At 58.8% G+C, this 48,108-nt stretch carries 40 protein-coding genes and 1 pseudogene; 12 read left to right on the forward strand and 29 right to left on the reverse strand.

Annotation, left to right across the window (positions count from 1 at the left end):
• Positions 1 to 174 precede the first annotated feature (174 nt).
• From EOA28_RS01730 to EOA28_RS01760, 7 genes are all read right to left on the reverse strand, one after another.
• On the reverse strand, positions 175 to 1,044 hold the full coding sequence (locus EOA28_RS01730; RefSeq protein ID WP_127404859.1) for a dihydrodipicolinate synthase family protein: 870 nt from the start codon (positions 1,042 to 1,044) through the stop codon (positions 175 to 177).
• 216 nt (positions 1,045 to 1,260) lie between these two features.
• Positions 1,261 to 2,895 (reverse strand): choline dehydrogenase, encoded by a 1,635-nt coding sequence (locus EOA28_RS01735; RefSeq protein ID WP_189341889.1) that lies wholly within the window; start codon positions 2,893 to 2,895, stop codon positions 1,261 to 1,263.
• A gap of 11 nt (positions 2,896 to 2,906) precedes the next feature.
• Positions 2,907 to 4,406, reverse strand: coding sequence for an aldehyde dehydrogenase family protein (locus EOA28_RS01740; RefSeq protein WP_128314472.1), 1,500 nt, complete (start codon positions 4,404 to 4,406; stop codon positions 2,907 to 2,909).
• 17 nt (positions 4,407 to 4,423) lie between these two features.
• Positions 4,424 to 5,491, reverse strand: coding sequence for an ABC transporter ATP-binding protein (locus EOA28_RS01745; RefSeq protein ID WP_127404862.1), 1,068 nt, complete (start codon positions 5,489 to 5,491; stop codon positions 4,424 to 4,426).
• A gap of 9 nt (positions 5,492 to 5,500) precedes the next feature.
• Positions 5,501 to 6,343 carry a carbohydrate ABC transporter permease gene (locus tag EOA28_RS01750; protein ID WP_127421266.1) on the reverse strand — a complete coding sequence of 281 codons (843 nt, stop codon included), beginning with the start codon at positions 6,341 to 6,343 and terminating at the stop codon, positions 5,501 to 5,503.
• Positions 6,343 to 7,281, reverse strand: a complete 939-nt coding sequence (locus tag EOA28_RS01755; protein WP_127404864.1) for a sugar ABC transporter permease — start codon at positions 7,279 to 7,281, stop codon at positions 6,343 to 6,345. Before EOA28_RS01755 ends, EOA28_RS01750 begins: the two co-directional genes overlap by 1 nt.
• A 96-nt stretch (positions 7,282 to 7,377) precedes the next feature.
• Complete coding sequence (locus EOA28_RS01760) at positions 7,378 to 8,655, reverse strand: extracellular solute-binding protein (RefSeq protein ID WP_281060882.1); 1,278 nt, start codon at positions 8,653 to 8,655, stop codon at positions 7,378 to 7,380.
• A gap of 255 nt (positions 8,656 to 8,910) precedes the next feature.
• On the opposite strand from EOA28_RS01760, the gene EOA28_RS01765 reads away from it, so the two are divergent.
• Positions 8,911 to 9,981, forward strand: coding sequence for a LacI family DNA-binding transcriptional regulator (locus EOA28_RS01765; RefSeq protein ID WP_189341890.1), 1,071 nt, complete (start codon positions 8,911 to 8,913; stop codon positions 9,979 to 9,981).
• Positions 9,982 to 10,038: 57 nt separating this feature from the next.
• Positions 10,039 to 10,719 carry an HAD hydrolase-like protein gene (locus tag EOA28_RS01770; RefSeq protein WP_128314475.1) on the forward strand — a complete coding sequence of 227 codons (681 nt, stop codon included), beginning with the start codon at positions 10,039 to 10,041 and terminating at the stop codon, positions 10,717 to 10,719.
• Between the two features lie 281 nt (positions 10,720 to 11,000).
• On the opposite strand, the gene EOA28_RS01775 is transcribed toward EOA28_RS01770, so the two are convergent.
• The 6 genes from EOA28_RS01775 to EOA28_RS01800 form a co-directional block, all read right to left on the reverse strand.
• Positions 11,001 to 11,723 carry an ABC transporter ATP-binding protein gene (locus tag EOA28_RS01775; protein ID WP_210214908.1) on the reverse strand — a complete coding sequence of 241 codons (723 nt, stop codon included), beginning with the start codon at positions 11,721 to 11,723 and terminating at the stop codon, positions 11,001 to 11,003.
• An 85-nt stretch (positions 11,724 to 11,808) separates the two neighbouring features.
• Entirely contained in the window at positions 11,809 to 12,636 is an 828-nt protein-coding gene (locus EOA28_RS01780) for an ABC transporter permease (RefSeq protein WP_210214909.1), read from the reverse strand.
• Position 12,637: 1 nt separating this feature from the next.
• Positions 12,638 to 13,633, reverse strand: coding sequence for an ABC transporter substrate-binding protein (locus EOA28_RS01785; RefSeq protein WP_128314477.1), 996 nt, complete (start codon positions 13,631 to 13,633; stop codon positions 12,638 to 12,640).
• A 69-nt stretch (positions 13,634 to 13,702) separates the two neighbouring features.
• A complete protein-coding gene (locus EOA28_RS01790) occupies positions 13,703 to 14,470 on the reverse strand; it encodes an alpha/beta hydrolase (RefSeq protein WP_128314478.1) in 768 nt (255 codons plus the stop codon).
• An 84-nt stretch (positions 14,471 to 14,554) separates the two neighbouring features.
• Positions 14,555 to 15,082 carry an RbsD/FucU domain-containing protein gene (locus tag EOA28_RS01795; RefSeq protein WP_127875802.1) on the reverse strand — a complete coding sequence of 176 codons (528 nt, stop codon included), beginning with the start codon at positions 15,080 to 15,082 and terminating at the stop codon, positions 14,555 to 14,557.
• Between the two features lie 126 nt (positions 15,083 to 15,208).
• Complete coding sequence (locus EOA28_RS01800) at positions 15,209 to 15,886, reverse strand: GntR family transcriptional regulator (RefSeq protein ID WP_127404872.1); 678 nt, start codon at positions 15,884 to 15,886, stop codon at positions 15,209 to 15,211.
• 278 nt (positions 15,887 to 16,164) lie between these two features.
• Here EOA28_RS01800 and EOA28_RS01805 point away from each other — a divergent pair, with 278 nt between their 5' ends.
• The 6 genes from EOA28_RS01805 (at position 16,165) to EOA28_RS01830 (ending at position 23,097) form a co-directional block, all read left to right on the forward strand.
• A complete protein-coding gene (locus tag EOA28_RS01805) occupies positions 16,165 to 16,650 on the forward strand; it encodes an RbsD/FucU domain-containing protein (protein ID WP_210212542.1) in 486 nt (161 codons plus the stop codon).
• A 17-nt stretch (positions 16,651 to 16,667) separates the two neighbouring features.
• The gene (locus tag EOA28_RS01810; protein ID WP_128314479.1) at positions 16,668 to 17,447 is read left to right on the forward strand and encodes an alpha/beta fold hydrolase; all 780 of its coding nucleotides are present in this window, start codon (positions 16,668 to 16,670) and stop codon (positions 17,445 to 17,447) included.
• Positions 17,448 to 17,853: 406 nt separating this feature from the next.
• On the forward strand, positions 17,854 to 18,930 hold the full coding sequence (locus tag EOA28_RS01815; protein WP_189341892.1) for a sugar ABC transporter substrate-binding protein: 1,077 nt from the start codon (positions 17,854 to 17,856) through the stop codon (positions 18,928 to 18,930).
• A gap of 32 nt (positions 18,931 to 18,962) precedes the next feature.
• Positions 18,963 to 19,712, forward strand: coding sequence for an ATP-binding cassette domain-containing protein (locus EOA28_RS01820; RefSeq protein ID WP_128314481.1), 750 nt, complete (start codon positions 18,963 to 18,965; stop codon positions 19,710 to 19,712).
• Between the two features lie 13 nt (positions 19,713 to 19,725).
• Positions 19,726 to 20,937, forward strand: a complete 1,212-nt coding sequence (locus EOA28_RS01825) for an ABC transporter permease (RefSeq protein ID WP_210214910.1) — start codon at positions 19,726 to 19,728, stop codon at positions 20,935 to 20,937.
• Between the two features lie 45 nt (positions 20,938 to 20,982).
• Complete coding sequence (locus EOA28_RS01830; protein ID WP_128314483.1) at positions 20,983 to 23,097, forward strand: N,N-dimethylformamidase beta subunit family domain-containing protein; 2,115 nt, start codon at positions 20,983 to 20,985, stop codon at positions 23,095 to 23,097.
• Between the two features lie 305 nt (positions 23,098 to 23,402).
• On the opposite strand, the gene EOA28_RS01835 is transcribed toward EOA28_RS01830, so the two are convergent.
• Complete coding sequence (locus tag EOA28_RS01835; RefSeq protein WP_128314484.1) at positions 23,403 to 24,359, reverse strand: LysR family transcriptional regulator; 957 nt, start codon at positions 24,357 to 24,359, stop codon at positions 23,403 to 23,405.
• A 119-nt stretch (positions 24,360 to 24,478) separates the two neighbouring features.
• Here EOA28_RS01835 and EOA28_RS01840 point away from each other — a divergent pair, with 119 nt between their 5' ends.
• Both EOA28_RS01840 and EOA28_RS01845 read left to right on the forward strand, forming a co-directional pair.
• Positions 24,479 to 25,096, forward strand: coding sequence for an NAD(P)H-dependent oxidoreductase (locus EOA28_RS01840; RefSeq protein ID WP_128314485.1), 618 nt, complete (start codon positions 24,479 to 24,481; stop codon positions 25,094 to 25,096).
• A gap of 160 nt (positions 25,097 to 25,256) precedes the next feature.
• Positions 25,257 to 26,138, forward strand: coding sequence for an MBL fold metallo-hydrolase (locus EOA28_RS01845; protein ID WP_128314486.1), 882 nt, complete (start codon positions 25,257 to 25,259; stop codon positions 26,136 to 26,138).
• Positions 26,139 to 26,230: 92 nt separating this feature from the next.
• Here the strand turns inward: EOA28_RS01845 and EOA28_RS01850 are convergent, their stop codons facing one another.
• The gene (locus tag EOA28_RS01850) at positions 26,231 to 27,361 is read right to left on the reverse strand and encodes a conjugal transfer protein TraB (RefSeq protein WP_245501452.1); all 1,131 of its coding nucleotides are present in this window, start codon (positions 27,359 to 27,361) and stop codon (positions 26,231 to 26,233) included.
• A gap of 200 nt (positions 27,362 to 27,561) precedes the next feature.
• Here EOA28_RS01850 and EOA28_RS01855 point away from each other — a divergent pair, with 200 nt between their 5' ends.
• Together EOA28_RS01855 and EOA28_RS01860 are read left to right on the forward strand one after the other, a co-directional pair.
• Positions 27,562 to 28,026, forward strand: coding sequence for a hypothetical protein (locus EOA28_RS01855; protein ID WP_128314487.1), 465 nt, complete (start codon positions 27,562 to 27,564; stop codon positions 28,024 to 28,026).
• Between the two features lie 186 nt (positions 28,027 to 28,212).
• A complete protein-coding gene (locus tag EOA28_RS01860) occupies positions 28,213 to 28,518 on the forward strand; it encodes a hypothetical protein (RefSeq protein ID WP_189341893.1) in 306 nt (101 codons plus the stop codon).
• Between the two features lie 71 nt (positions 28,519 to 28,589).
• On the opposite strand, the gene EOA28_RS01865 is transcribed toward EOA28_RS01860, so the two are convergent.
• The 14 genes and pseudogenes from EOA28_RS01865 to EOA28_RS39910 all read right to left on the reverse strand — a co-directional run.
• On the reverse strand, positions 28,590 to 29,354 hold the full coding sequence (locus tag EOA28_RS01865) for an AAA family ATPase (RefSeq protein ID WP_128314489.1): 765 nt from the start codon (positions 29,352 to 29,354) through the stop codon (positions 28,590 to 28,592).
• Positions 29,351 to 31,135 (reverse strand): hypothetical protein, encoded by a 1,785-nt coding sequence (locus EOA28_RS01870; protein WP_128314490.1) that lies wholly within the window; start codon positions 31,133 to 31,135, stop codon positions 29,351 to 29,353. Before EOA28_RS01870 ends, EOA28_RS01865 begins: the two co-directional genes overlap by 4 nt.
• 619 nt (positions 31,136 to 31,754) lie before the next feature.
• Complete coding sequence (locus EOA28_RS01875; protein ID WP_128314491.1) at positions 31,755 to 32,255, reverse strand: hypothetical protein; 501 nt, start codon at positions 32,253 to 32,255, stop codon at positions 31,755 to 31,757.
• 94 nt (positions 32,256 to 32,349) lie between these two features.
• The gene (locus EOA28_RS01880; RefSeq protein ID WP_128314492.1) at positions 32,350 to 33,507 is read right to left on the reverse strand and encodes an HNH endonuclease signature motif containing protein; all 1,158 of its coding nucleotides are present in this window, start codon (positions 33,505 to 33,507) and stop codon (positions 32,350 to 32,352) included.
• A 188-nt stretch (positions 33,508 to 33,695) separates the two neighbouring features.
• Positions 33,696 to 35,252 carry a hypothetical protein gene (locus EOA28_RS01885; protein ID WP_128314493.1) on the reverse strand — a complete coding sequence of 519 codons (1,557 nt, stop codon included), beginning with the start codon at positions 35,250 to 35,252 and terminating at the stop codon, positions 33,696 to 33,698.
• A complete protein-coding gene (locus EOA28_RS01890) occupies positions 35,249 to 36,670 on the reverse strand; it encodes a toll/interleukin-1 receptor domain-containing protein (protein ID WP_189341894.1) in 1,422 nt (473 codons plus the stop codon). Before EOA28_RS01890 ends, EOA28_RS01885 begins: the two co-directional genes overlap by 4 nt.
• A 256-nt stretch (positions 36,671 to 36,926) precedes the next feature.
• A complete protein-coding gene (locus EOA28_RS01895) occupies positions 36,927 to 39,605 on the reverse strand; it encodes a DEAD/DEAH box helicase family protein (RefSeq protein WP_128314495.1) in 2,679 nt (892 codons plus the stop codon).
• A complete protein-coding gene (locus EOA28_RS01900) occupies positions 39,602 to 41,236 on the reverse strand; it encodes a site-specific DNA-methyltransferase (RefSeq protein ID WP_128314496.1) in 1,635 nt (544 codons plus the stop codon). The genes EOA28_RS01895 and EOA28_RS01900 overlap by 4 nt, the downstream gene beginning before the upstream one ends.
• Positions 41,229 to 43,064, reverse strand: a complete 1,836-nt coding sequence (locus EOA28_RS01905) for an AIPR family protein (protein WP_189341895.1) — start codon at positions 43,062 to 43,064, stop codon at positions 41,229 to 41,231. Before EOA28_RS01905 ends, EOA28_RS01900 begins: the two co-directional genes overlap by 8 nt.
• Entirely contained in the window at positions 43,064 to 45,925 is a 2,862-nt protein-coding gene (locus tag EOA28_RS01910) for an SNF2-related protein (protein WP_128314498.1), read from the reverse strand. Before EOA28_RS01910 ends, EOA28_RS01905 begins: the two co-directional genes overlap by 1 nt.
• Before the next feature lie 463 nt (positions 45,926 to 46,388).
• Positions 46,389 to 46,754: a phosphoglycerate kinase gene (locus EOA28_RS01920; RefSeq protein ID WP_128314500.1), complete on the reverse strand. Its 366-nt coding sequence runs from the start codon at positions 46,752 to 46,754 to the stop codon at positions 46,389 to 46,391.
• Between the two features lie 239 nt (positions 46,755 to 46,993).
• A complete protein-coding gene (locus EOA28_RS38605; RefSeq protein WP_189341896.1) occupies positions 46,994 to 47,131 on the reverse strand; it encodes a hypothetical protein in 138 nt (45 codons plus the stop codon).
• Between the two features lie 216 nt (positions 47,132 to 47,347).
• Entirely contained in the window at positions 47,348 to 47,866 is a 519-nt protein-coding gene (locus tag EOA28_RS01925; RefSeq protein ID WP_245501453.1) for an adenylate/guanylate cyclase domain-containing protein, read from the reverse strand.
• Positions 47,866 to 48,108, reverse strand: a pseudogene (locus EOA28_RS39910) (hypothetical protein); the annotation flags it as partial. The pseudogene EOA28_RS39910 and the gene EOA28_RS01925, both read right to left, overlap by 1 nt.

Genomic DNA, 48,108 nt, shown 5'->3' on the forward strand with positions numbered 1-48,108 from the left:
CAACGTTTATCATCCGCGATAACCGCATGTGTCGTCCTCCTTGTTCAGTCGCTTGCGAGCGTTCCGAGGGTGCGGCCGAATGACGACCGGTGAATTGCCAAGCATGCCGCAGCGGACCGGCGGCATCCAGGCCCGCCCCGGGGAGACGGTGTCCCCGGGGCAAGGGCGCTCACCTCAGGCGGCGGCGCCGAGGGCTTCGTCGACCAGCTTCACCTCCGCCTCGGTGAGTGGCAGGACAGGAAGCCGGCACTCGCCGACGGGGCGTCCCGTCTTGGTGCTCGCTGCCTTGGCGACGGGGTTGAAAGGAGACGTCCAAAGCAGCAGCGACAGCGGGCGCAGCTTGAGCCAAAGAGCGGCCGCCTCGGCGAGGTTCTTGGCTTGAACGAGATCGTAGAGCTTGACCAGCTGCTTCGGTACGGCATTGCCGGACCCGGTGAACACGCCGGGCGCGCCGCTGACAAGGCTGTAGAAATTCAGATAGTCGCAACCGTTGAACACCTTGGCGCCCTGGGCCGAGAGCTGATCGATGCGCATCATGTTCGACGTGCTGTCCTTGATGTATTTGACGTTGTCGATCTCACTGAAGCGCTTGAAGACGTCAGGCGTGATGTCGAAGCCGGTATACTGGGGAATGTTGTAGACCATGATGGGGGTCGCGACGGCCTTGGAAATCTGCTCGTAGTGGTAGCGCACTCCCGGTTCGCTCGGCCCCTCGAAGAAAGGCGGCAGGATGAGCAATGCGTCCGCGCCAGCGTCCCGCGCGTGCTTCGAGTTGTCGATCGCGTCTTCGGTGCGCAGGGCAGACGTCTGGACGATAAGCTTGGCCCGGCCATTGATCCGCTTGCCCGCGATCTCGGCGATGCGCCGCTTCTCGGTCTCGGTGAGGAAAGGAAACTCTCCGGTCCCGCCATTCACGGCGATGATGTGAATTCCCGCCTCGATCAGCGAGTCGATATTTGCCGCCAATGCGCCCTCGTCGAGCGCAGCGCCATTGTCCTTGAATGGCGTGCAGATCGGCACGCAGATGCCTTTTAGTTCACTCACGTCTTTGCTCCTTTTGCGCGACTGATTGACCGTTGAACTTGCGGCGCGACCTCATTCCGCATGGAATGACTCGGTCGCCGCAAGCTATAGATTTCGCTGTATACTTCCTGTTAGCCACCAGAGGTCCGGAACCACATTGCTAACCATGTATTTTCATAGTTGTAATCGTTTTCATGCCGTAGATCAAGCGATTGCTGCATTTGATGCTCGCGCGCCTTAGGCGGTGTGGTAAGGCTGCGGGTCGGCGGGCAACGGCGCTATCCCGCGAATGGCGTCCGCGACCTTCTCAGCCATCATGATGACCGGGGCGTTGAGGTTGCCGCTGACGATCTCAGGCATGATCGAGGCATCGACGACCCTGAGGCCCTCAATGCCGTGCACCTTTGCTTCCTTGTCGACGACCGCGTCATCCCCCTCGCCCATTCTGCAGGTGCAGCATGGATGGTAGTTGGTGCCGGCAATCCCGCGCAGCCAATTGGCGATATCCTCGTCGCTGGCGATCGAGGGGCCGGGCATTTCTTCAACGCCGCGAAACTCGTCCCATGCCTTCTGGCGGACCACGTTGCGGATCGCCTTCACGGCCTGAACAGCCTGCAGCATGTCGTCAGGGTGCTCGAGATAGTTGAACAGGAATTTCGGCGACGCCCTTGGATCGGCCGACTCTACCCACACGCGTCCCTCGCTCTTGGGCCTCATCAGGCTCAGGAAGTACTGGAAGCCGTTCTCGAGCTTGACGTTCCCGTGCTGGAATTCGCCCAGCATCGGCACGAACTCGAACTGCACGTTAGGTATGGTTTCTTCTTCCCTCGTGCGCATGAAGGTGCCGACTTCGAAGAAGTTGGTCGCGCCAAGCCCCTTCTTGAAGAGGAGCCACTGAAGCCCGAGCTTCGCCTTGCCGAAGGTTGAGAGTTCCTTGGCAGCCGATACGTCCTTCGTAGCGCGATACATGACAGGGGCAGCCACATGATCCTTCAACCCTCGTCCGACGCCAGGCAGGTGGTGTTTCAGCGCAATCCCGGCCTTTCTGAGGTCATCGGCAGGGCCAATGCCGGATAGCAGCAGCAGTTGTGGGGAATTTAGCGCTCCCCCGCACAGGATTGTTTCGCGCTCCGGCTCAAATTGCTGGGCGCCGGCTTTTGTGGTCACAGCAACCCGAACGACGCGCTTGTTGCTCGTTTCGATGCCGGTGACCCTAGCGCCGGTGAGCACGGTGAGGTTGGGCTTGCGGGGCTGGGCATGGATATAGGCCTGCGAGGTGCTCCAGCGAATTCCGTCATGGACGTTGCGCTGGGTTATGTGAACGCCTTCCTGCTGATATGCATTGTGATCAGCAACATGCTTCAGACCGCTCTCCACCCCCGCCCTCAGGAAGGCGTGGTAAAGAGGATTTTCCGCCTTGCAGGTCTCGATCCGCATCGGCCCGGAGCCGCCGCGATAAGCGTTCGCTCCCTTGTCGAATGTCTCGGCTTTCTTGAAATAGGGCAGACATTGCGCATAGGACCATCCGCCAGCTCCGATCGACGCCCAGTTGTCATAGTCCCAAGGATTGCCGCGGACCCAATTCATGCCATTGATGGAGGACGAGCCGCCCAGCACGCGCCCTCTCGCCTCATGTATGACCCGCCCCTGCAAGTGCGGTTCCGGCTCCGAATTGTAGAACCAGTTGAAGCGGTCGTTCATCAGCGGAAAACCAAGGGCCGCCGGCATCCGGATATATATGTGCTGATCGGAGGGACCCGCTTCCAGGAGCAGAACCGTGGTCGACGGGTCCTCGGCCAGCCTGGACGCTATCACGGAGCCTGCCGAGCCCGAACCTATGACGATATAATCGAACGCCTTCTTGTCCGTCACCGGGGCACTCCTTACGATCTTGCCGAGGTTGTCAGGGTGTGCGGCAGGGCGTGGGTGCGTTTCCCAAGCTTGATGAAGGTCGACTTCACCTCGGTGAACTCGAGCAGGCCGTCCAACCCGTTTTCACGACCGATCCCGCTTTGCTTGAAGCCGCCGAACGGCATCTGGACCGCGGTCTCGAGAAATGTGTTGACGTAGACCGTCCCGCTGCGAAGTTCCCGCGAAACGCGTATCGCCTTGTCGATGTCCTTCGTCCATAGCCCGTTGCCCAGACCATAGTTCGTGTCATTGGCGAGCGCGATTGCTTCCTCGACGCTCTTGAAACGCGTGACCGCAAGCACTGGGCCGAAAATCTCTTCGCGAAAGATGGTCATGTCGGGGGTGACGTTGGAAAAGATGGTAGGGGCAACATAATAGCCCATGCCGAGGCCGTTTTCGGTGACACGGTTGCCACCGAGGAGAAGCGTCGCGCCCTCCTCTATACCGGACTCGATGTATGACAGCACCTGTCCCATGTGCTTCTCGTGGATCAGCGCTCCGACGTCCGCGTCCTCATCCGTCGGCAAGCCGAGGCGGATCTTCTTAGAGCGCTCGACCAGCTTCTCCAGGAAGCTTTCCGCAACGCTATCCTCAACAAGAAGCCTGGTGCCCTGGACGCATTCTTCGCCCTGATTGAGGATGTAGCCGAGCAGGATGCCATCCAGGGCCGCATCGATGTCGGCATCGGCAAAGACGATATTTGCCGCCTTTCCGCCTAGCTCGAGGCCAACGCGCTTGACCTGCTCGGCCGCGCGCTGCGCGATCCTGATCCCGACCGCGGTCGATCCGGTAAACGAGATCATGTCGACATCTCGATGCCCGGTGAGGATCTCGCCGACCGTCCGGCCCGAGCCGGTTACCACATTTATGACGCCATTTGGGATGCCGGCCTCTGTCGCCAGCTTGGCGATTTCCAGCGTCGAACCAGAGGTCAGCTCCGATGGCTTGACCACAACCGTACAGCCGGCCGCGAGCGCGAAGGGCAGCTTCTGGAACAGAGTCACCATGGGGAAGTTCCATGGCGTGATCATTGCAATCACGCCGCGCGGCTCACGGGTGACAAGACCCAGATTTGCGTCACCGATGTTGGAGACGAGGTCTCCTGGGAGTTGCCAGGCAAGCGCTGCCGCATAGCGCGCCAGCTCAATTGACCACTCAATCTCTGCCCTGGCGAAGCGGATCGGCTTGCCAACCTCTTCCGCCTCAATAAGGGCTAGCCGGTCGGTGTCACGGATCATCAAGTCGATCCAGCGTCCGAGTGCCTTGGCTCTTTCGGCGCCAGGCATCGATGACCAGACAGATCTCGTGTCGAAGGCTTTGCGGGCGGCCCCGACAGCAGCCCTTACCGCCTGCTCGTCGCTTTGCGCGAAACGGGCTAGCAGCCTGCCATGGGCTGGCGATTTGCGTTCCACCTTCCGATCCGCGCCTGCCCAACCGCCGTCGATCCAATTGTCGTATTCACGGACGTCCATCGATCCATTTTCCTCGGTCAGTTTGGCGCGACGAGCCGGCTCTTGCCTGGCGCAACAAGCACGCCGACCACGTCGCCGACCCTCGCCTCTGTTCGATCGGTGACGACGATGAACTTGTGACCACCGCAGTCGACATAGACATTGGTGGTTTGCCCAAGCGGCTCGACGAAATCGACGCTTGCCGACGCGGCGCCTTCGACGCCGTCACCAACGATCAAGAGATGCTCGGGGCGGACCCCGACGAAGAATTGTCCTTGGGCGTCGGCAAAGCTGCTTGCCTTGTCGGCGACCTCCCCTGACAGACTGTCGGCAAAGGGCTGGACGGAGGCGGCAATTCCCTTCTTGCGGTCAAAATGAGCAGGGAACAGGTTCATGGGCGGAGAGCCGATGAAATCGGCCACAAACTCGGTTCTTGGCCTGTCGTAGATCTCCAGCGGCGTTGCCACCTGGACCATATCACCCTTGCGCATGACGGCGATCCGATCGGCCATCGACATTGCTTCGATCTGGTCATGCGTCACGTAGACGGTGGTGATGCCGAGGCTGGTAACCAGCTTCTTGATCTCGGTGCGCATCGTGGCGCGCAGCTTCGCATCGAGGTTCGAAAGTGGCTCATCCATCAGAAAGACGCGGGGATTGCGCACCAACGCCCGCGCCAGGGAGACGCGCTGCCGTTGCCCGCCGGAGATCTGTCCCGGTTTGCGATCCAGATACTCGGCAATTCCGAGTTTTTCCGCGGTCGCATGCACTTTCTTTTTGCGCTCTCCCTCGGCTATCTTGCGCACCTTCAGAGGAAACTCAATGTTCTGGAACACGGATAGGTGCGGATAGAGACCGTAGTCCTGGAACGCCATCGCAATATCGCGGTGACGAGGTTCCTCATATGTCACGTCGCGGCCATTGATTTTGATCTGGCCGTCGCTGGGGAGCTCCAGTCCGGCAATCATGCGCAATGTCGTCGTCTTGCCGCAACCGGAGGGACCCAACATGACGAAGAATTCCCCGTCCTTGATGTCGACCGACACGCCGTTCACAGCAGTGAAGGCGCCAAAGCGCTTGTAGACAGATTTGACTTCAATACCCATTGTCGTTCCTCATCCCTTCACGGCGCCAAGCGTCAGGCCCCTGACCAGGTATTTTTGCATCAACAGGACGAGCACGACGACCGGCAACGACATCAGCACGCCGGCCGCCGAGCCCAATCCCCACGATATCGCCTTGGCCTTGATCGAGCTCGCCGCGATCACCGGCAGCGTGCGCGCCTCGGAAGACGTCAGAATGCTGGCCAGCAGGAATTCATTCCAGGCGAACATGAATATGATCACCATCGTCGCAGCCAAGCCGGGCAAAAGCAGCGGCAAGGTCACGCGCCAGAAGCATTCGAAGCGGCTGCATCCATCTATCAAGGCAGCCTCTTCGATCGACTGCGGAATCTCCTGGATGAAGACGCGCATCACCCAGACCACGAACGGCAATCCGTTCAACGTATAAACGGCGATCAGCAGCCACGGCGTGTCGAAGATGCCCAGTTGCTTGGCGATGATGAACAGCGGGATGACGCTCACCATCGGCGGCAGCATGCGGATCGATAGAACCTCGAAGGCGATGAAGTTCTTGTTCTTAACGTCGAAACGCGCCAGTCCGTAGGCGGCGAGCGTCCCTGCGATCATTGCAAACAGAGTAGCCAGGCAGACGATGAATGCGCTGTTGATCAAGGCATCCATCGCATTCAGCTCCGTAAAAAGCTTGCGGTAGCTCTCTAATGTCGGAGCAAAAATCCACTTCGGTGGATAAGCCGCTATGTCGACATCTGATTTCAGCGAAGAAAGCGTCATCCACACGATGGGGAAAGCAAAGAAGGCGGTCGCCATCAGGGCAAGGACGTAGTAGCCGATGTCGCTGAGGATGGAGCCGCGTCGCGTGATCGACCTTGACATCAGCGGGCCTCCTTTTCGTTCACCATGCGCATGAAGCCCGTGTATTTCACGAAGATGAGAACCACGGCGAGGATGATGAGGAGCGTCAGCCAGGATAGCGCAGCACCATAGCCGAGGCTGAAGAAGCGGAAATTGACCCTTGCCAGGTAGATGCTGAGCAGGTCGGTGGCGAAATCGGGACCGCCACGTGTGATGATATAGACCGTGTCGTAGGTGCGGATGGCATCCACGATCCTGAGCAGGCTCGCGATCACGATCACCGGTTTCAGCATCGGCAGCGTGACCATGAAGAAGGTCTGAATCGGCGAGGCGCCGTCGATCGCCGCCGCCTCGAAGGGGCTCTTGGGCAGGGCCGAGAGGCCGGCGAAGATGATCAGGAACATGAAGGGGGTCCACTGCCAGACATCGACCAGCAGCATCGAGGCCATGGCGCTGGCCTTCTCGCCGGCCCATGGCTGCGGTGGAATGCCGACGAGGCTCAAAACATAATTGAGCACGCCAAGGTCGGGCATCATCATGATGCGCCAGGTGATGCCGACGGCGATCGGCGTGATCAGCATCGGGACGATGATGATGGTCCTCAGCAGCGTGAAACCGCGGAGCCTGACATTGAAGAGGAGCGCCAGCAGCACGGCCAAGGTGAGAGACAGCCCCACGGACAAGACGGTGAACAGCAGCGTCAGCAGGATCGAATGCAGGAACTGGGCGTCCGACACTGCATCGGCGTAGTTGGCGAGGCCGACAAATCCCTGGAACTTGTCCGGATCCGAGGGGCGATAGCCGGTGAGGCTCATATAGAGCGAGTGCAGGAGCGGAAAGAGCCCGACAACCGTCATGATGATCATGGTCGGCGCGAGCAGGATCATGCCGGTGTAACGCTCTCCGGCACGCTTGGCTCGATCGGTCGCGACGGGCAAACCCTCTAAGCTGACTGTCATGGTCCTTGATCCCGACGGCGCCGAGCGGGCATCTGCCCGCACAGCGCGTTCTTGTTCGACGAGCGCTGGTATATCCAGGCGCTTGCGGGCGGCACTTCAGCCCTTGACGAGCTTTCCCACCCGATCCACGGCATCGACCATCGCGGTCTTCGGGGTCTTTCGCCCAGTCACGCCGGCGAGGACTTCCTCGTAGATTGCCCGCTGCACTTCCACCGCATTGGTCAGGCGATAAGGCGGGATCGCGATCGGCTGGGTCCCGCGGGTCTTGAAATCCTCAAAGACATGGAGCCCCGGAATCTTTTTGATCATGTCCGGATTTTCGAGATCCGGCTTGTAGCAGATCGAGGTTTCACCCGCTTCCGAGAAATATTTGTAACCGCCATCGGCAAGCCAGGCCAGGAACCTGTAACCGTCAGCCTGCTTTTTGCTGGCGGCGTTGAGCACCACGGTCCAGCCGCCAATCATCGACTGCTGGAACTTCTCGGTCGGCGCCACCGCGTAGCCGAACTTACCGGCATGCGGTCCGCCCTCAATGCCGGAGAGCGCGTCCGACCAGGAAATGATCATGGCCGCGGTTCCCTGCCCGATCGCGGACTGACCTTCTGGGTAGTCGAACCCGGACACCCCTTGCGGGCAATACTGCAAGACCTCCTTCAGCCTTTCGATGGCATGCTCGCCCTGCCCCTCGGAATTGAAGACGGGCTCATTGGCGTCGTTGAAGCAGCCGTCGTCGGTCGGCGCAAGCTTCGTCATGCCCATGACGCGCGTCATCCAGTCACCGGACATGTGAGCGTCTTGTCCTCCCAGGCAAAGCGTGTTTCCGGCAATGTCTGAGCTGTGCAGCTTCTTGGCAGCCGCGACATACTCGTCCCAGGTAACCGGCACCTTGTCGATACCGGCTTTCTCGAACAGATCCTTGCGATAGATGAAGACCGGAATCGTCATGGCGAGCGGCAGGCCGTAGTGCTTGCCCTGGTAGATGGAATATTGCAGCGATCCCTCTGTGACGTTCCCATATTTGATCTCGGGAAGGTCAGGGTTGGCGGCTTTGATGTCCTCCATCGTGGGCGCCCACTTGTTGCGCTGCGGCTGTCGGACCCAGAGGCTGTCGGTGGTGATGATGTCGAACGTTTCCGAACCCTGTGAAAGTTCGATCAGCATCTTTTCGTAGTGAGATTCGTAAGGGTTGGATTCCCCGGTGATCTTCGCGGCTGTATATGCCTTCGCCACCTGGTCGGTGAGTGCCCCTGCCCAGACTGAATTGCTATTGAGGATATTGAGCGTCACTTCCTCCGCATATGCTGACGAGGCGCGATAGGCGGCCAAGGCGGCAGCAAGGCCGGCAGTGGCCTTCAGGAAGTTGCGACGAGACACTGGCAGTCTGATCGACGCGGTCAATTGTGGATTCTCCCTTTTATGCGAGACGGGCAAAAGCCGGCCTCGACGCTCCCAACTAATGTAAACGTTTTCATTCTTCGCGAGCCAAACAAAGATGTCAAGCCCAAACCCACACCAAGATAGAAATTTCTGTAAACGATTACATATTGGAGCGTTTTATGGCTTGTCAAGCGAGGTGAAGTCGAGGACAAAAGCCCTAGGTGAACAAAAGCCAACGAAATGGTGCGGCTTATGCCGGGCAAAACAGCCAAGCAACCCAAGTTGAAGAAGAAGGCAGGCGTCTTCGACGTTGCCCGCGAGGCGGGGGTTTCGGTGGCCACCGTATCGCGGGCGTTCAATCTGCCTGACCTCGTCAGCGAGGATGTTCGCCGACGGGTCCTGGCGACTGCGCAGAGCCTCGGCTACGCGGCCAACCCGGCGGCAAAAGCGCTGCGCTCTCGTAAGACCCATATCGTGGGGGCGGCGATCCCGACGCTGGACTATGCGATCTTTGCGAAGATGATCAACCACTTTCAGGATAGCTTCGCGCAGCACGGCTACATGACGATCGTTGCAACAACCGGCTTCGAACACGCCAACGTTTTTGAGAAGGTCAAAACATTGGTAGATCGCGGCGCCGAGGCGCTTCTTCTGGTTGGCGCGATCGAGGACCCGGCGCTCGTGAGCTATCTCAAGCAACCCCATATCCCGGTGGTGACGACCTACTCATATCTGCCCGACGAGATCGTGCCCTGCATTGGATTTGACAATTACGCGGCTACGCAAAGCGCGATGGAATACCTTGCCGATTTGGGGCACAGAAATTTCGCCATGATTGCCGGCAGCCCGAGGGGTAGCGATCGCCAGCGCGCTCGGATCGCCGCCTACAAGGATTTCGTCGGATCGAGAAATCTCCATGGGGCAGCGAACATAATCATTCGCAATTTCACCATCCGGGACGGAACCGAGGCAATACGCGCAATCCTGGACAAATACCCGGAGACCACGGCGGTGGTCTGCAACACCGATGTCATGGCGTTTGGAGCCTTGAGCGAAAGTCGGCGGCTCGGAATCCGGGTTCCCCAGGACATCTCGATCGTCGGGTTCGATGATGCAGAATATGCAGCGCAGCTGGACCCCCCGTTGACGACCATAGCCGTGCCTGCCGAGGAAATGGGCCGGTTGGCGGCCGAAATGCTCCACAGCTCGCTGTCGAACGGTGAGCCCCCTCGCTTCGTCAGGCTCGATTCGCACCTGATCGTAAGAAAATCCGCGTGCCCGCCGCGCGCTCTGAAACAGTTGCGCTTGGCCGCGGCCGTCTAAATCCAGGTCCGCGGGCGCTTCGCACCCGCGAAGTCGAGTGTGCACATAGGCACCGTCATGCCCCGTCAGCCGCTTCTGCCCTCTCGACCCGCCGCTATCATATTCGATTTCGATGGCGTCATCCTTGACTCTGCCGAGATCAAAGCAGAGGCGTTCGCTGAAATCTATTCCGGCTATGGGCAGCAGTGGAGGGAACCCATCCTGAGCTACCAGCGGCTGCATGGCGGTATTTCACGCCGGGAGAAGTTCGACCATTTCGACAAACAGATAGTGGGTAGCGCCCCGACCGTGGAGCGATTGGCGCTGCTGTCGAAGAGGTTCTCAGAAATCGTTTTTGAGAAGATCCTCGCTGCGCCTTTCATTCCCGGCGCGCGGGAACTGCTTGAAAAAGCGACTGGGCGTTCCAGGCTTTTCGTCGTTTCCGGAACCCCGCAGCAGGAACTGGTCGAGGTCATCCGTCAGCGAGCCCTTGACCACTATTTCGAGCTGGTCATCGGCGCGCCGACGAAAAAACGCGAGGCCTTCGCGCGGATCTTGCACATGGGGCTTTCGCGCGAAACCGTGGTGGCGGTCGGCGATTCAATCACGGAATGTTCCGCTGCCTGTGAGCTGGGAATCGCATTCCTCGGAATTCGAGGCGGGCCCTCGCCAACCGCCTTTCCGGAAGGTATCGTAACGCTCCCGGACCTGCGCGATGCAAGCAACCTGCTCGGCTTCGGCAGCCTGCCCCCAAGCTGACCACCGTCCGCGTGGCCGAGGTGCTGCCGCCGAGAAAGGGTGCACCGGTACTGGAAGGCACATACATTCCCGGATCGACAATCTTAATGCGCCTCGACTGAACTCGTATTACCGAGGGCGCGCTTGGTCCGAACGGTCGACGCGGCAATCGAGAAATGGGGTCTCAGAGACTCCGCATTGACTCAATCCGCCAATGGCGTAAACGTTTACATGGCCACGTATCCACCCGGTTAGCTGCTGACCAGTGCACGCCGCCCACCCCGGGGACGGCTATCGGCCGGCTAATGCTGATAAAGCAGTTGCCTGATCTCATGATAGATGTCGCGTGCCGTCCGGTCCGCGGTGATATCGACGAGGTCCCGAGGTCGAGCGAAAGGGATCGAGAATTCCTTGGCGATCTTGCCGTCTTTGAAAACAAGGATCCGGTCGGCCAAGGTGATCGCCTCGTTCAGATCGTGGGTGACGAAGACAACGCTCTTCTTGTCAGCGGCCCACATGCGCACGAACTCCTCGTGAAGCGATTCACGCGTCTGTGCGTCGAGTGCCGAAAAAGGCTCGTCCATCAACAGTATCTTCGGCGAGGGCGCCCAGGTGCGAGCGAGCGCCACACGCTGCCGCTGGCCCTGGGAGAGCTGACTTGGATAATTATCGGCAAAGCGCTTCAAACCGACGAGGTCCAGATAGTCTCGGGCCAAGGCCCGTCTTTCGCTTTTTGCGAAACCGCGCACTTCCAGCCCGAACTCTACGTTCTTCAGTGCAGTTCGCCATGGCAGCAAAGCATCGCGCGCGAACATGTAGCCGAGCTGTGGACGCGCGGCGACGGGCGGTTGGGCAAGTACGCTCACCTCGCCGATCGTTGCAGTGTGGAGCCCGGCCAGGACATTGAGCGCAGTGGTCTTGCCGGAACCGCTACGTCCGACGAGAACCAGGAACTCTCCCTCTCGCAGTTCCAACGACACATCATCCAGCCCGCGCACTGGTCCCGACGTGGTCTGGAACTCCATCACGACGTCGGAAATCCTGGCGGCGACACCGTCGGTTCCCGCGGCAGGCGATATGCTTGGTGCCATCGTCCCTGGTCCTCGCGGTTTAGAGCGCTCGCGCACCGAGCAGATAGCGTTCGAGCAGAGCCATCCCGGCATTGAGCAAGGAAGCGATCACGGCCAGCACGATGCAGACGGCGTAGACCCCTTCGAGCTGAAAAGTACCGGCATATCCCGCAATGAGTTGGCCGAGCCCTACCCGCGACGCCAATATCTCGGAGGTCACGACGCCGAGAAGCGAATAGATGATGCCAAGGCGCAGTCCGGCGAAAATGGAGGGCACGGCGCTGGGCAGCAGGATCTTCATGAACATATCCCGCTTGGAAATATTCATGACCGTCACCATCAGCCTGATATCGCGGTCGACGGTGCGAATGCCGGCGCGCGCGTTGACCATCAGGATGAAAACCACGACGCTGAAGGCAAGCGCGATCTTGGCTGCCTGGCTGACGCCGAAAAGCAGTATGAATACCGGCGCGAAGGCGATCCGCGGCATCGCATTGAACGCACTGATATAGGGGTCCAGCAGTTCCTCAACTTTGGGAAACAGACCAAGGCCGATGCCGATGACTACTCCAACGAATGAGGCCAGCACGAAAGCGACCACTGTTGCCTCGACCGTGGAATAGAGCGCAGGCAGAAGCGTGCCGTCGCTGGCGATCTGGACGAAAAACCAGAACACCTGCCCGGGACTTCGCGAAATCAGCGGCTTGACGACGCCGGACATGTAGACGAGTTGCCACAACGCCAGACAGGCTATTCCGACGCCGATTTGTCCAGCAAGTCGCTTGAGCCGCGCGACATTCCGGTGGGAAGGCCGACCGGCCTTCCCTTTTAAGCCCGATGAACCTGCCGCGGCGACCAACTCGGCCACCTCAGCCCGAAGTCAGGCTGGCGCAGGGCTCATACGCGTTCATCGTCCAGTCTGGAACAAAAGCGGCATATTTCTTCATGCCTTCCCAGCGCTCCTTGGTCAGCTTGGCATTGAAGCCCGATTTGTAGACGTCGATCAACGCCTTGGCCTTGCCCGCATCCAGCTTGAGCGTCTTTGCGGTGAAATCGACCAGTTTCTGTTCGTTCGCAGGGTCTTTCATGTAGCTGATCGTCTCGATGACCGCCTTGCAGAAATTCTGGGCAACCTGCGGGCGGTTTTTGATGAAATCCGAATTGGCGGTGAAAACCGTGAAGAGATACTCGGGATCGAACACCTTGTTGCGCGTGGCATTGAGATCGACCAGCACATCGAGATTGTCCGGACCGATCAACGTCGAACTCGGCGGAATACTGGCCATCGCATCGACCTGGCGGTTGGTGAAGGCGCCCGCCGCGCCATAGCCCGTTCCGATCGCGATGAAGGTGATGTCCTTGTCGGGATTCATGCCCGCGTCCCTGAACATCTTGCGCACGTAGAGCTCGGTTGCGCCCCCGCGACCGGCGACACCGATCAGCTTGCCCTTGAGATCGTTCAGGAAAGCCGGATATCCCTTCTTGACGTCGACTCCGGCGTCCTTGTGCGCGATGAAGGTGTAGTCGATGTCGTAGTTGCCCAACAGGACCGTCAGCGCCGCACCCTTTTGGATGGCCGGAAAGATCAGGGCCGCGCCGACATGCGTGATGTCGGCCGAGCCTCCAACCACCGCGGCTACCATGGCTGACCCGTTGGCGCCCTTGACGTACTTGATATCGAGGTTATGCCTGGCGAAGATGCCGACCTGCGAGCCGAACTGAGGCACGAAAGCGTCGAGTGTTTCGATCGATGTCGCGATGGTCACGGTATCTGTGGCCTGCGCGGTTCCGGCCGACATCGCCATCCCTATCAAGCCTGCGACCAAGACGGCGAGCGAATGCAGTTCGTTTCGAAATCCACCCATTTGCTGCTCCCTTTTTTGCTGGCGGCTTGCAAGCCGCGCCTTACCAAACCTTGAAAGAGGCCTTTCCTCCTACCGCCCTCGGCCGTTGATCGCCGCCCTCGCGAAGGCGACGAGGCGCCTCTCGACGGCGAAGTGGGGCACGTCGTTGATGATGTCGTGGAAGCCGTCTTTCACGATGAGCACCGTGGCGTTCTTGAGTTGCAAGCGGACCGCACGGGCATACCTGGCGGGGGCAATCACATCCTGGTCGCCATTGATCAGCAGCACGGGAAGGTCGACCTTGGGGAGAGTCGCGGCCAGCTCCCCGCGCGCCTTGTGCATGGCCGCCCGCCGCGCCGCCGTGCTTTCTGGCGTTACGCTGAAGGCGAATGGATCGGTCGCCAGCATGTCTAGATAGAATGGGTCGCGGGTGACCTCCGGCGGCGCGGGTATGGCAACGGTCTCCGGCTGGATCAGCGTGCCTGTGACGGCCAGCCCCAGGCACCGGCGCTCGCCACGAGCGATCAACAGCGCAGCGGCAATGCCGCCGAGAGAATGGCCGACGAGAACCAGCGGCAGGCCGGGAGCCTCGCTGGCGGCGATCGAGATCAGACGCTCGGCATTGTCGACGAGGGGATCCATCGACGCCACCGCGCCACGTTCGCCATAGGAAAGGCCGTGTCCTTGCTGATCAAGCGCCCACATGGCGAGGCCACTGGCATTGAAGGCTCCCGCAAGGCGATGGTAGTGCCCGCTGTGCTCGCCAAAACCATGGAGAAACACGACACCGCCGACCGGCTTCCGCGCATCCCAGCACCGGTAGTAGCTTTTCCCACGCGCGGTTTCGAAGAACGGCATCTGAACGGCCCTTCGGCAAATTTTGACCAGAACGGTTCACTCGACTGGAGAGCCGACGCTCGAGAACATCGGCCGTGTGTCATGTCAGTCCGGTAGTATCCTGATGTCCCCGACTTCCGTGTTCCGAATGAACTTGACGTCGGCGCTGGCATAGCCTCCGACCAGGGCGATATTGCCGTGGACGCTGTAATCTCCTGTGCGGATGATCAACTTGCTGGCGTTGCGGATCGCATACATCGACGGCCGGTATGGAACGGTAGTGACCCGCTCCTTCCCGAAAGTGTCGACGACGAATTTGTATTTCTGGGGACTCTGCGCCTCCATCGGCTCGGCAACAACAGCCCGCTCGATGTCACCATTGTCGCGCAGCAGCGGCAGCAGCTGCTCGATCGAGACCAGACCTGGGGCAATTCCAAGGTCCACGATCGGCACCTGCACGGATGAAGCGATGACGCCGCCCGCGTCGGCAATGAAGATCACCTCACCATGGCGGAGCGTGGCCAGAGCCGCCGCGATCGTGCCGTTGATGATGCGGTTGTCCGCGCCGTATTGCATTTCGTGTTCCCCCTTTTCATCGATAATATTATCCGCCTGCTTTATCGATAATGTCAACCGACAAGCCAGGCCGGCCAGCCGGCATGCTCCTATGGCGCGGCGCCTAGAATTGCGCGGCCGCTCTTGGCGAGCGACACGAGTACCTGAAGCGCGTCGCCCGGATTCGTTTCAGCGAGACGCGCTTTAAGAGGTCAGATGCTGAAGATAATAGTCCCGGAAGGTCCGGATATGGTTTCGAAGCGTTCGAGCCAGGGTTTTCTGGTCGCCCTTCTCTATCGCTTGAATCATAGTCAAGTGATCCTTGGCGCCTTTGGAGCGCAAATCCTTGCTTTGCACCGAATTAGTATGAATCAGGTGCGAGAGAAGCGAATGATGCTTAATGGCGTCGAGTAGGAACTCGTTCTCGCACCGTTGATATATAGCCTCGTGCAAAAGATTGTTCTGCAGATACATTTCAGCAAGATCGTTGTTCGCGATCGCCCTCTCGTGATCCGAGACAATGGCCTTCAATTTTCGCACGAGCTCCTTTGCCGCCGGCTCGGTATAGTAGCTTATTGCCTTCAGCTCGAGGCACTCACGGACTTCGTAGATTTGCCAGATCTCGGATTCTCTGAAGCTCCGCACCTGCACGCCGCGATGCGGGTAGCGGACGGCGAGGCCGAGGCGAACAAGTTCGTCGAATGCCTTGCGGACTGCATGGCGCGTTGCCCCGGTGGCTTCAATAATGTCGTCTTCGATGAGCCGTACGCCGGAACGATACTTTCCGGAGATAATGCCCTTTTGAAGCCCCTCATAGACGGCCTGCCATTGGCCGCCGTGGCCGCCTGGTTCGGTGAGATCTTCATTCTTTGCAGTTCTCATGACAATCCATCAGAGTTGCGGGCGATGCGACACAACGTGACCATGTCATAGCGTTGAGCCGGCAAGATCGCCAGAATCGACGGCATCTTGCACGTAAGATCGATCAGATCGCAATCGCGCCTGGAAAGACGTCCTCCCGCCACTTGGGTCAAGCCGGCCATGCCCCCAGACTTCCGCCTGCCAAGTTATAAGAGTTCCTGCCAAGGATATCGACAAAGCCGAATTTTTGTGTAAACGATTTCAATCGCCGCCGACGATCGAACCCGCGAGAACGCACGATGACCACGAAGCTTCTGAGGCCGAGAATATTGAACCAAAGGTTGGCAGCGGCGCTGGCCGACTTGCGCCATGGCGAGTTGATATTCATTGCCGATGCCGGCAGTGGCACGTCAGCCAAGGCGCTGCGTTCGTTGGCGCCTGACGTGGAGATCCTCGACCTGGAAGTCGTTACCGGCGTGCCGTCGATCGACGATCTCGTTCCCGTGATCTGCGACGTCGGCGACATCGAGGCCTGCATCGTCACTAAGGACATGCGCGGTGCAAATCCTGATGGCTTCGCCATGCTGTCCAGGCTCTTCGATGAGAAACACATCTACGAAGTGCCTTACATCCCGGATTATTATGACCTTCGCGATCGGTGCAAGCTGTTTGTCCAGACGGGCGACTATCGCGTGCATGCCAATGTGATCCTTGTCGGCGGCTATCCAAGCGCCGACATTCCTATGGACATGATCCTCAACGGGCTTGCCCCGAAAACGAAGTAATCCGCCACAGGTGGTCGATGCCAAGGTTTGAGGGCGCTTCCGGACAGGTCTACTACCGCCACTGGGCTCCGCTAAAGCCCACTGCGCAGATCGTCTTTCTGCATGGATATGGCGAACATAGCGGCCTCTACCACCGCTTCGCGAACTCCTTGAATGGACAGGGAATCGGCGTCTGGGCGCTTGATGCGATCGGACACGGGCTCTCGGATGGCCAGCGGGGCAATGCCGGCTCCATGGCCGATCTGAGAACGAATGCCGAGCGCCTGACAGGGATAGCGCGGCGGGAAAATCCCGGGCTTCCGATGGTGCTGGTCGGACATTCGATGGGCGCGATGACGGCAGCTGCGGTGGTCATTGCCGGCGCTGGCCCCTTCCGTGGGGTGGTGCTCGGCGGCATGCCTGTCGAGGGGATCAGCCAAGAGCAAGAGCGCCAGGCTGAGCAAGGCGTGATGTCGCTTGACCCCTTCTATCTAGACGAACTGGAATTCGACCCACTCAAGTTCGATGCAACGATGGCCTTCGTCCATCTAAGAAGCGTCCTCTCGGCGCCGGTCTGTGAGCAGATACAGGCCGGATTGCTTGAGCTCAGCCTTCCCGCGCTCATGATCAGCGGGGACAAGGACATGTTTTGCCCTCCTGATCTCGCGCGGCGCTGGGCGTCACGAATTCCAGGCGCAAGGCATCACCTGTTCGCCAATACCCATCACGATCTCATCAACGATGCGAGCCATGCCGACGTTGCGGACGTTATTGCGCAAGCCGTGATCGGATGGACGGTTGGTACGCGAGCCCGCTGATCCGCCGGACGCCGCACACTGATACGCCAATCAGCACTGCAGCACACGTGCGATGGTCGTTCGCCGACCGCTATGTGTTCTCGCGGACGAAGCCTACATGGCCTGAAACACTCCACCTCTTTGCGCTTGACACCGTCGCTCTAGCGCGCCATTTTGAAAACGTTTACACGCATTCACCGAAGACCGTCACAGAAACGGCCGATCGATGCGTAAGGCGATGGGAGCGCGTCCAAGGGCGGAGGCCGGAACTTTCAAAATAGCAATCTCCCAAAATGACGGAGCACGGCCGAAGCTATGCTCCAAGCCCTGTGATGTTCCGAAACTCGGATGATGCGGCGGATCAGAGAGAGAACAGCGAAAATGGAAGGATCTCGTAATGCTTAGGAAATTCGTTGGGAAAATTCGCATGCCAGCGCTGATGTGCGGGTTCGCGGCATGCATGGCACTCACGCCTCCCGCCGCCGCAGAAGATCTCACCGGCAAGATCTACTTTATCCTGCCGGACTTCACGACAGTCCGCTTCGAGCAGTTCGACAAGCCGGCCTTCTTGAAGGCCGCCAAGGAACTGGTGCCGAACATGACAGTTGAGATTCTCAACTCCGAAAACAACGTGCAGCAACAGACCTCGCAGGTTCAGGCCGCTATCGCCAACGATGCCAAAGCGATCGTCATGGTTGCCGTCGATCCAATGCAGACCGCGGGCACCTTGGCTCTGGCCGAGCAAGCCGGGATCCCACTCATATGCACCATTCACGCTTGCACGGGCGGGCCTGCTTACGCCTACCTGACCGCCCCTTTCGTTGAAATCGGCCAGAAGCAGGCGCAGGCGGCGGCCAAGGTAATCGAGGAGATGAACGCCAAGACCGGCAAGCCTGTGCGGCTGGCGAAGATTTACGGCGATCCCAAGTTTCCGTTCTACGGCGACCAGGTGAAGGGCATTGGCGAATATCTCGATCCGCTGATCAAGGCCGGCAAATTGGAGGTCGTTTGTCAGGCGGATGCGCTGCTTTGGCTCCCGGCCAATGCTCAGACTGCAATGGATCAGTGCCTGACCAAGACCCACAATGGCGTCGATGCGATCTTCTCGATGAATGACGACACCGGCGGTGCGGCGCTGGCTGCAGTGGAAGCCGCCGGGCTCAAGGGGATCAAGCTGTTTGGCGGGTACGACGCCACTCTTGCCGGCGTGCAGCGCGTTGCTGCCGGCCTGCAGGAGATGGACATGACGGTGGACTATGTCGCGATGAACAAGCTGGCCGTCCAGTTGGCCGTGCACGCGATGAAGGGCGAAAAGATACCGGCGGATCTCGTCGCGACCACGTTCGACAACGGCTACAAGGGGGGCATTCCCGAAGTGGACGCGCCAAATAGCGTCATCACCAAGGACAACATCCAGAAATCGGTGGTCGACACCGGTCTTTATACCAAGGAGCAGATCTGCGCCAAAGGCGTGGCCGCCGACTCCGCCTTCTGTCGCGGCTGATGCAGAGAAGCGGCAGCAACAAGATGGTCGCCATGAACGACGACGCTCCAATCCTGTCCCTGGCGGGAATTGGGAAGCACTATGGCGGCATCACCGCCCTTTCGGGCGTCGATTTCGATGTCCGGGAGGGAGAGGTCGTGGCGCTGGCCGGAGATAACGGCGCCGGAAAGTCGACCCTCGTCAAGATCATCAGCGGGATCGTTTCCGCCGACGAGGGCAGGATTCTGTTCAACGGGAGAGAGGTATCGCTGAGGAAGCCGCAGGATGCGGCGGAGCTGGGCATTCAGACGGTCTATCAGGACCTCGCGCTTTGCGACAATCTGGATACCGTTCAGAACCTTTTCCTGGGAAGGGAAATGCATTCAGGGCTGCTTCGGGGTGCAAAGCTCTCGCGACCGCTGATGGAATCTCGAGCCCATGCGGCCCTGTCCAGTCTCAACGTGAAGATCAGGGACTACAGTATCTCCGTGGGACGGCTTTCTGGCGGCCAGCGCCAGTCTGTGGCCATCGCGCGCGCGGTTCTGTCGAAACCGCGAGTGATTCTGCTCGACGAGCCAACCGCCGCGCTTGGCGTGGCGCAACGGGCGGAGGTCATGGCACTCATCGCGCGCCTTCGCGAGCAGGGTCTGGGCGTGATCCTCGTCTCTCACGACCTGGGTGATGTGTTGGACATTGCAGACAGGATCGTGGTCCTGCGCCTGGGGCGCAAAGCCGCCGAGCGGCCAGTCGCGGAATGGACGAGGGGCAGCCTGGTCGCAGCCATAACCGGCACAGACCATTGAAGGGATGCAGGCTATGAACACCACGAGACAACAAGTTTCAGTCACAACGGCGCCTGCGAAAATCAGTTTCAGGCAGAACCTGCTTGAGGCGCTATCGACAAAATGGCGTGTCGTACCGGTCCTGCTGTCGCTGGCTCTCATCTGGGCGATCTTTGCCTCGCAATCCCCAGTGTTTCTCTCAGCGCGCAACCTAACCAACCTTGCCGATCAGATCGCGACCACAAGCATCGTGGCGCTCGGCCTTGTCCTCGTGCTGGTCGTTGCCGAGATCGATCTTTCGGTTGCCGGTCTCGCGGCCGTGTGCGCCGGCATTGTCGGCGTGCTCGTCGTCAACATGGACGTCAGCCTGTCGATCGCGCTGATCATCGCGATTACCGTCGGCGGCCTCTACGGTTTGCTGCAGGGTTCGATGATCGTCTATAGCGGCGCACCTGCCTTCATCGTCACACTCGGCTTCTCGCTCATGCTGCAAGGTGTCCTGCTGATTTTGCTTCCGGCAGAAAGCGGCCTTGTTCCTCTCGCCGGGACCGATTTGCAGTTCCTGGCCGCGTACCGCCTGCCAACGACCGTCAGCTATGCCTTGCCCGCGGCGGTCGGGCTGATAGGCCTTGCCATGCGATGGAACGATCACCGCCAAAGAGTGGCCTACGGTTTGCCATCGAATCTAATGCGCTCCATAGCCATTGGCGTCGCCATCATTTTTGCCAGTCTGGCGGTTGTCGCCATTTTCAATGCTTACCGAGGCGTGCCTCTGACCGTTGCCGTGCTTGCGGGCCTGATCGCTATCTTGTCCTACGCCACAACCCAAACTCCATTCGGCATTTGGCTATACGCCATCGGCGGCAATCCCGAGGCGGCACGCCGCGCCGGCATCCCTGTGAACTGGATGAAGATGGCGGCTTTTTCAATTCTCGGCATGTTGACGGCGCTCGGCGGGGTCGTGGCTGCGGCCCGGGTGCTGGGCGTCTCCCCGGCATCGGCTGACCAAAGTCTCTTGCTGGAGGCAATCGCGGCGGCGGTCATTGGCGGGACGAGCCTTTTTGGCGGTCGTGGCAGTGTCTGGGCAGCTATTCTTGGCGCCCTCGTCATCGGCTCGATCGCCAACGGAATGTTCCTGATCAACGCCAGCACGCAATTGCGCTTGCTCGTTCAGGGCGGCGTGCTCGTAGCCGCGGTCATAGCGGACGCGCTCATTGCCCGAAGCGGATCTTCGTCGTCGCGCTAAAACTGGCCGCCTGTCTGCCGCAACCCAAGTTGGGAGAAGATCAAGATGTTGATCGGCTATGCCGATAAGCTTTCCGTCGATGCAGGCGACCATGTCGAAATCAAAGTCAGCGCTGCGGGCATCTACAGATCGCAACTGGTGCGCCTGCGAGGCATGAAAGAAGGCGCCGCCGGTCTCTCGGTTGCCGAAGAACCCGTGTCATCCAACAGCAATTGTCAGCACACCGGCCGGGTGCAGGCACTTCATCCGGGATCGTTCGTCGATGCTGCCTTGCCGAGGGTCGATTTCGCCAAGGGGGTCGGGGTCAGTCTGTGCGTGAAACCGACCGCCCCAGGTCGTCTTTGCCAGACACTGTTCAGCCTATCGGACGATAGCTCTGTCACTCGCTTGATGCTTGAACTCGATCGGGCCGGCCGGCCGGCGATATATCTGCGGTCGTCGAACGGCGCGGTCACGACAGTGTCCTCACCCGATCCGCTGCCGAAGGGGCGTTGGGTGTTCTTGAAGGCTGTCTACGACCCCGGCGAAGCGGAACTGCGCCTGACCGCGGAGGAACAGACCGGCGCACACCGCTGGTCCACACCGGTCATCGTAGCGGAAGGATCCGCCGCACGTTTTCGTGTCGGCGCGGCGCATGCCGAAGACGGCCGCGCGACGGACTGCTTCAACGGATGCGTATCCGAGGTCAATGTATTCGGAGCGTCGCCGAAGCTGCCTATCCTGCAATGGGACTTCTCCAGGCAAATGGACAGTGACATCGCGGTGGACGTCTCTGGGGCCGGGCGGCACGGACGGCTACTCAACCGGCCGGCTCGAGCGGTTCTTGGTCCTGCATGGGACAAGAAAACCATCCGCTGGACCGACGACCCGGCGCAGTGGAATGCATTGCATCTGCATGATGACGATCTCGATGACGCTCAATGGAAAACGGACTTCGAGGTCGAAGCTCCCGCCGAAAGCGGGATATATGCCGTTCGCCTGAACCAGGGTGAAACCAGCTACTACATTCCCTTCTATGTTCGCCCGGGCGCGGTCAGGAAACGGGTCCTGTTCGTCGCTCCGACGAACACTTACCTCGCCTATGGCAACGAGCATCTTTGGGAGGGCGAGCGCGGAATCGCCCACCAAAAGATGATGAGTTTTCCGATCGTGCTGGACAAGGCGGAAACCATTCTTCAGCAGATGCCTTCACTCGGCAGATCGCTGTACGATCGGCATTCGGACGATAGCGGGGTGATCTATGCTTCGCGGTTGCGCCCCCTGACCAACATGCAGCCGAACTACATCAACTGGCTGGCCGGGGGTCCAAGACATTTCTCCGGCGACTTTTTCATCACCGGTTGGCTGGACAGCATCGGCGTCGAATTCAATGTGGCGACCGATGAGGACGTCGACACCCTGGGCAAGGACCTGCTCGACAGCTATGACGTGGTCCTCACCGGGAGTCATCCGGAATACCCCACTGCAGCCGAATTCGACACTTTCGAAAATTACGTCAAGGGCGGCGGCAAGCTCATGTATCTCGGCGCCAACGGATTTTTCTGGGTCACGAGTTACGTCGACAACCTGCGCACCGCCATCGAGGTGCGGCGGGGCTATGCGGCCCAGCGCAACTGGACCTCCCATGCGGCTGAGCTCTATCACAGTTCGACCGGCGAGATGGGGGGCGCCTACAGGCACCGCGGTCGTGACCAAAATCCTTTCCTTGGGGTTGGCATGGCCGCCGCCGGATGGGGACCCGCCTCGGGCTTCACGCGCACGCCGGAAAGCTATGCCGAAGCGGTGGCGTGGGTTTTCGAGGGTATTGCGAGCGAAACGCTGGGCGAGCACGGCTATTTGTTGGGTGGCGCGGCCGGCGATGAGCTTGATCATGCAGATCCAGCGCGCGGGACGCCCGACAGCACGGTCGTGTTGATGTCGTCCAGGCATAACGATCTGTTCTTCCCCAGCCTCGACAGCGTCACCGAAGTGGCGCCGAACCAGCAAGGTTCCAAAAACCCGCATGTGCGCGCCGACGTGGTTCTTGTCGATCACCCAGGCGGCGGAAAGGTGTTCTCGACGGGGTCGATCTGTTGGGCGGGTAGTCTGGGTACCAACAACTACGACAACGACATTGCGAGGCTGACAACCAACGTGCTGCGAAAATTCCTGGGGGGGTGATTTACGGACAATCAGCTGCCTCGAAAAACCGTGGCCAAAGCAGCGGTGTCCTTCCCAGCGAGTCCGCTATCGACTCCCCGCCGGAAGCAATCAACCATGAAGTTAGCGGGATCCCACAACAGACCGAGCCTTTGAGCCGACATCGCCAGCAGCTTCGCGCCGTTGAGATCCACCTTGAGGGTTGACTGTATCTCTGAAGTGAAATCGCCCGAGCTCAGCGCCCTCCTGAATGATGGCAGGCGACCTAAAATGTCGGCCGCAAAGTCGGTCGTTCTAATCAACACGGACGCGCAGCTGAATTAACCTCACAATGTCAGCAAACCACCGTCTCTGGAACCGGTAGCGTAGCCGTCCTCGATTTTGGCGGTCAGCTGCGGCAATTCGTGGCCCAGGAAATCGAGAAAGGTGCGAACGGCCGGCACAAGCCCGCGCCGTGAAGGAAATACGGCGTGCAACTGATGCGGGGGCAAAGTGTGGTCCGGCAACAGCCTGACCAGTCGGCCTTTGCGGACGGCATCTCCGCAGAGGTTGCGTGGCAATTGAGCAATGCCCATTCCCGCAAGAGCCGCCTGGCCGAGCATATGGATATCATCGGTGGCGAGTGCCGGGACATATTCGATGTCGGTGGCCTGGCCGTCCGGCGCCGTCAGACGCCACAAATTCCGTTCACCCCTCACCCCAGCCGGACCAAGTCCTTTTTGCAGGTGCAAGGACTGGGGCGCATCGAAAGGACCGTGGGATGAGACGAATTCAGGACCCGCCACGAGCCACTGCTCACTGATCCCCAACCGCCGGATCATCAACTGAGAATCCTCGATGGTCGAGCGGACTCGCAATGCGATGTCATAGCCTTCCGCGATAAGGTCGACCCGCCGGTTGGTCAGATCGAGGTCCAGTCGCACGGCCGGGTGAGCCCGCATGAATTTCCAAAGTACGGGCGCGACAAAAACGTGAGCAAGCCCAACCGGGCAACTTACCCGCAGGCGGCCCGCCGGCGCCTCACCCGCCTGCTCGGCGATCTCGAAGGCCAGGCGGGCGGCGTCGATCATTTCATTGCAATGCTTCAGGAATTCCTGCCCCACGGAGGTGAGATTGACCGAGCGGGTCGACCGCTGCAGCAGCCGAACCCCGAGACGGGCCTCCAGGGCTGCTATACGCCGGCTGACGCGCGACTTGGGAATTCCGAGAGCGAGGGCCGCCGACGAAAAGCTGCCGTGACGCGCGACGGAAGCAAACATCGTCAGCTCGTTCAGGTCATCCATGGAAATCTCCCGCCTTGGATTGTCTCACCAGTAGAACAATCTGTGCCATTTGGCCTTCTAGTGCAACGCTAGTGCGTTGGCATAAGTATGGTTCACACACTTCAACGGAGCCAAACGCCATGCACATTCTTCATCTCGACTCGAGCATCCAGGGCGCGGGGTCCGCTTCTCGAACGCTAACGAAAGCTGTGGTGGCGAACCTGCTCGATCAGCATCCCGGCGCTGCGGTGACCTATCACGATCTGGTGGAAGAGGCGGTCCCCCACGGGCCGATCGGAGCAGGATTTCGCCCGCTCGCATTCGACGTATCGGATGAGGCGACACGCCGTGAATACGCCCGGTCCGACGCGCTTGTCGGAGAGTTTTTGGCAAGCGATATCATTGTCGTCGGCGCTCCGATGTACAATTTCTCCCTGGCCAGCCAGCTCAAGGCGTGGCTCGATCGCGTCATCCAGCCCGGCAAGACTTTCAGGTATACCGAGAATGGTCCGATCGGCCTTGCCGCCGGCAAGAAGGTGTTCATCGTTTCGACGCGCGGAGGTTCTTATCTTTCCGGCCCGCTGGCCACTATGGATTTCCAGGAGAGCTACCTCAGAACGGCTTTTGGCTTCATCGGCATCAAGGACCTCGATTTCATCCGGGCGGAGAACATGTCGCGCGGCGACGATGCTCGCGCCAACTCCATGAACAGTGCTCTTGAGGCCGTCTCCCCGCTGGTGGCCAGAATGGCGGCTTGATTTCACAGGCCGGCAGCGCCCACGGCAGGGCTGATGTCCGTGCCGCGCCACGGTTGGCCCTCCGACGCGCACGCTCCGAACTTTTACTCGAGGCAAAACAACTCATCGAAACCCTGCCTGGCGCGCTGAGCAACGCCGCCAGAAACGCGGAGATCTATACATGTTCGTTCTCGACAGACGAAATTTTCTGGCGCTCGGTGCAGCCGGTGCCGCGACGGCGATGGAAAGCAGGCTTTCCCTCGCCGCTGCCTCCGAGGCCACGGTGTTCACGGCTGATGAAGCCGGCGTGATGGTCGACAGCACGGTAATTGTCGGCGAGAAATCCGCCGTCGTCATCGACGCCCAGTTTACGGTCGCGAATGCCAAAGCACTCGCCGACGTCATCCAGGCGACAGCAAGGAAGATCGAGACAATCCTGGTCACCCACTACCATCCAGACCATTTGCTTGGCCTGTCAGTGCTGTTGGAGCGTTTCCCGGAAGCGAAGCCTCTGACCCATCCGAAGGTCCTTGCGATGATCAACAAGGCATCCGCTCCGACCCTCAAGGCGTTGAACGAACACGCGCCGCCGGGCGTTTTCACGGACAAGCTCATCGTGCCCGGCGTCTTGACCCGGGACCATCTGCTGCTGGAGGGCGAACGCATCGACATTCTGGACCCGATGCATGGCGACACGGAATTCGTCACGCCGGTTCACATACCTTCCCTGAACACCCTCATAGCAGCGGATGTCGGGTACACCGACACGCATCTCTGGCTGGAGGAAAACACAACTCCCGACCAGATCGGCAAGTGGCGCGAGAGCACCAAGAGGCTGGAGGCGATCGGCGCAAAAACGGTGATTCCTGGACATCGAAAGCCGGAAAGCCGGTCGGACAATTCCATATTCACCTATACGAGAGCCTATCTCGACAGCTGGGAAAAGGCCTTGCTAGCGAGCAAATCCGCCGATGAGCTGAAGGCAGCGCTTGTCAAAGGGCATCCCGATGCGGGGTTCGCCTTTGCGCTCGAACGCTCGGTCGCCGCAATCTACAAGAAATAGCGCGTTAGGACGTCCCGCAAAATAACAGTGAACCAATCGAACAAGGTATGTGCTGGATGAGGGCGGCATCGACCACCCGGCTCCTCCTGTACCTATATGTTGAAAGCTGTGACGATCGGTACGGCGAAGAGTTTCGCCCAGGCGATCGCGCTGGCTCGCTGGATGGCGACGATTGAGGTGCCGGCGGTCCACCATCCATTGCCAGTCGCGATGACGATCTCGGGCGAATGCAGCATCGACTGGAGGGCAGGCCAGACGATGAGTTGCTCGTAGCAGATAAGCGGTGCGATCCTCGTTTCGGAGAGGTCGACCACCGGGTTCGCAAAGAGATCGGCGCGGGCTCCGCCGTCTCGCCCAAACCAAGCGCGCCAGGGCTGCCACATGGAAACCGGAACCGGCAAGCGCTCGCGATAGAGGACACGGGCCTCGTCAGCGGAGATCGCGACCATGACATTGTCGTAGCCGCGCTCGTCAATGACAGCCGCGCCGGCGACAACGGTGACGTCAAGCCCGTGCAAGCCCTGCTGCCAGAGGCGCGCGACAGTCGGCGTCCAGAAGCCGAGCGCGCTTTCGGGGAGCACCACGAAGCGCGTTCCGTCACCAGCCAGCGCTCGAACTGTGGCGAACAGATCACGGTGATGATCGAGCGAACCGTCACGACCGAGGCTCGCTCCATATTTGAGGTCGACGCTTTTCCATCCCTGCGGTAGATCGGGTTGCGTCCACGTTGCGGCGGACCAGAGCCAAAAGCCTGCCAAGGTGAGAACTGCAGCCGGCCAAAATCGCGATGTCATCATTGCGAGGCCGGCGGCAGTCGCTGCGAGCCCCCACCACTTCATCGACGGGTGAAGGTCAGCCACGATTTCGATATCCCCTACATTGCTGGATACAGCAAGGATGCATCGACGGTTTACATCGATCGCCACCTGCCGCGCACCATCCTGTGGAGGGGCAAGGACGTACGGCTCGAACCATTTCTGGTGTGCCACGAAATCGTTGAAAAAACTCTCCTGGACGAGTTGCGGCTGCACTATCTGCACGCCCATCAAATCGCCTCGCGCATCGAAAGAGATGCGGTCAGGGAGGCTGGCCTGACCTGGCGGCACTATTAAAGCGTTATCAAGGGGCACGAGAAAGCGATCGATGAGGAACAGCTGCGTCGCGTGCCAGGGGATCTTGATATCACCCCTTACAAAGATTTGAAGGATTACCCCTTGCTCCAACGACTAGTCCAAGCATCGCACTAGCATGCTGCTGGGTTGGTCTGAGCCGCCGGGACATTGGGGTCAATGCAGGGGTGGCGGCAAATTTTTCCGGCCACGGAACTTCCCGACCCATTGCAGGTTCGCATGCATAGGGACGACTGAGGCCCATTCCGACCTGTGAATTATGCAGGCTAGCGCCTCGCCAAAAGGAGACGGCCATGAAACATCAGACAATCGAAGAACTGCATGAGGTCGCGGAAGTCGCGGCAGCTCTTCCGGCTATGACACGCACTCAGCGCTTGGAACATTGGGCAAGGCTGCTCGAGCAAGATCCCGAACAGCGCCTCGCCGCCTTCCCAGGCACGGAATACATGAGCTTGGAGGTTCGCGACAAAGCCCAGTCGCTGGGCTCCGCGCTCAGCACCGCCTACGCCGATCCGATGTTGCGCGCGGAAGGACTGAAAAACGACACCTATGGCGAATCGAAGCGCTTCTTCGAACTCTCGGATTGGCAGCTGCACGCTATCGTCTGCCATTGCCATGTCGGCGGGACGATGAAAGCCGGATGGGCTGCTGTTCAAATTCGGTCCGCCATCGACAAAGAAGGCAACTTTTTCACCAGGCTGCGCGAAGCGATCTCTCAGTGGGTGCTATTCCGCATCTTGACTCACGCGAGGGAGTGAAACGCGCCTAGGGAGTTGAAATAGGTAGCGGCTCGGTCCAACGGCGGAACGACGTATTTTGGACCCGACATCGCTAAGTGTGACAACAACGGGCGAGCGTCGCCCGTTTCCTTTATCGAGCCGATCCGCAGATCACACCCGTCGTAAGTAGATTCAACTGAGACCCGCAGCACGGCGGCCATTGCTATGTATCTCGTCCAAATCCTCTTGCCGCTTTCAGACAACCAGGGTCAACCCTTCCCCGGCAGAGAATTCGACCGTCTGAGAGAAGAGCTAGCGGCCCGCTTCAAAGGCGTGACCGCCTATCTCCACGCACCTGCGCAGGGTCTTTGGAAGGAGGGCGGAGAAACAAACAACGACGAAATTGTCGTCTTCGAGGTGATGACGCCAAAGGTGGACATTTCAGATTGGCAGCGCCGGAGGGGCGACTTGGAGCGCCGCTTCCGGCAGGACAAAATTGTTGTCCGCTACTCGAAGATAAAGCTCCTTTGAAGTTCACTGTCTTGGGCCCGTCCCCGAAAAATTCCAGTGTGATGTCCGGAATTATCTGTCGTCGTCCGGAATTAAGTGCGGCCGCTGACGTCGTGTGCGAAGTCGTTTCGGCGCTCGTGTAGAAGCTTGAGCGCGTCGCTGCCGCACGACATGACGCGAAGCATGGTCTCGATCCGGGGAAGACGAATGCTGCCGTCGCCGCTGGTATCGGCAGCGCAGTTCTGGAGCAGGTGGCACAGCGCGCGAAGGGAGGTGTTCTGACCGTAGGTGGCGATTGCCTCGTAGGCGTCGGCTCCCTCAACGTTGTGTTCGGCTCCTATCCTCACGCAGTCCTCCCGCGTCGGCTGCCCGATCTCGAAACGCATGCCGATACGGCTTTCGATCTGATCCACAGCGTGGGTGTCACGCCTCGTACCCGCTAACCGATGAGTGTTGCCGGCGAGCAGTAAAGCGAAGCCGCACCTCTCCTGAAGATGCAGCAGCTCCCGCAAAACAGTGGGTGTGAAGTTCTGATATTCGTCCACCAGCAACGGACGCGTCGGGCCGTATCGGGCGCCCAAAAAATTCATGCAATCCTTCGCAAGATCGTATGTGTGCTTGCTGTCCCTTTGGACGCCGTAGGCGTCATGCAGCATCAGGAACATCGGCCTGATAGCCTTGGTATGCTGCGCAACCTCACAATAGGCAGCTCCGCTTTGGGCGGCTATCCAGTTGAGCGCCACCGTCTTTCCGAGTCCGGCTTTGCCGACCGCGAGCACCGGATATCGCATCTTAACCGCAGTATCGAAGGCGGCGCGCACAGTGAGTGCAGCGCGAGTCTCAACAAACATCGTCATCCGACGATCCTCTTCACTAGGTCCATCTGAGCGGCTATGCGCTCGTCCTGTTCGCGTCGGCGCTCTTCGGAGTTCGATGGCTTCTTCGGCATCACGATCCGGGCCGGCCGATTAGACGGATCGAGCAACACTTTGCCTGCCGGCTCGTTGGGGATGATCTCAGGTTGAGCCTGACCAAGCGCTGTCAGCCGAGCTGCAACGTCGATTTTCGGGACCGAGCGTGCCATCTCCACGATCGCGCTGCGATGCGCTTTCGCCCGTGCTGCCGTGCTTTGGGCGCCCCGATGATCAAGCGGATGAAGTGCGACATCGGGGGTGGCGATCCCAAGCCTGTTGCCCTTCATGTCCAGCACAAGTAGCTCGGCCGGCGCATGATAGACGGGCTCGCAGACCAGAACCTTATCGTGCGTATACTGCCACAGCTCTTCGCAGGACCACCGACGCCCACGGATCTGAAACGCGCCTTGAATCACAGTGCGCTCGACGCGGCGCGCCACAGACGCGCGGACCTCATCCCGGCTCATGGTGATCGCTGACCATCCTGTAGCAACGTGCTGTTGGAAAATGGCGTTGGGCGAAAGCCCCTTCAGGCCGCTCTGCTTTCCCGTGGGCACGCTGTGATAGGCCTTTAGGAGACCGAAAAACGCCGGAACGAAATCTTCGAAGGTGCCAAAGGGCGCAACCGTCCGGCCGATCGCCTCCTGGCGCTTGTTCATACGGTTGCCGGAAATCCAGCCCGGTACTGAGCTCAGATAGCGAGACTCGAAGTCCCCGAACCAGCGTTCGATTGGCTTTGCGGGGGCGTTGTAAGGCAAGGCGTTGACAACCCTCACCGTGCGAGCCGGCCCATGGAATCCAGGCACCGTCAGTATCGTTGCGGCGTCCAGGTACGTCGCGAACCCGTATTCCTTGCCGTTATCGATGTAGAGGGCTTCAGGCAGGCCAAAGGCAGGATGCTCCACCATGGCCGCGAAGACTTCGATCACGTCACGATTGTTGACGCCGCCGCGCTTGTCGAATGCGATCAGATCACACCAGACGCGGCCAGTCGCCCAATCGAGAAACGCGATCAACTTCGCTGTACAAATCGAGCCCCCAGCCCGCGTCAGGTGGATGTCGATCGGGTGCACGTCTCCGACGACCAATTCCATCGGGCGCATGCCTTCGATAGAACGCCGACCGCGCGGGCGGCTGTCCTCGTAGGCTTTGCGGTTGGTGCGGAACTGGTGAACCTTCCGATAATGTAGCTCTTCCGAAACGAGCGTCCACGGGATCGAACAAGCTTGCTCGAAACTCGAAAAATCGCTGGGGCGGAACCCCCATGACCTGGTCGTCTCGACCAGGAAGTTACGGGCCAATAACTTGACGTGTCCCCAAGCTGCGCCGGCTGCCAGAAGCCCTCGGATTTCCTGTTTTAGGTCCTCTGCAATTTTGGCCTTTGTGCCAGGGTCGAAGGGTACCAAAGCATCCCACTGCCGACTGATGACTACGCGTCTCTTGCCTTTATCGACTCGACCGTACCGGCCTCGGCATGCAACCGGCTTCGGACCTTTTTGAACCGTCGTTTCAATGGGCTTCAATCGGAGTTGCAACGCGGGTGGGAGTGAAGCCAAACTGACGAGATAATGCTTGCCTGCGTTGCCACCCTTACCCTGAACAACGCGCACCTCCAGAGCGTGCCCTCGCCAGTTGCCACGCTGGCAGGCCTTCCAAATTGCCTGCCGCGAGATTCCTGCCGACGTGGCGAGCAGGTTGAGCGGGACGAATTCTTTCCTCGACATCGTGCGCTAGTCCCTAGCGGCGGAACGGAAACCACCGGGTAGCAGCTCGAGTTATCCCTGGCGTGACAACCAAACCTTGGGTCCCCCACGCAGCCTCAGGAAGCCGTACGGATGTCAGCCATTGGCCGCAGTTCGTTTCGCGAGGTGTGGAAGGGTGACCGGTGACAGTGGAAGGAAAGCTGGGCCTTGGCCAATAGGGCTGCGGCCTTGGTTTACCAATCCTGGGGTCTTGGATTGACCAATCCGCTGCCGACCGTAAGCGGGTTTACCAACAAGGGCGGCTGGATTCCATGCAAATCCAAACACTTAACGCCGGTCCAGAATTAACTGTCATTGAGGCCATTGGTAAACCTGGTCTTAGGATCAGAAACTCCTACCCTCGGCCTGAAAACGCCCTTGTTTTCAGTCGCATAGGCCGCACACACGCAAGCCATAATTCCGGACTGGTAAACCCCACGAAATGCCAAATAATTCCGGACATCATAGCGACTTTCGAAGTACGAAGGGTGAACGTTGAGAGGGCGTTGTGTGTTTTTGACGTCAATAGGCCTGCCCATGAGGATGAAACTGGTAACTCGTATGTCCTTGTTTCTTCGTATTAATCCGACACAGCCCAAGTCTAAGAGCTCAAGCTTGCTGCTCCAGGCGCTGCCATGAGGCCATCGATATCGACACCTGCTTCCTCCAGCCTTCTCCGGGCAGCGACCACAACATCCGCTTCAAACTTTTCCGCGTGTCTTAGGACGATGGCCTCACCGGTGAGCTCAGGCATATTGCGCTCTATCAGCATGTTGAACCCCTCGGTGCTCTTGCTGCTGATCGCCCAATCTCGAAGCGTTTCAACCTCACCCACGCGGGCGACCTTCTGACGTGTCCTGGAGAGGCGTGTCGTCTTGCCGCGTTCTTCGCTCAGCACATGCTCAAACGCATGTATGGTCTGCCACAAGTCGTACTCTACCGTGCCTGGCGCCTCTTTCGGAAGGATAGCAATGAGGCGGCGGAACGCAGCAGCCTTGATCTCCACTTGCCCGCCCTTTCGGGCGTTCTCGATCCACGTTCGTAGCTTAGCAGGATCATTGGAAACTGCGATAAGGCTATGTATTTTCGAATAGTCTGACATCTTGTCCTTCACCTGCCGAGGGACCGCAACACTACGAATCCTTTTAGCGCAGACCTAACGGGACCAGGCCCGCAGCATGCGCAATTCTACCCGCCTAACAATAGTCATCTATCGAATCGTCGTACGCATCGAATGGCGCTCCAACGGCAATGCAATGCGCCTTCATCGCGCCTTCCCGTGTGAAGAACATTCCGCCTGACTCATGGCAAAAGAAACCTCCCTCAACGAACACGCGGGCATGACTCCAGTCCTTGACGCCTGAGGGTGTGCCGCACACGACGGACAGAGTTCCATCGGGACCGATTGCCGCCTCCAGAACCGTACTTTCGCCATATCGATTTCGGGCAAACAGCTCGCCGGGCGCAAGCCGCTCAAGGTAGATTTTCAGACTTTCTGGCGACGCGCTCTCGGGGCATTGAGGAAACTCAGTAGGTGTGCGCCATTTGCGCTGAAAGGCGCCCGTGGTGAGCGAAGGTGTATCGGTGGGCTCTTGCTCGTGAGCCGCCGTCACAACCGTACCCCGGATTCGCAGCGGCTCGCCCACCATACCGGGAGATGTGAAATTTGGCGCTTGATGCGACTCTCTTTTGGCCGCTCCTTGGGAGAAATCATCGGGCGCATTGCCGGCTCCTGGCCTCTGCTCAGACGTGGGCTCGTACAGCCAGTCGCCCAACGTCCCGCCTCTGCCAGCCTGCCCCTTCTCGGCCCAGGCCAGCAGGCGCGTTCGGCTCTCCTCCACCTGCTCTTTCGTCACGATCCGCATCCACTCCCAGTTGGGGATCGAACATGCGCCCGGGTTTTCAAAAAATGCCTCAAGCGAGCCGTAGGCGATTTCGATCCGCGCGCGGGTGATGGGATTGAGAAGTATATTTTCGAGCCGCGTAACCCAGCGCAGATTGTCCGGACGATTGTTCAACCTATTCGTATCGATGTGATCGACCACATGCTCTGCCGTCGGGCCAGGTCCGTGAAACGCTGTCGCGACAATTCGGTGAACCACGTGGCCGTTGATCTCGAAGTATCCTGAGTGCCTATTGAGCGTTCCGAATGTCCAGACTTCGTCAAGTCGCCTTCGACGGGCCTGTGGGCGTGCCCGTCTGAACACAGCGCCATTGTCGCGTACGAGGTAATTTTCAGTCTTGAATACGACCTCAAACTCTCTCTCGTAGCGTGAAAGAATTTCAGCAAAGGGCGGTTGCTCGGCAGTCGAATCCAATGCCGGCATCCGCGCAAACGTATCCGTGTCGTGCATGGCACGCCTCCATCGGTTGTTTTGCGGGATTCTTCAGCCTTCCCAGTACATACTGGTGCTGGATTCTTAGCGGCCACGGTATTCGAAGGTGCCAGGCGCAGCCTTATGCTCACATGCACGCGTGAATTCTGGCGGGCCGCTAGCCCGGTGTCAAGCAGGGGCTACGCCAAGCCCCGCCTCGTCGACGTTTACACGTAGAACTTGAACGGCTGCCGCTCGGCTCCTTGTGCCGTTCCCATCGTCAGCACATCGCCCACCTTGTCGGCAAATCTTACCGTCACCGGAAGGCTGTCACTGAAGTTGCAGGCGTTGTAGTTGATCTTTGTCAGCCCCATGATGTCCGTCAGGACCATGCGCAAGTCCGGCGGCGAACCTGTGCTCTTCATGATCGTCACGAACAGCGGGTTCGGTGTCTCAGGCCCGATATAAGTGTCCAACCGCGGTAGAAAACCGTTCGTCCAGAGATACGCGTTCGCGTCATCGAGCAGGATGGCTGTTCCCCGGAGCACGGGATAATCGCCTCTCCGGAAAAGCTTGGTGTCGCCGTCCGTCGTCCTGATCCTTACCCCGACAAGGTTGGTTCCTTCCGGCACGGCCTCTGCGAACGCTGCCCACTCCTCGTCGTTGAACTTCGAGCGACCATGAATGAACAACTCGCCCGGATAGGCCTTGTGCTTGTCGTGGAACGTGTTCAGCACGGTGGTGATGAGCTTCTTGGCTTCCGCAGGCTGGAGATGAAACTCCCGGTCTGCTGTCCGCCATGGGCCGTTCGCTCCCCTGAAGACAATACCGTCGCCTTCGTTGAGGAACATCTGCGCCGCGCAACATGCGTGGTTGTCCCTGTGGTTGGGGAGCAACTTGTACACAAACCCGAGATAGCAAACACCTGGCCGCACGTTAGCGAGCTTCCACGGCGGCTCCGGCTGCGTCTTGTAGTAAAGCCCGGTCGCGATGTTCCATGCGACGGTAGCCGGTTCCTGCAGAGTGCGCGACGGATAACCGGCCTCGTTGGTGAACTCCTCGGGCGCGAGCGTCGTTTCCCGAAGAAGCTGGGACGTATGGTTGAGCTTAAGGAGGCGCGCTTTCACCTGCCGATGAAAATCAGGAACATCATCGAAGATGTCCTCGCCTGCCTGATCGATTATCTGTTCGAGCAAGGGCAGGTCGGCTTTCGCCTTCTGCTTCCTCCCGAAGTCGCCTTTGACGAGCGGCAGTCCCGAACGGCGCGAGCCTACCTTGCAGCGCTCGAAGATAAGCTCGGGAAGGATCAGCGCCCACACGTCGATAGTGCGCTCTTCGTTCCTGTCATAGTCTTCTATCGCGGAAACGTAGAGATCGACGGCCTTGCTCACCGCCTCGTGGTGGTTCAGCGAGCGGGTGGCTTCATCAAGAGCCTTCAACGAAATTTCGCGCTCGGCGAGTCCGCCCAGATCGAGGCACAAGCCGAACGCCTCTTCAAGGCCAGGGAAGTTGGAGAGATGTAGGCGCACCTCCTTCTCAAGCTTGCCGGGTGGAGGCACATCGATGCGTCCCTTCATACGCTCTATGGTTCGCCGGAAATACCGAATTCCGTCGGATGTCCCGACCACGCCCACCGTGATCGTCCTGGCGCGGGGCAGCGCGCTATTCGGGCCATATAAAAACAAGCCGTCTTTCGGATGGTCACAGATCTGGCCGCGCCCGAAGCCGAGCAAAGGCTCGTCGATATGAATAACCTCCAGCGATTTCTCGTGCAGCTCGGTCACGCGTCGTCCTCCTCGATGTCCCGGTTGCCGAGGGTCGATGCGTCGGCTTCTTCCTGCTCGTCGGCGAGCCTGTCAGGAAGCAGAGTGCTGACGGGAGACGTGAACAAGACAGGGGCTGCCTCCAGCTTAATCGAAGCGGATGGACTTGCCGGGAGATGCAGGAAAGCGGAATCCCCGCTCAGCATCTCAAGGAAGGCCATGAAGCGGCCATGCCACTGCTTGTTCCGCCAACCCTTGCAGACGGTCCGTCTCAGCCGGAACTGCTGGCGGTCGTCATCGATCACATCACCCGGCTTGCCGTCGTTGCAGTCGGCGAACAGCACACGCGCCTTCAGCCTGAAATGAAGATAGGGCCATGAATACGGGATCGCCGACACGCCATAGTTCCACACCTTCCCGCGCGCGACGTTCCTCAGCATCGCTGAGCGGCGGTCGCCCTGCCTCCCCCATGGTATTTTCTTGCCGATGGCAACCTGGCCATCACCTGCATGGAAACCGGAGTTGCTGGAATACGCATAGCGCCGCAGCCCTTTGCTTTCGCAGAACATCTCCCACGCCTGCCGGAACATAGCGATCAGCATGTTCGAAGCCTCCCGCGGCCGGACATTGAACTCGGGCAGCCCTTTCTCAAGAAACTGCAGAGTCGGCATTTCAAAGCGCGTCTTGTATTTGCCGAGCGCGCCAACCGCCTGATTGATCTCCGCCTCGTCGGCGAACGCGAAGAACCCGCGAAGATGCTGATAGGCGGGGAATCCATAGCCCCTGATTGCCGACGGAATCGAGCTCGGCCCGATGGCTCCCACTGGCTCGAAGTAGCGGATCGTGTCTGGAATCTCGGCGACGCGCAGCCAGTTAGAAATCAGTGTCTCCGGGACCGGCTCGATTTTCACAGAGAGGCGCTTTCGGTACGCTTCCCAGTGCGGGCTGATCGACCGCGCCGTTCTCGGCACGCCTTGCTTTGCGAGCGCGTCGAGCAATGCGGCTAGGCCCTGCGCCCATCCTTTCTCGAAGTCGATCCACTGCAATCCCCCGATGCCGAACAGCTTTTTGTGCTTCTGAAGCTTGAGCGGAATGATGAACCGCTTGTCTTTAACTTCCTTCGCCACGTCCGACGCGATCTCGACCTCCTCGACCACGCCGGGCTTCGCGAGCGTCTCGTTGCTGCAGCACAGCAGCATTTTCACGGCCCTGTCCTGAAGCGTCGAGGTGAGCACGCGCCGCCATTGGTCGCCCGCCTGAAGCGAGAGAATGTCCGCGAATACCTTGTAGCCTTCCGCTTCAAGGCGCGGCGCGAGCCATAGGGCGAACTCGTCATCACCGGGGGTCGCCTTGCTGATGAAAACAACATCTCGCACTGGCGCAGGCTCGGCCTGTGCCCTCGGCTGTCCATCGGTGGCTGGCAATGTTTGCGCCGTCACTCCCGCCTCGTCATGCCGCAGCGGCAGTCGCCGCGATTCGGTAATTCTTTGAAACAGACATTGTAGCCGGCAGGCGCATGGGCGGAAAGCTGCAACCCGGTGTAAGTTGAAGTTATCCCACAGGTACTGGCCGTGATTTCGTGATTTGCTATAGAGTAGCGTCTAACCGAGTACTTCTTCTTTGAACCAGAAACGCTGGGGGCTCGCTCGCCCATCCGAGCCTGTCACCAGCGCAAACCGACCGCAACTCGGCGCGTTATGAATACTGTTTCGTCAGGAAGTCGAGCGTCATGTTTTCCGCGATTGCATCATGCGGAATCAGAACATACCGCCAGGGCTTCCCCCCATAAGTTCGCGCATGCTCACTGGCAGTTGCGCACCACTGAACAGCAACGTCACGCTTGGCCAGCACATCCTTGTCTTGGGTTTGAGTTGCCATTTTTGGCTCAAGCATAAGGATGCTGTCATCAGTCTCGGCGACAAAATCCGGCTGGTACTCAAGGTGATCGCTGCCGCTCCGGTAAAACATCTGAAACTGCCCCTTGGCCGGACGCAGCCATTTTTGTGCATCTCTCTCAAGGATAACGGCCAGCTTGCGCTCCGAGTCAGAATGAAACTTCGATACGGTTGAAAGGCATTTGCTGAAGCCACCAAACAGATATCGGGCCATGTTACTTTTGTCGGCAGGCGGAACTCGAAAATCGAGTGGTGCTTCACGCAGCGCGGTGTAGGCGCTCTCCTTCAACTCGGTGAAGCCCTGCCGCACTTCGTAGTGATATTCGACCGCATCGTCTTTCCAGAAATGGTTCTGCATTTGCGCATGAACCGCGCGTGAAATTTCGCGCTGGTGCAGCGAGAGCACCTTCCCGGCGTCACTCTCAGTGAGGTACGTGAGCAGGTGCCGCACTACCTGCGCTGCGAGGTCATAAAGCAGGTCGGCATTGTCGTCGTAGGCGACGTCCGGAAAATCAATCAATCCGCTGACAACATAGTCTTCGAGACGAAGTTCGAGCAGGTTGCCTTGTGACAAGCCGATGATATCGACCCGATCGGTTCGAAGGTGTTTTGCCCACAACTCTTCACTGGGGGCGGCATATTGCATTCCTGACAAATCGAGCGTAAACGGTCTGAAGCCCGCTTTGACCTCGCCCTTCGGCAAGACGGAGATACGCGGGATATCGATGGTGCGATCAACCATAAGCCTCGCCGTGGCAGCAATCACTGCCCCAATATCAGGCGCGGGCTTCGCAATGCCGCCCAGCTCCATCTGCGCGGGCTGATACTGGCTCCGCACCTCGCGAATGACCCGCTCTTGTACTTCAGGGCGCGACAGATACGAGACGCTTGGCACCTTATCAGGTTCGCGTGCGAGCTTTCGAAAAGCATCGTATGCAAGGCGAGCAACGCGCATTTCGTCGGGGTCCGTGAAGGCTGGTGTGGGAGCGGGGCCAGCCGACGACATGCCCTCCGCGGACTGAGTAGTTTGCAAACCAAGGCTTCCAAGGATGGTCGGGGCCGACACGACTGTAACGGTCTTACGTGTCAGGTCCGCCTCATCGAGAATCAATTGCTTAAGATGGATGGGTGACGTGGGATTGTTGGCTTCATCCACGATCTCCTGAAAGCGATCGTGAGCCACAATGTTCAAGCGATCTACAGCATTCACGCCCGTGCGCTTGCCATACGGAAGGCGCAGCCCGCGCCCGATGCTTTGTTCGATCAGAGTACGCGCATTCGCGGCGCGAAGTGGGACAATCGTGTAGAGATTCGTTACGTCCCAACCCTCTTTGAGCATGTTCACATGGATGACAATCTCGACAGGGTTATCGGTGTGCTCAACAGTGAGCAGTTTCTCGACCGTTTCTTCTTCTTTGACGCTGGAGTCGACTTGGATGACTTTCTGAGCGTAGCGCCCCTGGAAAAATGCGCTCGACTGAATCAAACTCATCAATTCAGCAGCGTGTGTCGTGTCCCGCGCGATGACAAGAACGAACGGTTTTACGATTCGCTCACTATTTTCACGGGCGTAGGTCTCAAGGTCGACCTTCACGCTTTCGTGCAGACGAACGCCATCTTCCAGCTTCATTAGTTGGATGGCATCAGACGACTTACCCGCCGGATTAAAGTCCCGCCGGGTGACAACGGCTGGCTCCTTGACGAAGCCATCCTCCATGGCGCGCGCAAGCGGATAATCGAAGATCACATTGCTGAATGCCACAGGTCCACGCGCAGTTTCGACGAACGGTGTAGCGGTTAGCTCAAGACCGAGAACTGGCCGAAGTTCGTTGATAGCACGCATCCCGGCTGTCGCTCGGTAGCGGTGAGATTCATCCATCAGGAGAACGAGGTCAGGCAGGCTAGCCAAATAATCGAAGTAGCTCTCGCCGATCTCCTCGCGGAAGGATCGGATGCGGGGGCTCCGCCCGCCGCGCACCTCGGATGAAATCTTGGAGATGTTAAAAATGTTGATAGTTGTCGGGAAGAGCTGTCCCCCAGAAGCAATCTGCCGCTCATAGGTCTCACCAGTCGTCAGAACCGGGGGGGAAACAGCGAATTCGGAAATGCCCTTGAAGACGTACTTGGGCGTGTTTGCTGTAAAGTCCGCAATAAGTTTGTTATAGATGGTCAAATTTGGCGCAAGCACGAAGAAGTTGTTAATCCCGTGGGCCAGCTTCAAGTAGGTGATGAACGCGCCCATCAGCCGCGTCTTGCCAACACCCGTGGCAAGCGCAAAACACAGCGACGGAAATTCCCGCTCGAAGTCTGTTACGCCCGGAAACTCGCTTCGTATGATCTCTAACGCGGTGCCGAGGTCGATGGACCTTCTCGGAGCCACAATTTCTGTCACACGGTCAAGGAGTTCCAAGCTCCGTCGTTGCGGCTGGCGTAGGCTCAGGCGACTGGCAATGGCGTTCACATGTCGGAGATTGCTCATATGGCATCTCCCTCGTCGAACAGACTTGCCTGCGGATTGCGGGGAGTTACCTTTTTTTCCGCCTTGGGGAGATTGCCGACATTCAAACTGTAATCGTCATGTCCCCACTCGCATCGGCTGCGAATATGATTTGGAATCTTACGGATAGTTAAATTTTCCCAGTTCTCCGAGTTGCCTTGAAATGCAGAACAAAGGATCAGCAGAGAACGTCGGTTTCCGACATCCTCGCTCAAAGTCACAAGCTCCTGATGACTCAACGTCTGAGTGGTTACATAGATAAAATCGTTTTCTGACGAATAGCCATGCTGCCAATAGACATCGGCGCTCGGTGCATACGTGAAGCCCTCCAGCTTGCACAGCGCCTGCGCCAACATGGTCGAGTTATAATCCTTGGAGATAACCTCCCGACCCCATTTGTCTTTCTCTAACAGGGACGGAGCAAGCTCATAATACCGGAACCCACCGCCACCCATCCAATCAACCGCCTTGCTTATACCGCCATTATCAGTGCCATCTATCACCTTTCGAAGCCTGGGCACGATATGTGTTGTGCAATGATCGCCAAGCTCAACCATAATCCAACGACGACCCATTTTGTGCGCTACTGCTCCGGTGGTGCCGGAACCCGCGAAAGAATCCAAAACGATGTCGCCCGGTTCAGATGCGATGTGAATCACTCTTTCGAGCAGCCGCTCCGGCTTAGGAGTTGCAAAGACATCCGCTCCGTATAGCTCTTTGCTCTCTTTTTTTGCTTCATCGTTATGACCGACCTCCTTATACTCCCACCAAGTTGTGGCCGGGATCGTGTCGCTGACGTCTGATATAAAGCGCTTGATCGCTGGTCTTGCATCACCATTGACACCAAACCAGATGCGATTGTCTTTGATGAGCTCTTCGAACTTTTCCTTGGTGTAGCGCCAGCTTGTCCCATTGGACGGCCAAACCTCGCGTCCAGATGGCAACTTCACCGGAAACACAGCGTAGCCGCGTACCTCGTTTCGGAGAACGTCCCCGGCCTTCCACGGCCCCCGGGGATCGTTGTCGCGGTTGGTATATCGCGAGGTCTGCGTTTCCGTCTTCCCAAGCCTATTCAACCTAACCAGCTCAATATTCTTTGCATAGACTAGGACAAAGTCATGCGAACTCGATAGAAGCTTTGAATACGATTTCGGCGCATACTTCTTTTGCCAAACTACCGATGTCACAAAGTTTGCGCGTCCGAAAATTTCATCACACATAACCTTAAAATAGTGCGCTTCGTTATCGTCGAGCGTAACCCAGAGCGATCCATCATCGGTCAGCAAGTGTCGCAGAATCTCTATGCGGTCGCGCATCAGCCCGAGCCAAATTGAGTGCTCCATACCGTCTTCGTACTGGGTGAATGCGCTTCCTGTATTATAAGGCGGGTCAATAAACACGCACTTAATCTTGCCCGCATAGTCTGCTTCTAGCGCCTTAAGCGCGAGCAGATTGTCGCCTTGGATCAGCAAGTTATCGAACAGGTCGCTCTCGCTGACCCGTGCCGCTGCATGATATGTTTTTGTCGGGTCTTCAATAAGAATGCGCGGCTCCAAGCGAGGCCGGTTTTCCTTCCCTATCCAGGTGAGTTCTAGTTTCTGCTTTTTAGACATTGTTACCCTGCTGCGCTGCCGCTTGTGGCTGCGCTACGTTTGTGGTTTTCCAGATTTCAGCCTTCAGCGCTCCCAGTAGGTTCTGACAGTCACCTTGCGTTTTGAACACCGATTGAAAATCACGAGGCGTCCGCAAGGCTTGTGCTCCGCCCGGCAACGCTTCGTAGTTTGCGAACCCCTTCGCGACACAGATCGCCAGCAGCTTTTCGGCATAGTCTGTCACGGCGGCAGCGACAGCAGTTACCTCAGCAGCCGAGAGGGCAAGCGCCTCTCCCTCGTCAGGCTTGAGCCGGTTGAAGATTGCGGTCAGGACAAGCCACCGTGCATTTCCAAAAAAGGATTTGCTAGCCCCGGCGCTCGCACGCGCTGCCGCTTGCATGGTCTGAAGTACGATGCGCTGCGTTTGCACCGCTCTCCAAACCGAGCGCGCTGACAGGTTCGGCGGAAAGACGCGTTCATGCCGACTCCGAAGGAGCTCCTCGGGCGGGAAGACCATTTCCAGGGAACGAAGGGAGTCGCGATTTGCGGCAACACGCGTAACAAAATCGCAGTCGTTCGTGTTCTTGAGACAGGCGCAAGCGGTTAGCGCTTCCTCCAGGTCAAAATCGATGTCGTCGTTGGCTGGCGTATCTTCATCAATCTTGTAGTGATACCCGATGCCGTGGGGCCGCAATGTTCGCGCAACCTGCTCGTGGAACTCATAAGCAGCCGCGAAATCCTTAAGACCGAGATAGTTCTGAAAGTTTGCCGTTCGCGAGATCCGATCGGCGAATGCCCTATCGTCTTCGCATTTCTCAAGGGAGATGATCTTTATGAACGCGTAGCCCACCGGCTTTGCGTCGGCCTTCGCGCTCTCAAACCCTTTAACAATCGAGCCGAGGGTCTGAGCGCCGTTGATAATCGCAAACCCTTTAGCGGTGATACGCTTCCGCTCCGCATTTGCCCGGTCGAGATTGTTCAGCTCCAGGCGATCGCAATATGCGGTCAGGCCATTGTTGAAATAGAAGAAGAGGTTTGCTTCCTCGTTGACCGTTTTCTGGATGTCATCATTGACTTCAGTGCGTCCCTTGAAGCCACGCAGGTTCGCGGCAACCAGCCTCTTGCCATGCGTCTTATGAAGCCCGTCGAGGCTTGCGAGGGAAACTAGGCCGTAAATTGTCTCGTGCGGTTGAGTCAACAGCCCGGGCCGAATGATCTCAAGCTCCACGCTCTCGACGCCGAGCGCCTCGCCGCCGCCCGTCACCCAGTCATTTAGCGTTGTCAGATTGATCGAGTTGAACTCAAAAAAGTCGTCCTCGGCATCTTTGGAAACCTTGACGCGCAGAGCTTCAAAAAGCCGTTTTCGATCTTCGGATATGAGCGCGAGACCCGAATAGCATAGTATGGCGCGGACGCGGGTAGACGGGTTCTTGAGGTACGCAGCGATATTCGGAAGCAATTTCTTCCAAGCAGGGTTCGCTCCAAAGGCATCAAACTTCCCATCGAGCAGAAATTCCACCCCGGCCTTGAATTTGGTGACGTCGCCCAGATCGGGCTCGGTCAATCCGGCATGAATGTATTTTCCCTGAACGAGCCAGAGCGTGTTGTTGGCAGGAGAAAAATAGACGCCATCAATCCCGCCATCTCCTCCGCCATCAACAATCGCCTGCGCTGCCTCTGGTATCGTCGCTCCGCCAAGTTTATGCGCAGCGAACGCGGACAGCGCGCGGCTGAGAAAATCGCGCTCATTTTGTTCGGGGTCGCCATTTGCCTTCTTGGTAATGTGACCGTCGAATAGCGCATGAAGCTTCGGCGGTAGAGCCAGTATCTCGACGGGGCGATCAACCATCAGGTCACGCTCCATCGAACTACGAATAACTTCTCTTCTGCGATACGCTGCTCCAGTTTGCTCTCAATGTTTGCGATGAGCTCCGCGCGCTGACCATCGATCCGGTCTTGCGCGTCGAAGAGCGTTCGCCGCTTGCTGTTTCGCTCAGCTTCGAGCGCCTTGACCGCCTTCTGGCCTGCGAGCTTTTCTTCAAGAGTTAAAGCCGTTGTTGCTGCCCGCCGGGCTTCCTTAATCTGACGGTCGATCTCCTTAATTTCGCGCTCCAGGCCAACTTTAAGATCGTCGGCCCAGCCATCCAGCTTATCGGCCTCCTGCTCGAAGAAGCGTGCGTTGCGCTCTGATATGGTTCGGCGGATTCGGGTTTGCTGAGCTCCGATCGACTCGCCGAGAAGGGGCGCTATCGACTCGGGCAGTGAAGCCGGAGGGCCCACGGAGCCAGAAATGGTCAGCAGACGTGTCGCGGCCTCGTCGCTCAGGAAACTTCCGTCATCTCCTACAGCTGCCAGCATTAGATGATCTTCGCTCTGGCCGAGAGCATCCACTGTCAGAAGGGACGCAGCCAGCCAGCCCGATTTGCCAACGAGCGGCTCGATCTGGGAGACCCGGCCTTCATGGTTGCTATAATTAAAGACAAGCTCGGCCGCCGGAAGCTCGCGGGTTTTCGCGCGGTCGATGATGGCTTCGCCAAGCGGGTGTTGAACCCGAAACAGATGCGCCTCGCCGGTTCGACGCGGTAGCTCATATAGGCCCGTCGGAACCCCTTCACTAGTGACCCAGCTCGGTACGAGGTTGAGGCGGAATGAAGACGAGTCGATGAACTCGGCTTGGCCTGCTAGTTCATGAGCCGCGAGTTTCATCAACTGCTGCTCGAAGCGATTGAGGTGCAAGTTAGTGTCTTGATTGCGAACGCGCAGCTTTTCGCGAACCTCATCATCAAAATTCTCAAAAAGTTTCCGGCGGGCGTGAGTCATCGCCTCGTTTATTTCCAAATTCAATTCGTGCTGAAGCTGATCGAACGCAACTTTGATCTCATCTGTTTGACGACATTGCTGATAAATGTCAGCAATGCGCTTCTCAAAATCCACACCTGATTCAATCGCGCCAAGCACTTCGTCGCTTGCGCCAAACACGCCCTCGAATAACTGAAATTTCTCAGAAAGAAGCTTGTAGACCCGCTGATCCGCCTCGTTCTTCTGATTCAGAAAGTTGACGACCACCACGTCGTGTTTCTGGCCATACCGATGGCAACGGCCAATCCTCTGCTCAATGCGTTGAGGGTTCCATGGAAGGTCGTAATTCACGATCATTGAACAGAATTGAAGGTTGATGCCCTCCGCGCCAGCCTCCGTCGCGATCATGATCCTTCCGCGCTCACGGAAATAATCGACAAGAGCGGAGCGCATATCCGCTGTCTTTGAACCGGTCACTCGATCCGAGCCCTCGTGACGGCTCAGCCATTCCTTATAGATCGCTTTGGATTCTTCATCTGTGTTCATGCCATTGAACAGCACGATCCGATCGGCGAACGGGCTGTCTGCAAGGACACGCAGCAAGTAGGATTGAGTACGGCGCGACTCAGTGAAAATGATCGCCTTTTCCTCCGCGCCGAACTCCCGCGCTTTCGAGAAGCCGACCTCCAACGCCTTTAGCAGGGCGTGTCCCTTGGCATTCTGCTCGATCGACGTAGCAAGAGCTGCAAATTCCCGTAGTTCGGCGATCTCGATCTCTAGTGCTCTCTGGTCAGCCGCCGTAAGCTGCTCCTCCTGATCGTCATCCGGCCACTCCTCCGCTGTCTGCTCAAGGGCCTCGTAGTCGTCGTCAAGCTGCTCCGTGAGGGATTGAGGCGGTCTGCTCTTATCGAGTCGGCTCTGAAGCCTGTTGGAGATGGATGATAGCGCGCCCGCAATTGCGAAGGTCGATGATGCCAGCAACTTCCGCAGCACGAGTGTCATCAGGGAGCGCTGGCTGGCTGGAAGCGCCTGAAGATTGTCCCGCTGCAAATACTCCGTCACTAAATTGTAGAGGCGGTCTTCCGCCTCGTCAGGGCTGAACTCCTCAAGGATGGCGTGGCGCTTCGTATAGGGGACATAGGCTGTAACTTGCCTCCGCAAAGTGCGATGACAAATCGGCTTCAGCCTCTCGCGCAGAAGTTCAAAAGTACGCTCCTGAGACAGATTGGCGAACTGCTCGCGGAAGCTCTTCAGGTCGCCGAAAGCACGTTCGTCGATGAAGCTCACCAAGCCGAAAAGCTCAAGGAGCGAGTTCTGCAATGGCGTCGCGGTAAGTAGCAATTTGTTCCGCTCGGCGAGCGCGCCCTTGAGCGTGTTCGCAATCACGTTTGCCGGTTTGTAGACGTTTCTAAGCCGGTGGGCCTCATCAATCACTACCAAGTCCCATGGATGGGAACGCACGTCTATATCCTTGGAACGCGCAAACTGATACGAGCAAATCACTACGCTATCGGGGCAATCAAAAGGCCTGACGTGGCCTGACTTGATGGCAGCGTTGTACGATTTCGACTCAAGTATGGTGCAAGGGATAAAGAACTTTTCGTTCAGCTCCTGATGCCACTGCTTGCGAAGGTTGGATGGAGCGATGATGAGTATGCGTCGCTTTCCCTCTGCCCACCGCTGTGAGATTACCAGTCCTGCTTCGATCGTTTTGCCGAGCCCGACCTCGTCGGCCAGCAATGCCCCCTTAGAAAGTGGAGACGCGAACGCGAAGAGCGCCGCATCAACCTGGTGTGGGTTCATATCGACCTGCGCGCCCGCCACAGCCACGGCGAGCCGCTCGCCGCTATCGGAAGAGCGGCGGCGCGTGAGATCAACGGCAATGTATTTGGAATGATAGTCGGTAATCACCCTCTACGCTCCCCGGCGCGTGGGGCGCTCCCCCCGTTTCACGTCGTCGTTGCCCGGCCCGCTATCGGCGACATACACGCGCATAAATTCGCGGATAACCTGGGCGGCGGACTTGTCTTGTGCCCGGCAGGCATCCAGGAATTTCTCACGCAGTTCGCGCTGAACCCGTATGCGGAGACCGGCATCCTTCATGGCGCTGGAGTGTAGCCAATGGATACACAAATGAATAGCGGTTTCTAGGACCATGCGCCCTCTGGATTGCAGGAAGATTTTCCGTATTGCAACGGCGCCACTCTTGGCTCTGCGCGAAGGATCGAAACCCGGATGGGCCGAGACGCAGCCGCGGCTCGGGGCGGGCGCCTAGAGCCTGACCCGCAAGGGGCGCGCCCTGTCTACTTCAAAGTTGACTGCGCAGCGTATCAGCGAAGCCCATCGGGCAGACGGGCTTCGCCGAGGACGGTCATCACCACCATGATGAGTAGTAGACCGTCCGGTTCTGCGCCAGGGCATCGCGCGCCTTGGCCACGAATTTGAGATCATCTGTCATCTCAGTGCCATCCGATTCGCCGAAGAAGAAGCCTTCGGTATGAGGCAAACGATCTGCTTTGATGTCGGCTTCGAGCTGCCATAGATCGTCAGCTGTGAGCTGCACATTGGTGCAGTTGAAGCTTTCCTCCGTGCCGCCTTTGGCCCGGTACAGCTGCCTCATCCAACCATGCAGGTTGGGATGCTTCCGCCAGTAGTGAATTTCGGTCATCTCGCTCACGGTGAAATCCACTGGAGAGCAAGGTTTCTCCTCCGTGGCGAAGCCATACATATCGAGTCCCATCGTCTTTTTCCTTTCGTCTGTTGCTGTTCGTCCCGAAGGACGCGGACGAAAGGCCGGGCGGAATAAGCTGCCGCCGTCATGACCAACACGGTCACGGCAAGGGCGTGAGTGGTGCGGGCGGGTCATTGATGCAAAGCGCCGTCCGGCAGAACGCGTAAAACCGAGGGCGGCAGCAAAGATAAAGGAATGGATGGGAGATGTAAGCTTAGCTCAGGAGAAGCCGACGATCTTGAGGGCTCCTACTGCGATCGACCTGAACTACTGGCGATCGTTGCCGAAACCCATTCAGGATCGTCGCAGTGGTTGGCAATGGCCAGCAACAGCTCCCACGCAAACGGCACCGGCGCATCATCCGAATTCGGCAGGATGAGAGACATGCTTCCGTCCTTGCCGAACACGAGAGCCGCCTGATCTGACGTTTCTTAGAGCCAGCTTGACGAGGCGCCATCGCGAGGGGCTGGCCGCTGTTCGGCTGGCGCCCAGAGAGGGAAGAGTCCGGGACTTGCCCGGCGCTGCGTTCGGCGATCAGGAAGATGATAAGCCTGGCGTAGATCCAGGCGCGAGCGAGTTCCGGCTTCTTGGCCGCCAATGCCTCAAGCCGTGACCAGCTCGAACACCTCTTGCGTCTCAGCAAAGCCCTTCAGCACGTGTCTGCCCAGGCTGCGCACCGCATCCGCAGGCATCGAGCGCGCGACCTCGGCCGAGCACACGGCCCGCCGATCGAGCGTCTTGGCGATTCCTTCCAGCCGGCTGGCGAAGTTGACGGTCGGGCCGACCACCGTGAAGTCGAGCCGGTCGACGCCGCCGATGTTGCCGTACACCACCGGCCCGATATGCAGCGCCGCGACGAACGGCAGGTCGGGCAGGGTCGTCTTCGCCTTGTCGAAGGCGCGCCCGATGCCGCGCACCGCGCGCCCGCAGGCGCCGCCGCGTCCGTCCTGCTCGGTCGGAAAGATCGACAGCACACTGTCGCCGATGAACTTCAGCACGTCGCCCCCCTCGGCGCGCGCGGCGTCGACCACGATCTCGAAATGCATACCCATCGTCTCCAGCAATGCATCGGGTGCCAGCCGTTCGGAGAGGCCGGTGAAGCCTCTGATGTCGGTGACCATTACCGCCGCGTCGATCTCCGTGGTGGCGCCGCGCCGGAACGCGCCGACGACGACGCGGCCGGCAGGTCCGGTCCGAGATAGACCTCCAGCAGGCTCTGCATGGAGTGGCGCATCGCCGCCGGTTCGAGCGCTGCCGAGATTGCCGGCGCCAAGCTCTCGATCAGGGCGATCTGGGCCACCGTGAATCCGCCCGGCCGGTCGGTCGTGAAGGCGCCGCCTTGCGCGGAGCCGTCTCCATATTC

The organism is Mesorhizobium sp. M2A.F.Ca.ET.067.02.1.1 (assembly GCF_004023285.1).
In the GTDB taxonomy this organism is placed as follows: domain Bacteria; phylum Pseudomonadota; class Alphaproteobacteria; order Rhizobiales; family Rhizobiaceae; genus Mesorhizobium.

Coding starts and splice junctions, on each gene's coding strand:
- EOA28_RS01805 (WP_210212542.1), top strand. CDS start 16,165: ATGACCACGAAGCTTCTGAGGCCGAGAATATTGAACCAAAGGTTGGCA.
- EOA28_RS38605 (WP_189341896.1), bottom strand. CDS start 47,131: ATGTCTCTCATCCTGCCGAATTCGGATGATGCGCCGGTGCCGTTTGCG.
- EOA28_RS01830 (WP_128314483.1), top strand. CDS start 20,983: ATGTTGATCGGCTATGCCGATAAGCTTTCCGTCGATGCAGGCGACCAT.
- EOA28_RS01790 (WP_128314478.1), bottom strand. CDS start 14,470: ATGCCGTTCTTCGAAACCGCGCGTGGGAAAAGCTACTACCGGTGCTGG.
- EOA28_RS01755 (WP_127404864.1), bottom strand. CDS start 7,281: ATGACAGTCAGCTTAGAGGGTTTGCCCGTCGCGACCGATCGAGCCAAG.
- EOA28_RS01785 (WP_128314477.1), bottom strand. CDS start 13,633: ATGGGTGGATTTCGAAACGAACTGCATTCGCTCGCCGTCTTGGTCGCA.
- EOA28_RS01895 (WP_128314495.1), bottom strand. CDS start 39,605: ATGAGCAATCTCCGACATGTGAACGCCATTGCCAGTCGCCTGAGCCTA.
- EOA28_RS01880 (WP_128314492.1), bottom strand. CDS start 33,507: ATGCACGACACGGATACGTTTGCGCGGATGCCGGCATTGGATTCGACT.
- EOA28_RS01925 (WP_245501453.1), bottom strand. CDS start 47,866: ATGGTCACCGACATCAGAGGCTTCACCGGCCTCTCCGAACGGCTGGCA.
- EOA28_RS01815 (WP_189341892.1), top strand. CDS start 17,854: ATGCCAGCGCTGATGTGCGGGTTCGCGGCATGCATGGCACTCACGCCT.
- EOA28_RS01900 (WP_128314496.1), bottom strand. CDS start 41,236: ATGTCTAAAAAGCAGAAACTAGAACTCACCTGGATAGGGAAGGAAAAC.
- EOA28_RS01905 (WP_189341895.1), bottom strand. CDS start 43,064: ATGGTTGATCGCCCCGTCGAGATACTGGCTCTACCGCCGAAGCTTCAT.
- EOA28_RS01870 (WP_128314490.1), bottom strand. CDS start 31,135: ATGTCGAGGAAAGAATTCGTCCCGCTCAACCTGCTCGCCACGTCGGCA.
- EOA28_RS01840 (WP_128314485.1), top strand. CDS start 24,479: ATGCACATTCTTCATCTCGACTCGAGCATCCAGGGCGCGGGGTCCGCT.
- EOA28_RS01865 (WP_128314489.1), bottom strand. CDS start 29,354: ATGACGATGTTTGTTGAGACTCGCGCTGCACTCACTGTGCGCGCCGCC.
- EOA28_RS01770 (WP_128314475.1), top strand. CDS start 10,039: ATGCCCCGTCAGCCGCTTCTGCCCTCTCGACCCGCCGCTATCATATTC.
- EOA28_RS01740 (WP_128314472.1), bottom strand. CDS start 4,406: ATGGACGTCCGTGAATACGACAATTGGATCGACGGCGGTTGGGCAGGC.
- EOA28_RS01845 (WP_128314486.1), top strand. CDS start 25,257: ATGTTCGTTCTCGACAGACGAAATTTTCTGGCGCTCGGTGCAGCCGGT.
- EOA28_RS01820 (WP_128314481.1), top strand. CDS start 18,963: ATGAACGACGACGCTCCAATCCTGTCCCTGGCGGGAATTGGGAAGCAC.
- EOA28_RS01800 (WP_127404872.1), bottom strand. CDS start 15,886: ATGAGAACTGCAAAGAATGAAGATCTCACCGAACCAGGCGGCCACGGC.
- EOA28_RS01855 (WP_128314487.1), top strand. CDS start 27,562: ATGAAACATCAGACAATCGAAGAACTGCATGAGGTCGCGGAAGTCGCG.
- EOA28_RS01835 (WP_128314484.1), bottom strand. CDS start 24,359: ATGGATGACCTGAACGAGCTGACGATGTTTGCTTCCGTCGCGCGTCAC.
- EOA28_RS01920 (WP_128314500.1), bottom strand. CDS start 46,754: ATGGGACTCGATATGTATGGCTTCGCCACGGAGGAGAAACCTTGCTCT.
- EOA28_RS01860 (WP_189341893.1), top strand. CDS start 28,213: ATGTATCTCGTCCAAATCCTCTTGCCGCTTTCAGACAACCAGGGTCAA.
- EOA28_RS01825 (WP_210214910.1), top strand. CDS start 19,726: ATGAACACCACGAGACAACAAGTTTCAGTCACAACGGCGCCTGCGAAA.
- EOA28_RS01750 (WP_127421266.1), bottom strand. CDS start 6,343: ATGTCAAGGTCGATCACGCGACGCGGCTCCATCCTCAGCGACATCGGC.
- EOA28_RS01875 (WP_128314491.1), bottom strand. CDS start 32,255: ATGTCAGACTATTCGAAAATACATAGCCTTATCGCAGTTTCCAATGAT.
- EOA28_RS01775 (WP_210214908.1), bottom strand. CDS start 11,723: ATGGAGTTCCAGACCACGTCGGGACCAGTGCGCGGGCTGGATGATGTG.
- EOA28_RS01765 (WP_189341890.1), top strand. CDS start 8,911: ATGCCGGGCAAAACAGCCAAGCAACCCAAGTTGAAGAAGAAGGCAGGC.
- EOA28_RS01745 (WP_127404862.1), bottom strand. CDS start 5,491: ATGGGTATTGAAGTCAAATCTGTCTACAAGCGCTTTGGCGCCTTCACT.
- EOA28_RS01810 (WP_128314479.1), top strand. CDS start 16,668: ATGCCAAGGTTTGAGGGCGCTTCCGGACAGGTCTACTACCGCCACTGG.